The 57,671-nt window shown below is 72.1% G+C and carries 39 protein-coding genes (1 of these 39 running past the window's edge); 25 read left to right on the top strand and 14 right to left on the bottom strand.

All coding sequences use genetic code 11. From position 1 onward, the window contains the following. Together AB0L34_RS08740 and AB0L34_RS08735 are read right to left on the bottom strand one after the other, a co-directional pair. A protein-coding gene (locus AB0L34_RS08740) for a type I polyketide synthase (protein WP_363703135.1) crosses the window boundary here: on the bottom strand, positions 1 to 4,506 show its 5' portion. Its footprint begins 699 nt before the window's first position; the window shows 4,506 of its 5,205 coding nt (coding positions 1-4,506); it begins with the start codon at positions 4,504 to 4,506; its stop codon lies off the left edge, out of view. 68 nt (positions 4,507 to 4,574) lie between these two features. Continuing rightward, positions 4,575 to 5,621, bottom strand: a complete 1,047-nt coding sequence (locus AB0L34_RS08735) for a methyltransferase (protein ID WP_363703133.1) — start codon at positions 5,619 to 5,621, stop codon at positions 4,575 to 4,577. A 309-nt stretch (positions 5,622 to 5,930) separates the two neighbouring features. Between AB0L34_RS08735 and AB0L34_RS08730 the strand changes: the two genes are divergently transcribed. Continuing rightward, positions 5,931 to 7,721 (top strand): FAD-dependent monooxygenase, encoded by a 1,791-nt coding sequence (locus AB0L34_RS08730; RefSeq protein ID WP_363703131.1) that lies wholly within the window; start codon positions 5,931 to 5,933, stop codon positions 7,719 to 7,721. A gap of 146 nt (positions 7,722 to 7,867) precedes the next feature. Here the strand turns inward: AB0L34_RS08730 and AB0L34_RS08725 are convergent, their stop codons facing one another. From AB0L34_RS08725 to AB0L34_RS08715, 3 genes are all read right to left on the bottom strand, one after another. Then, on the bottom strand, positions 7,868 to 8,809 hold the full coding sequence (locus AB0L34_RS08725) for an alpha/beta hydrolase (protein ID WP_363703129.1): 942 nt from the start codon (positions 8,807 to 8,809) through the stop codon (positions 7,868 to 7,870). A 439-nt stretch (positions 8,810 to 9,248) separates the two neighbouring features. Then, positions 9,249 to 9,494 carry a hypothetical protein gene (locus AB0L34_RS08720; RefSeq protein ID WP_357454315.1) on the bottom strand — a complete coding sequence of 82 codons (246 nt, stop codon included), beginning with the start codon at positions 9,492 to 9,494 and terminating at the stop codon, positions 9,249 to 9,251. Between the two features lie 80 nt (positions 9,495 to 9,574). Then, positions 9,575 to 9,850, bottom strand: a complete 276-nt coding sequence (locus AB0L34_RS08715; protein WP_363703127.1) for a phosphopantetheine-binding protein — start codon at positions 9,848 to 9,850, stop codon at positions 9,575 to 9,577. Positions 9,851 to 10,039: 189 nt separating this feature from the next. On the opposite strand from AB0L34_RS08715, the gene AB0L34_RS08710 reads away from it, so the two are divergent. From AB0L34_RS08710 to ligA, 7 genes are all read left to right on the top strand, one after another. Further along, positions 10,040 to 13,249 carry an AMP-binding protein gene (locus AB0L34_RS08710; RefSeq protein ID WP_363703125.1) on the top strand — a complete coding sequence of 1,070 codons (3,210 nt, stop codon included), beginning with the start codon at positions 10,040 to 10,042 and terminating at the stop codon, positions 13,247 to 13,249. A 6-nt stretch (positions 13,250 to 13,255) separates the two neighbouring features. Next, positions 13,256 to 14,866 (top strand): tyrosine 2,3-aminomutase, encoded by a 1,611-nt coding sequence (cmdF, locus tag AB0L34_RS08705; RefSeq protein WP_363703123.1) that lies wholly within the window; start codon positions 13,256 to 13,258, stop codon positions 14,864 to 14,866. A gap of 38 nt (positions 14,867 to 14,904) precedes the next feature. Beyond that, positions 14,905 to 16,437, top strand: coding sequence for an FAD-dependent oxidoreductase (locus AB0L34_RS08700; RefSeq protein WP_357454327.1), 1,533 nt, complete (start codon positions 14,905 to 14,907; stop codon positions 16,435 to 16,437). Continuing rightward, on the top strand, positions 16,424 to 17,839 hold the full coding sequence (locus AB0L34_RS08695) for a condensation domain-containing protein (protein ID WP_363703121.1): 1,416 nt from the start codon (positions 16,424 to 16,426) through the stop codon (positions 17,837 to 17,839). Before AB0L34_RS08700 ends, AB0L34_RS08695 begins: the two co-directional genes overlap by 14 nt. Before the next feature lie 115 nt (positions 17,840 to 17,954). After that, positions 17,955 to 18,668 (top strand): class I SAM-dependent methyltransferase, encoded by a 714-nt coding sequence (locus AB0L34_RS08690; protein WP_363703119.1) that lies wholly within the window; start codon positions 17,955 to 17,957, stop codon positions 18,666 to 18,668. 70 nt (positions 18,669 to 18,738) lie between these two features. Further along, a complete protein-coding gene (locus AB0L34_RS08685) occupies positions 18,739 to 20,154 on the top strand; it encodes a nucleotide disphospho-sugar-binding domain-containing protein (RefSeq protein WP_363703117.1) in 1,416 nt (471 codons plus the stop codon). A gap of 92 nt (positions 20,155 to 20,246) precedes the next feature. After that, on the top strand, positions 20,247 to 22,394 hold the full coding sequence (gene ligA, locus AB0L34_RS08680) for an NAD-dependent DNA ligase LigA (RefSeq protein WP_363703115.1): 2,148 nt from the start codon (positions 20,247 to 20,249) through the stop codon (positions 22,392 to 22,394). Between the two features lie 74 nt (positions 22,395 to 22,468). Here the strand turns inward: ligA and AB0L34_RS08675 are convergent, their stop codons facing one another. The 3 genes from AB0L34_RS08675 to AB0L34_RS08665 are packed head-to-tail and all read right to left on the bottom strand — an operon-like array spanning position 22,469 to position 26,309. Next, on the bottom strand, positions 22,469 to 24,007 hold the full coding sequence (locus AB0L34_RS08675) for a 4-hydroxyphenylacetate 3-hydroxylase N-terminal domain-containing protein (RefSeq protein ID WP_363703113.1): 1,539 nt from the start codon (positions 24,005 to 24,007) through the stop codon (positions 22,469 to 22,471). Further along, entirely contained in the window at positions 24,004 to 24,999 is a 996-nt protein-coding gene (locus AB0L34_RS08670; RefSeq protein WP_357454345.1) for an NAD-dependent epimerase/dehydratase family protein, read from the bottom strand. Before AB0L34_RS08670 ends, AB0L34_RS08675 begins: the two co-directional genes overlap by 4 nt. Then, positions 24,996 to 26,309, bottom strand: a complete 1,314-nt coding sequence (locus tag AB0L34_RS08665) for a nucleotide sugar dehydrogenase (RefSeq protein WP_363703147.1) — start codon at positions 26,307 to 26,309, stop codon at positions 24,996 to 24,998. The genes AB0L34_RS08670 and AB0L34_RS08665 overlap by 4 nt, the downstream gene beginning before the upstream one ends. A 700-nt stretch (positions 26,310 to 27,009) precedes the next feature. Here AB0L34_RS08665 and AB0L34_RS08660 point away from each other — a divergent pair. Beyond that, positions 27,010 to 28,212 (top strand): class I SAM-dependent methyltransferase, encoded by a 1,203-nt coding sequence (locus AB0L34_RS08660; RefSeq protein ID WP_363703145.1) that lies wholly within the window; start codon positions 27,010 to 27,012, stop codon positions 28,210 to 28,212. Positions 28,213 to 28,432: 220 nt separating this feature from the next. On the opposite strand, the gene AB0L34_RS08655 is transcribed toward AB0L34_RS08660, so the two are convergent. From AB0L34_RS08655 to AB0L34_RS08635, 5 genes are read right to left on the bottom strand one after another with little or no spacing between them, the layout of a single operon-like run. Beyond that, positions 28,433 to 29,755: a cation:proton antiporter gene (locus AB0L34_RS08655; RefSeq protein WP_363703111.1), complete on the bottom strand. Its 1,323-nt coding sequence runs from the start codon at positions 29,753 to 29,755 to the stop codon at positions 28,433 to 28,435. Continuing rightward, on the bottom strand, positions 29,752 to 30,894 hold the full coding sequence (locus tag AB0L34_RS08650) for a carboxymuconolactone decarboxylase family protein (protein WP_363703109.1): 1,143 nt from the start codon (positions 30,892 to 30,894) through the stop codon (positions 29,752 to 29,754). Before AB0L34_RS08650 ends, AB0L34_RS08655 begins: the two co-directional genes overlap by 4 nt. After that, entirely contained in the window at positions 30,891 to 32,528 is a 1,638-nt protein-coding gene (locus AB0L34_RS08645) for a GMC family oxidoreductase (RefSeq protein ID WP_363703107.1), read from the bottom strand. Before AB0L34_RS08645 ends, AB0L34_RS08650 begins: the two co-directional genes overlap by 4 nt. After that, the gene (locus AB0L34_RS08640) at positions 32,525 to 33,094 is read right to left on the bottom strand and encodes a DUF5987 family protein (RefSeq protein WP_363703105.1); all 570 of its coding nucleotides are present in this window, start codon (positions 33,092 to 33,094) and stop codon (positions 32,525 to 32,527) included. Before AB0L34_RS08640 ends, AB0L34_RS08645 begins: the two co-directional genes overlap by 4 nt. Then, positions 33,091 to 33,927 (bottom strand): TIGR03084 family metal-binding protein, encoded by an 837-nt coding sequence (locus tag AB0L34_RS08635; protein WP_363703103.1) that lies wholly within the window; start codon positions 33,925 to 33,927, stop codon positions 33,091 to 33,093. Before AB0L34_RS08635 ends, AB0L34_RS08640 begins: the two co-directional genes overlap by 4 nt. Before the next feature lie 320 nt (positions 33,928 to 34,247). Between AB0L34_RS08635 and AB0L34_RS08630 the strand changes: the two genes are divergently transcribed. The 6 genes from AB0L34_RS08630 (at position 34,248) to AB0L34_RS08605 (ending at position 44,550) form a co-directional block, all read left to right on the top strand. Then, positions 34,248 to 35,246: a DUF1702 family protein gene (locus AB0L34_RS08630; protein ID WP_363703101.1), complete on the top strand. Its 999-nt coding sequence runs from the start codon at positions 34,248 to 34,250 to the stop codon at positions 35,244 to 35,246. 104 nt (positions 35,247 to 35,350) lie between these two features. After that, positions 35,351 to 36,337 (top strand): DUF1702 family protein, encoded by a 987-nt coding sequence (locus AB0L34_RS08625; protein WP_357454363.1) that lies wholly within the window; start codon positions 35,351 to 35,353, stop codon positions 36,335 to 36,337. Between the two features lie 42 nt (positions 36,338 to 36,379). Further along, positions 36,380 to 42,193, top strand: a complete 5,814-nt coding sequence (locus AB0L34_RS08620; protein WP_363703098.1) for a type I polyketide synthase — start codon at positions 36,380 to 36,382, stop codon at positions 42,191 to 42,193. A gap of 1 nt (position 42,194) precedes the next feature. Beyond that, positions 42,195 to 42,635 (top strand): acyl-CoA thioesterase, encoded by a 441-nt coding sequence (locus tag AB0L34_RS08615; protein WP_357454369.1) that lies wholly within the window; start codon positions 42,195 to 42,197, stop codon positions 42,633 to 42,635. Then, positions 42,635 to 43,186, top strand: a complete 552-nt coding sequence (locus AB0L34_RS08610; RefSeq protein ID WP_363703096.1) for a flavin reductase family protein — start codon at positions 42,635 to 42,637, stop codon at positions 43,184 to 43,186. Before AB0L34_RS08615 ends, AB0L34_RS08610 begins: the two co-directional genes overlap by 1 nt. After that, positions 43,183 to 44,550: a cytochrome P450 gene (locus AB0L34_RS08605; RefSeq protein WP_363703094.1), complete on the top strand. Its 1,368-nt coding sequence runs from the start codon at positions 43,183 to 43,185 to the stop codon at positions 44,548 to 44,550. Before AB0L34_RS08610 ends, AB0L34_RS08605 begins: the two co-directional genes overlap by 4 nt. On the opposite strand, the gene AB0L34_RS08600 is transcribed toward AB0L34_RS08605, so the two are convergent. Then, the gene (locus AB0L34_RS08600) at positions 44,463 to 45,278 is read right to left on the bottom strand and encodes a helix-turn-helix transcriptional regulator (protein WP_363703092.1); all 816 of its coding nucleotides are present in this window, start codon (positions 45,276 to 45,278) and stop codon (positions 44,463 to 44,465) included. The two genes, AB0L34_RS08605 and AB0L34_RS08600, sit on opposite strands and share 88 nt — an antisense overlap. A gap of 519 nt (positions 45,279 to 45,797) precedes the next feature. Between AB0L34_RS08600 and AB0L34_RS08595 the strand changes: the two genes are divergently transcribed. The 10 genes from AB0L34_RS08595 (at position 45,798) to AB0L34_RS08550 (ending at position 57,634) form a co-directional block, all read left to right on the top strand. Continuing rightward, complete coding sequence (locus AB0L34_RS08595; RefSeq protein ID WP_363703090.1) at positions 45,798 to 46,448, top strand: MerR family transcriptional regulator; 651 nt, start codon at positions 45,798 to 45,800, stop codon at positions 46,446 to 46,448. A 481-nt stretch (positions 46,449 to 46,929) separates the two neighbouring features. Next, complete coding sequence (locus tag AB0L34_RS08590; protein ID WP_363703088.1) at positions 46,930 to 48,849, top strand: CRTAC1 family protein; 1,920 nt, start codon at positions 46,930 to 46,932, stop codon at positions 48,847 to 48,849. A gap of 137 nt (positions 48,850 to 48,986) precedes the next feature. Further along, positions 48,987 to 49,856 (top strand): enediyne biosynthesis protein, encoded by an 870-nt coding sequence (locus AB0L34_RS08585; RefSeq protein ID WP_363703143.1) that lies wholly within the window; start codon positions 48,987 to 48,989, stop codon positions 49,854 to 49,856. A 942-nt stretch (positions 49,857 to 50,798) separates the two neighbouring features. Further along, positions 50,799 to 51,587: an AraC family transcriptional regulator gene (locus AB0L34_RS08580; RefSeq protein ID WP_363703086.1), complete on the top strand. Its 789-nt coding sequence runs from the start codon at positions 50,799 to 50,801 to the stop codon at positions 51,585 to 51,587. Positions 51,588 to 51,804: 217 nt separating this feature from the next. Continuing rightward, positions 51,805 to 52,983, top strand: a complete 1,179-nt coding sequence (locus AB0L34_RS08575) for an acyl-CoA dehydrogenase family protein (RefSeq protein WP_363703084.1) — start codon at positions 51,805 to 51,807, stop codon at positions 52,981 to 52,983. Positions 52,984 to 53,017: 34 nt separating this feature from the next. Beyond that, positions 53,018 to 53,440, top strand: coding sequence for an SgcJ/EcaC family oxidoreductase (locus tag AB0L34_RS08570; RefSeq protein ID WP_363703082.1), 423 nt, complete (start codon positions 53,018 to 53,020; stop codon positions 53,438 to 53,440). Between the two features lie 631 nt (positions 53,441 to 54,071). After that, complete coding sequence (locus AB0L34_RS08565; RefSeq protein ID WP_363703080.1) at positions 54,072 to 55,331, top strand: SufS family cysteine desulfurase; 1,260 nt, start codon at positions 54,072 to 54,074, stop codon at positions 55,329 to 55,331. A gap of 136 nt (positions 55,332 to 55,467) precedes the next feature. Then, complete coding sequence (locus tag AB0L34_RS08560) at positions 55,468 to 56,334, top strand: SUMF1/EgtB/PvdO family nonheme iron enzyme (RefSeq protein ID WP_363703078.1); 867 nt, start codon at positions 55,468 to 55,470, stop codon at positions 56,332 to 56,334. A gap of 14 nt (positions 56,335 to 56,348) precedes the next feature. Further along, positions 56,349 to 56,615, top strand: coding sequence for a MoaD/ThiS family protein (locus tag AB0L34_RS08555; protein WP_350710450.1), 267 nt, complete (start codon positions 56,349 to 56,351; stop codon positions 56,613 to 56,615). After that, the gene (locus AB0L34_RS08550; RefSeq protein WP_363703076.1) at positions 56,615 to 57,634 is read left to right on the top strand and encodes a quinone oxidoreductase; all 1,020 of its coding nucleotides are present in this window, start codon (positions 56,615 to 56,617) and stop codon (positions 57,632 to 57,634) included. Before AB0L34_RS08555 ends, AB0L34_RS08550 begins: the two co-directional genes overlap by 1 nt. Positions 57,635 to 57,671 lie beyond the last annotated feature (37 nt).

The following is a 57,671-nucleotide window of genomic DNA, read 5'->3' as shown; positions in this document are numbered from 1 at the left end:
GGGCGGGAAGATGTCATGCAGGGCCAGCGCCCCCGCGACCTTCGGCCGTAGCACGTGACGCAGTGACGCCTCGTCGAGTGCGTCGACCGTGCGGTTGTCGATCACCCCTGCGGCGTGCACGACGCCGCGGACGGGAGGCAGCCCGAGCGCGGCCGGCCGCAGCAGTCGCGCGGCGGCGTGCCGGTCGGCGATGTCGACCGGCACCACGGCGACCGTGACACCGGAACGCTCGAGTGCCCGGATGGTCTCGACCGCTGCCCGCTGCCCGGGGTCGGTCAGGTCGTCCCACGCGTCACGCCGGGGCAGGCCACGGCGACCGGCCAGCACGATGCGGCGCGCGCCACGCGTCGCCAGCCAGGACGCCACCTGCAGGCCCAGGGTCCCCAGCCCGCCGGTGACCAGGTACGTGCCGTCCGGCCGGCAGATCGCCGGTGAGGCGTCGGCGGCGCCCTCACCGGTACGCAGGCGTGGCACCGAGACGATCCCGTCCCGGATGACGATGACGTCTTCGCCGTGGCTGTCCCCGATGATCTCCACGAGCGTCGACAGGTCGCCCGGCGACGCGCCGACGTCGACGACACCGCCCCAGAGCTCCGGATGCTCACCACCGACGATCCTGCCCAGACCCCAGAGAGCCGCGTGGCCGAGAGCCCCGCTGTCCGTGCAGCCGACCACGCCCTGGGTCAGGCACCAGAGGCGTGCGGGCCGCGCCGCACCGGCCCCCGCCAGCCGCTGTGCGGTCCGGGTGAGCAGCCAGGTGTTCTCGTCGACCGACCCGACCACGTCGTCGGGGCGCGTGCGGGCGGGCACGACGAGGACCGCCGTGCCGTCGGTCAGGTCCGTGCCGGCGAGGTGGTCCGGGTCGGAGACGTGCCTCCACGGGATGCCCGTGCCCTCCAGGCGGGCGGCCAGTCCGTCGCTCAGCGATGTGCCCGGGCCGACCAGGACCACCGCCCCCGGGCGGTGCCCGACCAGCCGGGGTGCGGACCGCCAGACGGTCTGGTGCACCAGACCCGTCGGGGTGTCGCCCTGGTGCACGTCAAGGTCGAGTACCCCGTACCGCAGGCCGGTCAGCCGGCCGACCGTCTCGCCGTACGAGTTGACGATCTCCACCTCGACGACGTCGTCGGCCGCTGTGCGCACGACGATCCGCGCCTGGGCGACCGCCGCCGGCGAGAGCGTGACCCGGTGGATGTGCGCGGGCATCCGGAGGGTGGCCGGCCCGGGAAAGACCACCGACGCGATCGACAGCGCAGCGTCGAGCATCGGCGCCCACCCGCGCGATGTCCGTTCACCGTTCTCGACATCGACGTCCGCGACCATGCCGTCCACGGTTCGGCCGATGCGACGGACGACCCAACGGAAACCCATGGCGGCGACACCGAGCGAGGCCAGCCGGTCGACGACGAAGTCGTCCGGCAACGCCTCGACCACCCTGGTGGGGTGGCTGCCACCGGCGGGTAGGTCCAGGTGTGTGTCGATGGTGGCCACGGTGTGCGTGACCCAGCCCTCGTCCTCGTCGTCGGCGCCGTCCGCGAGGATCCGCGAGCTGAGTCGGAGCGTCTCGCCCTGACGGACCACCTGGACCTCCCGCGGCCGGGTCACGCTGACCGGTACCCGCAGAGCGAGGTCTGCCAGGTCGACCCAGCCCCGATCCGTTGCGGCGGAGAAGAAGGTGTTGAGCAGCACCGCGGCGGGGACGATCTCCACGTCCCGCACCGGATGGTCCCCGGGGTACGGACGGGAGCCGTGGTCGAGGCGGGTTGACCAGAACTCGGTCCTGTCGGCCCCACGCACCACCGTGCGCCCACCGAGCAGTGTGTGGCTGCGCGGGTCGTGCCGCCTCGTCACCCCCGGCGTCGGTGCCGGCTCCGGCGCCCAGTGCCGCCTGCGCTGCCACGCCTGGGTCGGCAGGTCGGCGAGGTCACCGACGGACCACAGGGCTGACCAGTCAACGGCCGCGCCGTGGCAGTACAGCTCGCCCAGGCCCGTCAGCAGGGCCTCATGTGCCGGCCGGCCCCGGCGCAGCGAGTACGCCACCCGGCCGTCGTCGATCCCGAGGCTGTCCAGGGCTTCGCTGATCGAGTGTGCGACGACGGGGTGCGCGGAGATCTCCAGGAAGAGCCGGTGACCGTCCTCGGCAGCGGCGGCGACGGCCTGCGCGAAGCGCACCGAGCCGCGCAGGTTCGCCGCCCAGTAGGCGCCGTCCCGCGCGGCGGTCGAGCGGGGGTCGGAGAGGGCCGTCGTGTAGGTCGGGACCACTGGCGCCGCAGGTGGAAGGTCGGCGGCGGCGGCCTCCAGCGGGTCCAGGAGCGGATCCATGTGCGGACTGTGGAACGCCACGTCCGACTGGATCGGCCGGACCGTCACCCCGTCTGCGAGCCACCGCTGCGCGACGTCGGCGATGCCCGCGACGTCACCGGAGAGCACCGACCATTCGGGGGACGCGGCGATCGCGACGACCACGTCGTCCCGTTCGCCCAGCCGGCGTACCGCCTCGTCGAATCCGACGTTCACCATGACCATGGCGCCGGCCCCGGCGACCTCCCGCAGGAGCAGCGAGCGGCGGCAGACCAGGCGGGCGCCCTGCTCCAGGGTGAGCATGCCGGCGGTGACCGCGGCGGCGATCTCCCCCACGGAGTGACCTATGACGGCGGCGGGACGCAGTCCCATCGCCCGCCACGTCGCCGCCAGCGCGACCTGGACGGCGAAGATCATCGGCTGGATCACGTCCACCGGTTGCGGACGGTCGTCGAGGAGAACGGACCGTGGCGAGAGACCCAGCTCCGCCCTGAACACCGGGTCGAGTTGGTCGAGCACGTCGGCGAACGGGGCGTCGTCGATCAGGTCGCGGGCCATGCCGGTCCACTGTGAGCCGTGTCCCGAGAACACCCAGACGACGCCCCGGTCACCGCCGGCCGGTGCCGCGCCGGTCACGCAGCCCCGACCGGTGGCCGCGTACTCCCGCAGTGCCTCGACCAGGCCGGTCCGGTCGGTGGCGACCACGGCGGCGCGATGGGTGAGATGGCTGCGTCCGAGCGCGAGGGTGTGGCCGACGTCCGTGGCGGTCAGGGCCGGGTCATCCGTGAGTCGCCTGGCGAGCCGGTCGGCGTTCTGCCGGAGGGCGGCAGGGCTGGCCCCCGACAACGGGTGGAGGAGGGGACGGGGTGACTCGCCGTCGCCCTCGCCGTTGGCGTTGCGGCGGACCGGCGTATCGGCTCCGTCGATAATGAGGTGGGCGATGGTGCCGCCGTAGCCGTACCCGGAGACCGCTGCGCGCCGGGGCGTGTCCGCCTGCGGCCACGGCGTCGGCTCCGTCACCACCCGGAGTCCCGAGGTCTCCCAGGCGACGGCGGGGTTGGGGCGGTGGAGGTGAAGACTCGGTGGCAGCTCGCCGTGCCGGAGGGCGAGTACCGTCTTGATGACGCCGGCGACGCCGGCACCCGCCTCCAGGTGACCGATGTTCGGCTTGACCGAGCCGATCAGCAGCGGTCGGTCCGGCGGCCTGCCGGCCCCGAACACCGACGCCAGCGCACCCGCCTCCAGGGGGTCGCCCACCGGTGTCCCTGTGCCGTGCGCCTCGACGTACTGGACCGTCCGCGGATCTATGCCGGCGTCCCGGCAGGCGCGACGCATCAACTGCTCCTGTGCGTGCCCGTTCGGCGCCATGATGCCGTTGGTCCGGCCGTCCTGCTGGACCGCGCTGCCCCGGACGACGGCCAGGATCCGGTCGTTGTCCCGGCGGGCGTCGGCGAGCCGCTTGAGCACCACGACGCCACCGCCCTCGCCACGGCCGTAGCCGTCCGCGTCCGCGTCGAAGGACTTGCAGCGCCCGTCCGGGGCGGTGGCGCCGGCGGCGTCCAGGACCAGGGTCAGGCCGGGCGCCGCCATCACCAGCACCCCGCCGGCCAGGGCGACGTCGCATTCCCCTGCCCGCAGGGCCTGTGCCGCCAGGTGGATGGCGACCAGGGACGAGGAGCACGCGGTGTCCACGGTCATGCTGGGACCGTGCAGGTCCAGCGCGTACGACACCCGGTTGGCGACGGCGCAGTAGGCCCCTCCGATTCCGGTCCACGCCTCGATGCGGGGGAGGTCCTCCAGCAGCCGCCGCCCGTAGTCGTCCGTGCCGACACCCATGAACACGCCGGCGTCGGTGCCGGCGAGTCCCTTCGGCGGGATGCCCGCGTGCTCCAGGGCCTCCCACGCCAGTTCCAGCACGATGCGTTGCTGCGGATCCATCAGCGCCGCTTCCCGCGGTGTGATCTCGAAGAAGTCGGCGTCGAAGCCGGAGACGTCGGCCAGGAAGGATCCCCGCGTGGTCGCCGTCGCCACCGCTGCGGCGTGCTCCGGGCCCTGGCTGGCGTACCAGCTCCAGCGGTCGTCGGGCAGTTCCCCGACGGTGTCCCTGCCGTCACGCAACAACGCCCAGAACTCGTCGGGCGAACTGACGTCTCCGGCGAACCTGCAGGCCATGCCGACGATGGCGATGGGTTCGGTTGAGGTCATGAAGAGGTCTCCTTGACGCGTCGCGAGCGCACGGTTGTCGGAGTCGGTGTGGAGCCGGCGGACGAGCCCTACCGGCGGCCCACGACGAGGGCATGGCTGAACCCCATGTCCTCGTACCGCTCGACGTGCGAGAAGCCCGCATCGAGGGCCGCTTGCTCCATGTCGGCGGCGGAATAGGCCATGCCTTCGCCGGAGGCCAGGGTGAGGAAGTACGGGGAAACCAGCCCGGCGCTCATCGAGCCGGTGCCCGCGTCGTCGGAGACGAAGTTGTAGATGAGGCAGATGCCGCCCTCCGGCAGCGCCGCCCGGCACTTGCGCAGCAGTTCGGTGTTACGTTCCCGGGACCAGATCTCGAAGATGTGGAACACGAACACCGCGTCGGCGCCCTCGGGCAGCGGGTCGGCGAGGATGTCACCGGCGTGGAAACGTACCCGTCGCCGCAGATCCGGATCCTCGATCCGGTCCGCGGCCAGGCGGGTGACGCTCTCCTGGTCGAAGACGGTGACGGTGAGGTGCCGGTAGCGTCGGGCGAGTTCGATCGCGTTCGTCCCGTCGCCACCACCCACGTCGACCGCGTGCCGCACGGTGCTGAAGTCGTAGCGCTCCAACAGCTGCGCGAACGCCTTGCGCGACGCGTCGCCCATGTTGGCGTAGAACACCCGCTGCAGCTCGGGGTGCGCGGTGAGCCGCTCGTAGAGGGTGGTCCCCGGGCCCGGCAGATGACGGAGCCCCACGTTGGTGCCGCGACGTACCGATTCCGCCAGGTCGGGCAGGGCTTGGTTGATCACCTTCGCCTGGACGTCGACGAGCGCTCCCAGGAAGCGGGGGCTCGACCGCAGCAGCTTCCCGCGCGTCATGGCGGTGTTGACGTACGCGTCACCGCGCTTCTCGACCAGCCGCAGCGCACAGAGTCCCAGCAGCATGACGCGGGCAGGCTGCGCCTGGATACCGATCGTCGCGGCCAGGCGTGCCGCGTCCATTCCTCCGCTGCTCTCCAGGTGCTCGAAGATCTCGAGTTCCAGGCTGGTGCGCACCAACTCGAACGCGGTCGTGCCGTGGATCAGCAGTCGGAGGTAGTCGGCTTCCGTCAACGCCACGTGCCGATCGGTGCCCATGGTGCTCCTTCCTGCCCTGCGCAGGGGTTCGGGGGGACGATCCGATCGTGGTGGCGGCGTGTCGCCTCCGGCACCTCCCTGGGTGCCGCGTCGTCGGTGCGCCGCCCGCGGCGATCAGACGCGGACCCGGATCCGGGGAACGCGGACGCCGCCGCCGCACCGGGGAAGATGCCGCCCCGTGCGATCGGCTGCGACGATCCGAACCGGGCCGGACCGTGCCGCGGCGGAAGGTGGTGCGGTCCGGGCCGTACTTCTGCTCGGAATCGTCGGCGCGACCGCGTACGGCGAGAGGAAGCGGTGAGGGCGGACATGGGTGGCGTGACGCGGGTGGCGATCATCGGAGCCGGTCCCGCCGGTCTCCTCCTGGCACGGCTGATCGGCCGCACGCTGCCCGGGGCGACCGTCGACGTCTACGAGCGCAACCGGCGTGCGGACGTGGCCGGCTTCGGCGTCGCGTTGTCCGACCGGACCATGCGGGAGCTCGCGACCTGGGATCCCGAGGTCGCCGAGCGCCTCGGGTGCGTCGTGCGGCCACTGTCCGGCATCGAGCTGCGGCTGCCCGGCGAACGCCTCCGCTACGACGGCTTCCCGATCGCCACGGTCTCCCGCGACACGATGCTGGCGCTTCTGTCGGAGGCGGCACGACGGGTCGGCGCCCGGCTCCACTACGGGCATGACGCCCGCGCCGACCAGTTCGACGCGGACGTGACCGTCCTCGCCAACGGTGCCCGCTCGGCGCAGCGGACGGCCCGTGCCGCAGACTTCGGCACCACTGTGCGCACCGGCGCCGCCCGCTACATCTGGTTGGGCTCGGCCGCCGACATCGGCGACGCCGCCACGATGTTCTTCGTGCCCACCGAGCACGGACCGATGGCCGCGCACGCCTATTCGTGCGGGGACGGGTTGAGCACCGTCGTGGTGGAGCTCGACGAGGTGACCTGGCGTCGGGCGGGTCTTGACGTCCGGTGTCGTCCCGACGGCGTACCGGGCGAAATCAGCGGCGACGGGCTGGCACTGCTCGACGACGTCTTCGCCGACCACCTCGGCGCCCCGCTGGTCAGCAACAGGAGCCGGTGGTCGCGTTTCGACGTCGTGACGAACCAGCGGTGGTCCGACGGCAACCTGGTGCTGGTCGGCGACGCCGCCCACACCGCGCATTTCAGCGTCGCGTCCGGCACCACGATGGCGCTCGCGGATGCGGCTGCGCTTGCCGCCGCGCTGCGCGAGCAGGACACCGTCGCCGACGCGTTCGCCGCGTACGAGCGGGCGCGACGGGGGCGGGTGACCCGCGTGCAGCGTCTGGCGGGACCCAGCATGCGGTGGTGGGAGACCTACGGGCGGCGCCTGCACCTGCCGCCGGCGCAGTTCGGCATGCACTTCATCACGCGGAGCACGGCGATCAGTTATCTCGGCCTGCGCCGTCGCTGTCCCGCCCGCGTCGACGAGGCGGAGGCGGCGTACCGCCGTGCCGCCGGCGTCGACCCGGACGGCCCTGCTCGCAACGCCGTCGCCGAACCGCTGACACGCGGTGCGCTGCGTCTGCCGAACCGGCTCGTCAGTCTCGGGGGACCGGCGTCCGGCGGCACCACCGGTCCGACACCCGGCGCGGGGGACGGGATCGACCCGCGTCCGCGGCCGGTTGCGGAGCTGCACCCGCTCCCGTCCGGATCAGCTCCGACGGCCGACGGCTGGACGGTGGGCACCGAGGGGCGGCTGCTGGTCCGGGGCGTACACGCGCTGAGGATCGTGGCACTGGCACCGCCGGACCCGACGGCGTCCGCGCCGGTCGACGGCGACGGACTGGTCGCCGTCGCCGCGCTCCGCGGGCGCGGCGTCGACGGTGTCCTGCTGTTGCCGGACTTCGGCGTCCCCGGCTGGTGGGACCGGACCGTCGAGTTCGGCGGCCGGATCCGGGCGGAGGCCGGCATGGTGGTCGTCGGCTGCGTGCCGATGGACTGGTCGATCGACCTGTGCCGTGATCCGTCCGTCGACGCGTGGCCGACGCGCATCCACCTGGCGCTGGTGTCGGCCCGTCTGGACCTCGTGGTGCCGTGGCCTTGCTCCGCGACGCGGATGGCTCCGGGCAGCGAGGCGGCGTGACACCACCTCGTGTTCCTCCGGAACACGTCCGGATCGGCCGTGGGCGAACGGCGGTTCGGACGACGCGGCCGGCCGCCGCGCGCCGGTGGGCACGTGACGGCCGGCTGCTGACCTCGTCGGGGCGGACCCCGGCGCGGGCCGGACGATCAGGCGACGCAGTTCGCCAGTTCCGGCGACGGCGGGGTGGCCGTCACGCCGGTGAAGAGGTTGACGCAGGAGATGAGGAACTGCGGGTTCTCTTCGGGGATGAAGTGCCCCGAGTTGGGGGCGACGACCTCGCGTACGTCGTCGGCGACCTGCCGGAACGAGGCCGCGACCCCGGGCCCGAACGTCGCCGCCGAGCCCATCGCCAGGACCGGCATGGCCAGCCGCCGCGCCGCGTTGGCCCGGTTGTTCTCCGCGTCCCCGGCGTACGCGCGGTAGTAGTTGAAGCCCGCCGTCCGGTCGGCCGGGTCCCGGTAGTACTGGTAGTAGACCTCCCTGTCGATGGCGTCGCGGTTGACGCTGAAGTCGAAGATCATGCCCAGGTAGGTCGACACGTCCTCGTTGTCGAGGATCCGCTCGGGGATCGGCGAGGGCGCCGCGTTGAACAGGAAGTGGAAGCTGAGGGTGTAGGCGTCCTCCAGGCCGAATCCGGACAGCGTCGAGTCGAGCACCGCGAGCCGCGTGACCTCGGTGGGGAACTCGCGGGCGTACGGGTACGCGACCAGCACGCCGACGTCGTGCGCGAGGATCGAGACCTGACGGTGTCCGAGGGCGTGCACCGCCTGACGGATGCGCTGCGCGGTGGTCACCTTGTCGTATCCGCCGGCGAAGGAGCTGGAATCGCCGAGGCCCGGCAGGTCGAACGCGATGACCGTGTGGTTCCGGGCGAGGGCCGGCATGACGTCGTGCCACGCCCACCAGGTCTGCGGCCAGCCGTGCAGGAGCACCAGCGCCGGTCCGGATCCACCCTTGACGTAGTGCAGTTGACCGCCGTCGACCGGCACCATGCCGTGCTGGAAGGACGCGCTGAAACTCGCCTTGCCGATGGTCGGCTCAGCGTAGGTGCCTGCGGCGGAGGAGGACGACGCGCCGACGACGAGCACCGTCGCCGCGACCGCGAGGGACGCGATGCTCCTCCGCCACAGCGATCTCGTCCGGGCGGGGGAGCCAGCGTCGTGCTGCTTTCGCCCACGGCGAAGTGCGGACAATGTCATTGTGCCCCTTTCGGTGTTTGCCGAGCGTCGGGCGCGCCCGAGCCACGACGAGACGCGCTTTTCGGCGCAGAACCGCAGGCTAACGATATGCATAGATGTAGGTCTTAGCCTGACAAGATCCGTCGTTGGCGACGATCTTATGTTTGGCGAAGATAGTCGTCAATTGTCCGTGTGGACCGCCGCCTTTGGCTCACCGGGTCCATGTCGCGATCGCACGGACGAAAAAGCGCCCCGACCGATGACTGGCGGCCGGCGGGCACGTCGGTGGCGCGGTCGCTCCGGGCGTCCGTCCGCGACCGGGCCGGCAGGCGACGGGGGACCGGTCCACTCAGGCGGCCGCCCCCGGTGTGGCCGGACCCGCCATCCGCAACACGGTGTCGCGCCTCGGCTGGGTCGGACGTGGCGGAGCCGGGGGTGGTGTCGACACCACCTCCACGACGTACACGACGTCGTTGGTGCCGATGCCGCCAGCTCCGAACCGCTCCAGCCACGAGTCCGCCGTCGCCGGATCGGTCACCTCGGCAAGTGTCTGGACGTGGCCGGTCTCGATGTCGTACAGCCTGATGGCCAGCATCGCGTGCTCCCTTCTCGCGGCGACGGGGCGTGCCCTGGACCGGGCGGCGTGGGGGAGGGCCGGCCCGGACCCGAGCCCGGCTAGCCGGCGGACTCTGCCTGCCGGATCACCACGTCGGTGAAGGTCCGCAGATCCGGGTCGTCGAAGAGGACGGCGGCGTCGACCTCGATGCCGAGCTCCTCCTCGATCCGGCCGACGATGCGCACAGCGGAGATCGACTGCCCCTGCAGTTCGAGAAAGGTGGCGCCCGGGGACGCCTCGCGGGCGTTGAGGACGTCACGCCAGATGGCGCTGATGCGCCCCTCCAGCTCAGCGGGGTCCCGGGGGTTCGGAGCAGTTCCGGGGACGTCGTTCATTCGTCACCTCTTCCAGGTTGCGCGCTCGGCTCTGCGGTCATCCTGGGCGGTATCGACAGTGGCGCGCATCTCTGCGAATGCGCATTCCGGGAGATCGGCTCCCGACGTACGGCCGGCCGTTCGCCGGTCCCACCTCCACGGCGCATTTCATGAGATGCCGGCCCCGCGGCACCCGCCGAGACTTGCTGCGTGACAACCGACGCTCCAACCACCCCGTCGCGCCTGGCCGCGGCCGCCGCCGACGTGCAGGACGGCATCTGGTACGTCACGCGGCTGCACGCGGACGCCCCCGCCCCGACGGTCCGCCGCGCGTACTGGGTCACCGGCGACATCGACGTCGAGGCCCTGTGCTCGGCCTGGCGGGCGGTGCTCGACCGGCACGAGGCGCTGCGGACGACGGTGGCGACGGTGGACGGCAGGCCCGTCCGGCGTGTCAACCCGGTGCACCGGGACGCCGTCGAGGTGCGAGACGTGCGCGACGGGGCACCGGCCGTGCTGCCGGGCGACCTCGGTGCCGGGCCGTCCGCCCGGATGACCGTCCTCCGAGTCACCCCGCGGCACCACCGCATCGTGCTCGCCGCCCACCAGGCGGTAGCGGACGACGTGTCGATGTCGCTGGTCGCCGGAGAACTGTCGACCGGGTACGCCGACGCCGTCCGCGCTCCCCGCCCGGCGTCCGCACCGCCCCGGCACCACAGCGAGCACCCCCCGCACCGGACGGAGGCAACCATCTGCCGCGAGGCTGCCGACCGGTGGCTCGCCGAGCTGGACCCACCTCCGCCGGCCGCGTCCCTTCCGGTGTACCGGCCCGCCAGCGGAACCCCGACGGTGGCCGACGAGGTGACCTTCGACTGGGAACGGGACCTTTGCACCTCGGTCCGGGCCCTGGCCCGGGCCGAGGGCACCGCGCCCCTGACGATCGTGTTGGCCGCGCTCCAGGTTGCCCTTGGGCGGTACGGCGGCGACGACACGCTGACGGTGGCGATGCCCGTCTGCCTACGCGGGCCGGGCGAGGAGGGCACGGTCGGTCCGCTGTCGACCCTCGTTCCCGTCGTCGGCAGGCTGACCGCCACCACCACGTTCAGGGAGCACCTGCGCCGTACGGCGCGGCGGCGGCGAAGCGCTGAGACGCACGGACGGCTGCCCTTCCCGCGCCTGGTCCGTGGCGTCAATCCGCCCCGCCCCGTCGACGGGATCCCGCTCTGCGACGCGGTGCTCGCCGAGGGCCGGCACCAGGGCACGTCGCTGCGGCTGGCCGGCGCCACCGTCCACGAGCTGAGGACCCCCGCCCACACGCTCCTCGCCGATCTGATGCTCACCGTCTCGCCGGCTGGTCCGTCCCTCGCCGGAACGCTCGCCTACCGCGCCGACCGGATGGGGCGCTCGACCGCGGAGGGGTTGCTCGCGCACCTGCGCACCCTGCTCACGGCGGCCGTCCGCAACCCCGACGTGGCCATCGCCGATCTCCCGCTGGAGACGTCCCGGCAACTCGCGACGGCGGTACGCGACCTGGATGCCACGGCCGATCCGCCGACACCGGCGCGGCCGGTGCCGGATCTGATCCGCGAATGCGCCGAGCGGTTCCCGGAGGCGGTCGCCGTGCGGTGCGAGGAGGAGGGCCTGACCTACGCCGAACTCGTCACCCGGGCGACGGGCCTGGCGGCCTGGCTGCGGGCCCGGGTCCCGGTCACGGACCGCGCCGTCGCCGTCCGGCTGAACATGGGACCGGCGTTGGTGACGGCCTCCCTGGCCGTGTTGCTGGCCGGCGGGCACGTGGTGTGGATGAGCCCGGACGACACCGGGGAACGGGCCGCGATGGTCCTGACCGACCTGAGGCCGGCCGTCGTGCTGCTCGGCGGCGACCCGGCCGACGACCCGCTGGCCGACTGGTACCGGGCTGAGCGGGGCGGACAGGTCCTCGCGCTGCCGACGGAACCGACCGCGCGGGCGGTGGCGACGCCGTGCGACATCGACCTGGCGTCGGCGGCGTACGCCGCGTTCACCTCAGGGTCGACGGGGCGACCGAAGGGTGTCGTCCAGACCCACGCGGCGCTCGCGCAGTTCGCCACCTGGCTCGCGCACATCGGCGGACTCGGACCCGGCTCACGGGTGGCGCAATGGGCCGCCGTCGAGCACGACCCGAGCCTCTGCGAGGTGTTCGCGGCTCTGATCTCCGGTGCGACGCTGGTGCCCGTACCGGGCCGTGTCCGGGCCCACCCCGAGCGGTTCGTGCGCTGGCTCGACCGGGAGGGCGTCACGCTGTTGCAGACCGTGCCGAGCTTCGCCCGCGAGCTGGCGGTCGCGATGGAGCGGGACGGCGCCGTGCCGAATCGCCTGACCCACCTGATCCTGATGGGGGAGGCGCTCGCGGCCAGCCTGGCGAACCAGCTGCGCCGGCTGCTCCCGCACACCCGGCTGTGGAACGTCTACGGGCCGACCGAGACGGTGGCGGCCAGCGCGTACCGGATCGATGCCCTGGTCCGCGGCGAGCGGGTGCCGATCGGCCGGCCGATTCCCGGCCGGCAGGTGCTCGTCGTCGACGAGTGGGACCGCCCCTGCCCCACGGGGGTGACCGGGGAGATCGTCGTCCGTAGTCCGTACGCCGTGCCGGGCTACCTGCCCGGCGCGGACGGGCAGGGGCGGGGCGACGCCGCCTTCCGGCCCCTGCGCGGCGCCGATGCGGCCGCCTCCCCGACGGCGGGTTGCTATCGGACCGGCGATCTCGGACGACGCCGCTTCGACGGCACGCTGGAACATGTCGGCCGGCTGGACCACCAGGTCAAGCTAGCCGGACACCGGCTCGAACTCGCGGCGGTGGAGGCCGTCCTCGCCGAACATCCGCTCGTGGCCGACTGCGCCGTGGCCGCCGTGGCCGACCCGGACGGGCTGGTGAGCCGGCTGGTCGCCTTCGTGGTGGCCCGTCACCGCGGCGACTGGCAGACGCTGGTGACGTCGCTGCGGACGCACCTGCGTCGTCGGTACGGTCCCGTGATCCACCGCGCCTCCTTCGTCGCCCTCGACGGGGTGCCACGCAACGTCGGCGGCAAGGTCGACCGGACCCGGCTCCCGGACCCCGTGCTGGCCGCCGGGTCCGCCGCCGGGCGGGATCCGACCGCGACCGAGCAGGAGATCGGGCGGCTCTGGGCGGAACTGCTGCCGGCCGGGCCGGCGGACGTGCACCACAGCTTCTTCGCCGCGGGCGGCCACTCGCTGCTGTTGGCTCGGCTCGCCCACCGGCTCACCGAGCGCTTCGGCGTGGACGTGTCCGTGGCGGAGCTGGTGACGGCCCCGACGGTGGCTGGCATGGCGGCGCTGGTGCGGGCGGCGGCCGCCGGGTGCGGCGACTCGACAGCCGGTGGAGCGTTCGCTGCTGCCGGGCCAACCACGACGATGGGATGAGAGAGCATGGCTCAGTTCGACAGCGCTGCCAGACCGGTGGTTCTCGACGGCGCCGGACTCACGATCGACGGCGTGCGACAGGTGGCCGAACAGGGCGCACCCTGCGTGGTGCCGGCGGAGTCGCTGGCCCGCGCGGCCGGCAGCCGGCAGCGGTTCGAGGACATCGTGCGGCAGGGCGTCCCGGTCTACGGCGTGACGACCGGGTACGGCGAGATGATCTACATGCTGGTGGACCAGTCCAAGGAGGTTGAGCTCCAGACCAACCTGGTCCGCAGCCACAGCGCCGGCGTCGGTCCGCACTTCTCGGAGGTGGAGGCCAGGGCGATCGTCGCCACCCGGCTCAACGCCCTGGCCAAGGGCTATTCCGCCGTGCGTCCCGAGCTGATCACCCGCCTGGAGCTGTACCTGAACCTCGGCATCACCCCGGCCATCCCGGAGATGGGCTCGCTGGGCGCCAGCGGGGACCTGGCCCCTCTGTCGCACATCGCGAGCACGGTGCTGGGCGAGGGTTACGTGCTGCGCGACGGCCGGCCGGTGCCGGCCGGGGAGGTGCTCCGCGAGCACGACATCACGCCGATGGAGCTGCGGTTCAAGGAAGGCCTCGCGCTCATCAACGGCACCTCCGCGATGACCGGACTCGGTGCCCTGGTGATCGGCCGGGCGACCGAACAGGTCCGCCAGGCCGAGATCGTCGCCGCGCTGGTCATCGAGACCCTGCAGGGATCCACCGGCCCGTTCCTCGCGGAGGGCCACGATCTTGCCAGGCCGCACCCCGGCCAGATCGACTCCGCCGCCAACATGCGTGCGTTGATGAGCGACAGCGGGCTGACCGTCTCGCATGCCAGCCTGCGGCAGCAGCTCGCCGACGAGTGGCAGCCGGACAAGGCGGTGCAGCGGACGAACATCTACATGCAGAAGGCGTACTCCCTGCGGGCGGTGCCGCAGGTGCTGGGCGCGGTGCGGGACACCCTCACCCACGCCCGGTCGACGGTCGAGATCGAGCTGAACTCCGCCAACGACAACCCGCTCTTCTTCGGCAGCGGCGAGGTCTTCCACGGCGCGAACTTCCACGGCCAGCCGGTCGCCTTCGCGATGGACTACGTCACCATCGCCCTGACGCAGCTCGGCGTGCTGTCCGAGCGCCGCACCAACCGCCTGCTGAACCGCCACCTGAACTACGGTCTCCCGGAATTCCTCGTCATGGGCGACCCGGGCCTCAACAGCGGCTTCGCCGGCGCCCAGTACCCGGCCACCGCACTTGTCGCGGAGAACCGCACGATCGGCCCGGCCAGCATCCACAGCATCCCCTCCAACGGCGACAACCAGGACATCGTCAGCATGGGCCTGATCGCCGCCCGCAACGCGCGCCGGGTCCTGGCGAACAACGACACGATCCTGGCCGTGGAACTGCTCGCTGCCGCGCAGGCGGTCGACGTCTCCGGACGGTACGCGCAGCTGAGCCGGGCCGGGCGGGCCGCCTACGAGCTCACCCGATCCATCGCACCCACTCTGCACCGCGACCGCCACATGGCCGACGACATCGCCGCGGTGGCGGCGGCGCTGAGCCGCGCGGACCTTCTCGACGCCGTCCTGCGCGCCGACGTGGTCCTGCGCTGACCGACGAACCCCTGTCCGCGACTCCTGGAGGACATGACGTGAACAACGACGGTTTCGACTACGACCTGATCGTCGTCGGTGGCGGGCCGGGCGGCTCCACGGCTGCCACGCTGGTGGCGATGCAGGGGCACCGGGTCCTGCTGCTGGAGAAGGAGACGTTCCCCCGGTACCAGATCGGGGAGTCACTGCTGCCCGCCACGATCCATGGCATCTGCCGACTGACCGGCGTCACCGACGAACTCGCCCGCGCCGGGTTCCCGGTCAAGCGCGGCGGGACGTTCCGCTGGGGACGCAACCCCGAGCCGTGGACGTTCGCGTTCGCGATCTCGCCCAAGTTCGCCAGCGAGGGTGCCACCGCCTACCAGGTCGAACGCATGAAGTTCGATCAGATCCTGCTCGACAACGCCCGCCGCAAGGGGGTCACCGTCCGTGAGCGGTGCGCCGTGGTGGACGTCCTGGAGGACGGGGACCGGGTCTGCGGCGTCCGGTTCGACGACGAGGACGGCACCCGGCGGGAGGTCCGCAGCCGCTACGTGGTGGACGCCTCCGGCCACCGCAGCCGCATTCACCAGCGGATCGGCGGTGACCGGCACTACCCGGAGTTCTTCCGCAACCTCGCGCTCTTCGGGTACTTCGAGGGCGGCAAGCGGCTACCGGAGCCGAACAGCGGCAACATCCTCGCCGTCGCCTTCCCCAGCGGCTGGTTCTGGTACATCCCGCTGAGCGACACCCTCACCAGCGTCGGCGCCGTGCTGCGGCCGCAGGCCCTGGACCGGATCCGGGAGGGCGACCGGGAGGCGGTGCTGCGCCAGCTGATCGCCGAGTGCCCGATGATCGCCGACTACCTCGCCGACGCGACCCGGGTCGAGAGCGGCCCGTACGGCGAGGTCCGCGTCCGCAAGGACTACTCCTACATCCACGACACCTTCTCGCGGCCCGGGATGCTCCTGGTCGGCGACGCGGCCTGCTTCATCGACCCGGTCTTCTCCTCCGGGGTGCATCTGGCGACCTTCAGCGCGTTGCTCGCCGCCCGCTCCATCAACAGCTGCCTGGCCGGGGAGCTGGACGAGGAGAGCGTCTTCGAGGAGTTCGAGGCGCGCTACCGCCGCGAGTACAGCCTCTTCCACGACTTCCTGGTCGCCTTCTACGACATGCACCAGGACGAGGAATCGTACTTCTGGACGGCGAAGCAGATCACCGACGACAACGTCGCCGGCGCCGTCGAGGCATTCGTGCAGCTGGTCGGAGGCGCCGGGTCGCAGGAGCGGGCGTTGGTCGACGCCGAGTCGTACATCCAGCGCCGGGAACCGGCGTTCCGGCAGCTCGCCGAGGTCGTCCAGGGGCCGGTCTCCGAGGCGGGCGAGGACCGCAACCTGCTCGGCGCGTCGATGCTCAGGGAGGTCCTCAAGGAAGGGGTTCGCGTGCAGACCCAGGCAGCCCTGGGCGGCAACGTCGACGATCTGCACCCGCTCCGGCCGGGCGGCCTGATCCCGTCCGCCGACGGCATGCGGTGGCGCCGGCCGGCCGGCGACGAGGCGGCGGCCGGGGGCTCGGCCCATGCCGGCGGATGACCGCCGTCCGGCGGCGTCCCTGTGGACACTGCCGGACGGCGTCGCGCCCGCCGCGCCGGAACACGTCCCGGAGCCGGCACCCGGGCCGGACGAGCCGTTCGCGCTCTCCCGGCAGCAGGAGTTCCTCCGCATGGTCGACGGAGGCGACGACGCCGGCCCGTTCGGGCCGCGGTACACCATCGTCGGTGGCTGGCGGATCACCGGACCGCTCGACGTCGCGACACTCCGGGCAGCACTCGCGGACGTGGTCGAGCGGCACGAGTCCCTCCGCACGTCGATCGTCCGGGAGCCGGGCAACGTCCACCAGCGCGTGCGGCCCGCCCGGGCACCCCGCCTCGAGGTCGAGGTCCTCCCCACCGAGCCGGCGGCCCGCGACGAACGGGCGGAGCTTCTGCTCAACGACGTGGAGTCCCGCCCGGTACGGATGGACCAGTGCCCCACGCTGCACGCCCGGCTCGGTCGCTTCGACGACCGTGACGCGGTCCTCGTGCTCGCCGCCCACCACACGGGCGTCGACGGCTGGTCGATCCAGGTGGTGCTGCGGGACCTCGCGCTCTGCTACGCCGCGCGGCGCGCCGGACGGCGACCGGACCTTCCCCCGGTGCGTCAGTACCGCGAGTACGTGCAGTGGCAGCGGCGCGTCGCCGCCTCGCCGGCGTTCGCCGCCGCCCGCCGGTACTGGGGGCAGCGGCTGCGCGGGGCGGCGGTGACGCCGGTCCGGATGGACCGACCCCGTGGGGACCAGCGCCCGGACGTCACGTCGTGGTACCGATTCCTCTACGAGGACGATCTGCGCCGCCGGGTGCAGGCCTACGCCACCGTCCGGCGCTGCACCCCGTTCATGGTCATGGCCGCGGCCTACGTGCGGTACCTCGCCGACACCACGGGCCGCGCCGACGTGGTCATGCCGACCTTCACTCCCGGCCGGCGGCCGGCCTGGACGCTCGACATGGTCGGTTCCTTCTTCAACCTGTTGCCGCTGCGGGTACGGACCGACGGCTGCGTCGGCTTCGACGACCTGCTCGACCGGGTTCGGACGGCCTGCCTGGAGGCGTACCGGAACGAGATCCCCTTCGTGGACCTGCTGGGCGTGGCGCCGGAGCTGATGGGCGCCGCCGCCGGTGAGGAGCACGCGGCGTGCGTGTTCCAGCTGGTGCAGTCACCGTTCATGGCCGTCGGCGAGCGTGTCGGCGACCTCACCTACCAGGCGATGCGGCGCCGGTTGCGCTCGCAGCCGGTGGGCTCACAGATCCCGGACGGGGCGCTGTGGGCGGTGGAGTTCGACGTCGGAGGCGGCATCGTGGGCAGTGTCGGGTACTGCCGCGGCCAGTTCCGGGCGGGAACGGTGACCGAGCTGGTGGCGGGCTACCGGGACACCCTCGCCCGTGCGCTGCGGACCTAGGCCGGCGGCGGGCAGACCGGAAGATGCCCGCGCAGCCGGGCCGACACGGCGATCAGCACCGGTGCGACGCGACGCCCCGGCGTCGTCGTGCCGGGACGAGAAACCGGAGGTGATGATGCCTGTCGAGGCAGCACGATCCACGTTCTACGACCTTGTCCACGTCGACAGCGGCCGGGACCACGCGGTGGAGGCACAGGCTCTGCTGCGTATCGTCCGGGCCCGTCACCCGGACGCCTCGTCGGTGCTCGACGTGGCGTGCGGCGCGGGTGAGCATCTGCGACACCTGATTCCGCACGTCGCCGTCGCCGAGGGCGTCGCCGTCGACGCTCCGATGGCGGCCGCGGCCCGCCAGGCGCTGCCGGGCACCACCATCCACGAGGCGGAGCTGCCGCACCTCGACGTGGGCCGCACGTTCGACGTCGTCACATGCCTGCACGACGCCCTGGCGCGGTTCCCGTTGTCGGGCTACCGGACCGTCCTGCGGGCGCTGGCCCGGCACCTGGCGCCCGGCGGGCTGATGATCCTCGCTCCGATCTGGATGCCGGACCAGGCGACCCGGAGGACCGCCCGCGAGGCGCTGACGCGCGCCGAGGACGGCCGTCCGGTCACGCACATGGCGCGGGGGACACCCCGCGACGGCGCCCATCGCCTCGAGCGGCACTTCCTCGTCGCCGACGGGGACAGCGTCCGGCACGTCGAGGACACCCGGGTGCTGCGGGCGTTCGGCCGCCGTGAGCACCTCAGTGCGCTCGCGGCGGCCGGCTGCGGCGGCGACTTCCTCTCCGTCGGCCTGGCCGGGCGGAGGCTCCTCATCGGTGTGCGGCGCTGAGCGGCGGGATCGTCCCCGTTCCCGGCACCGCACCCCCACATCCTGATCCGAACGCCCGCGAGGGAGAGACATGCGCGTCCTGTTCGCCATCGACCCGTCGATCGCCCACCTGTACCCCATGGTGCCCACCGCGTGGGCACTGCAGAACGCCGGCCACGAGGTGCGCCTCGCGTCCTTCGGCGGCTTCGCCGACCGCATCGCCGCCACCGGCCTGACCCCCGTCCCGCTCGGTGACGCGTCCTGGGCCGCCCGAATCTCGGACGATCCGCTGGAGCCGCACGGCCCGGAGGAGGCCCAGCGGTACGCGGAGGCTCTCGGCCTCAACCCGGAGGAGCGCGAGTACTGGTACCTCTTCTACCAGTACCTTCTGACCCCGACCGGGGACTACCTGCGCCCCGACCGGCCCGAGCCCCACGCCCTCATCGAGTTCGCCCGGACGTGGCGTCCCGACCTGATCATCTGGGACCTGACCCAGGCCGCCGGCGCGGTCGCGGCCCGGGTGTGCGGCGCGGCCCACGCCCGGCTCGTGTTCGCGTACGACCCGTCGGGCTGGAGTCTCGACCGCCTGGCCGCCGGCCGGGACGCCCTCGTCGCCGCGGGCCTCGACGAGAACCCGCTCGCCACCCTGGTTCGCCCGCTCGCGGAGAACTACGGCGTGGAACTCGACGAGGAGTTGTTGGTCGGGCAGTGGACGATCGACACGGCGCCGCCCGGGCTCGGCCTGCCGACCCGCACCCGGAAGGTTCCGCTGCGGTACGTGCCCTACAACGGCGCGGAGCCGGTGCCGGACTGGTTGCGGGAGCCGCCGCGGCGACCCCGGATCTGTCTCACCCTCGGCGAGTCCTACCGGCGCTTCATCCGCGGGGACTGGAACCGGACGCCGATGCTGCTCGACGCCCTCGCCGACCTGGACGTCGAGGTCGTCGCCACGCTCAACGACGTCCAGCTCGACGGGTACACCCCGCCGGCGAACGTGCGGACGGTCGAGTACCTTCCGCTCAACCAGCTCCTGCCGACCTGCTCGGCCGTCATCCACCACGGCGGCCTCGGCACCTTCCAGGCCGCCGTGGCCAGCAGGGTGCCGCAGCTCGTCTGCGACACCCTGGAGTCCATCATGCTGCGGGTGGAGGAGGACGCGCCGGAGGCGGAGCCGGACGACGTCGGGGTCTACCGCTCCGGCGTCGAGTACGGCGTCCGGGAGGCGGAGGCGCGCGAGGAGCCCACGGTCCGTTGGGTGATGCCGGCGAAGAAGCTCGAAGCCACCCCGGTGGCGAACTATGTGGTCTCCCGGGGTGCCGGCGTGCGGCTGGACCACCAGACCCAGTCGGTGGCGGAGCTGCGGGAGGCGATCCTGGCCGTGCTCACCGAGCCGTCCTACCGGCAGGGCGCCGAGGCGATCTATGATGTCTGGCGCGCCATGCCGAGCCCCAACGATGTCGTGCCGGTCCTCGAGAGCCTCGCGTTGGACGCCCGAAATCGCCGATGACAGCTGACCGGGCAGTCGTCTCAGCCCGCCCGGACCCGAGGCCCGCCCTCGCGGGCGGGCTGACGGCCGAGTTGAGGAGGCACCCGCCCGCCATGACCGACACGCAGACCGATCCGTCGCCCGAGGCCCCGGCACCGGTCGTGGACGCCGAGTTCGCCGTGCCCTTCCCGGACCGGCCCGCGTACGCCGACGCCGTCGCCGCGGTTCGCGCCGCCGCCGTGGCATACCACAACGGCAGTGACCTGTTGATGGACGACGCGGCCTATGACGCGTTGCTGGCGCGGGTCGAGGCGACCGAGGCGACGCGGCCGGACTGGACGGCGGCGGACTCGCCGTCCGGGACGGTGGCCGCCGGCGTGGCGGCGCACGGCGACGTGGAGCACAGCGAACCGATGCTCGGCCTGGACAACGTCTTCGGCGAGGAGCAGCTGCGCCGGTGGGCCAACCGCCTGGAGAAACTGCTCGGTCACCCGGTGGCCGCCTTCGTGGTCGAACCGAAGATCGACGGTCTCGCGATCGCGGCCTGGTACGTCGACGGCCGGCTGGTCCGGGTCGCGACCCGCGGCGACGGACGGGCGGGGGAGGACGTGACCGGCCAGGCCCGGCGCGCGGTCGGGCTGCCGGGTCAGCTCGCCCGACCGGTCACGATCGAGGTCCGCGGCGAGGTCTTCATGACCGACGCGGACTTCGTGATCGCCAACGAGATGCGCACCGGGCACGGCGAGCCTCCCTTCGCCCACCCCCGCAGCGCCGCAGCCGGCACCCTGCGGGCCGAGGGACGGGCCTACGACGCGCCGCTGTCCTTCATCGCCTACGGGATGCGCGGCGCGGTGACCGAGCCGACCGGGGAGGCGTCGCATTCGACCGACATGACGGCGCTGGCCGACCTGGGCGTGCGGACCACCCTTGCCGCATCGGTGCCGCTGGCGGTCTGCCCCACCCTCGACGAGGTGCTTGCCGCCGTGGAGGCGCTGCGTGCCGCCCGCAGTACGATCGGGTTCGGTGTCGACGGCGCGGTCGTCAAGGTCGACGGCGCGCGGGACCGGGAGCTGGCCGGCTCGTCGAGCCGTGCCCCCCGCTGGGGCGTGGCGTACAAGTTCCCCGCGGACACCCGGACCACCAGGCTGCTGGGCATCGAGGTGCAGATCGGTCGTACCGGCGTGGTCACCCCCGTGGCGGTGCTCGAGCCCGTGCAGATCAGCGGTGTCACCGTCACGTCGGCGACCCTGCACAATTTCGACGATCTGACCCGGCGCAACGTGCGGGTGGGCGACGTCGTCTTCGTCCGCCGGGCGGGCGACGTCATCCCGGAGATCACCGGCGCCAAGCTCGACGAACGCGACCCGGCCTCGGCGCCGTACGAGCCGCCGGGAAGCTGTCCACGCTGCGGCGGGGAGCTCGACCGGACGCAGAAGCGCTGGCGGTGTGTACGTGGACGGGCCTGCGGCGCCCACGAGGCGTTGGCCTACTTCGCCACCCGGGACGCGATGGACATCGAGGGTCTCGGCGACAAGATCATCCAGATGGTGGTCGCCGCCGGTCTGGTCACCGATCCGGCCGACCTCTACGATCTCGAACCGGCCGCCCTGGTCACCCTCGACAGGATGGGGAGCGTCTCGGCGGCGAAACTCGTCGCGAGCATCCAGGCGTCCAGGCAACGCCCCCTGTCCCGCGTCCTGATCGGTCTCGGTGTGCGCATGACCGGCCGGGCCCTCTCCCGCCGGATAGCCCGGCACTTCGGCTCGATGCGGGCACTGCTCGACGCGAGCGTCGAGGACCTGCAGCGGGTGGAGGGCGTCGGCCCGGACCGGGCCGCCACGATCGCCGCCGACCTCGTCGAGCTCACCCCCGTGATCGACAAGCTCGTCGCGCGTGGCGTCAACATGGTCGAGCCGGGAGCGGCGGCCCCGGGCGAGGCGGGCCCCGCCGCCCCCGGGCCGGTCGCGGCGCCGCTACGCCGGCCCGACGGAGCCCCGATGCGGGTCGTCGTGACCGGTGCCGTGCCCGGGCTCAACCGCAACGAGGGCAACGAGGCGGTCGAGCGACTGGGCGGGACCGCCTCGTCGTCGGTCTCCGCCCGGACCGACCTGGTCGTGGTCGGGGAGGGCGCCGGCTCCAAGGCGGACAAGGCGGCAGCGCTGGGCGTACGGGTCATGCCGGCGGCCCGGTTCGCGGCCCTGATCGCGGCGCACGGCGCCGGGGACGCGGAGACGGTCGCCGAGATCATGGCGGGCAGCTGACCCGGGACGAACGGCGCGTGCCGCGCCCGCGGACGGGCGCGGCACGCGCGGTGTGGCGGTCGGGGACGTGCGGGTCAGGGCCGGTCGTGCATCGGCCACGGCCCGTCGTACGACGTCAGGTCCGGGACCCGCCAGCCGTCGAGGTCGTACTCGTCGAGGCACGCGTCGGCGAGCGCCTTGTACCGGTCCAGATCCCCGCCGGCCATGGCGCCGGCCAGCAACTCGATCCGGGTGTTCTCGTGGTTGCCGGCGTAGTTGCGCTCGTACAACTCGTGCCGGCCGCCGAACTCGGAGCCGACGGCGTCCCACAGCAGCTTCATCACCTTGACCCGGTCGACCGCCTCGACGCCCTGCGAACCGCGCAGGTACCGGTCGAGGTACGGTCGCAGCTCCGGGTTACGGAAGTCCTCCGTGCCGGAGTTGACGTAGATCAGGCCGCTGGCCACGTCCTGCAGGATGATCTCCCGGACCCGGGGGTAGCCCACCTGCATGAACCATCGGTACGCCATGCCGTACCGGGGGTTCGGTAGGACGGCGCCGTCGTGCCAGGGCACCGGCTCGCGTGCGGCCGCCTCGGCCAGCCCGCGGAACAGGTTGCGCCACGCCAGCACCTCACCCAGCCGGCTCTGCACGCCCCTGAAGTCCGCGGTGCCGGTCGTCTCGAGCGCCTTGGCCAGCAGGCCGGCCAGGAACTCCAGCTTCACCGAGAGCCGGACAGACCCGTGGAAGGTGAACCGCTCGGTGAAGCCCGACCGCCCCGCGAACGTCTGCACCTTGGCCAGGTCGCCGTAGACGAAGACGTTCTCCCACGGGATCAGGACCTGATCGAGGACGAGGATCGTGTCGTTCTCGTCCAGCCGGGACGACAACGGGTAGTCGAACGGGCTTCCCGTCACGTTCGCGGTGGCCGTGTAGGACGGGCGGCAGATCAGCTTGACCCCCGGCGCGTCGGTGGGCACGGCGGCCACCAGCGCGAATTCCCGCTTGGCCACGGGAAGGCCGTAGTGGGCGACGAAGATGTGGTCGGTCAGGGCCGAACCGGTGGCGACCACCTTGGCGCCGCTGACCACCACACCCGCGTCGGTCTCCCGCTCGACGTGCACGAACACGTCCGCCACCTCGTCCGGCCGACGCGATCGGTCCACCGGTGGGTGGACGATGGCGTGGCTCCAGTAGAGCACCTTCTCCTGCGACTGCCGGTACCACCGTCGCGCGTTGTCGGCGAAGGGCTCGTAGAAGGCGGCGTTGGCGCCCAGGGTGCCGAGGAACGACGCCTTGTAGTCGGGGCTGCGCCCCAGCCAGCCGTAACTCATCCGGGCCCAGGCGGCGATGGCGCCCGCGTCGGCGACCAGGTCCTCCGCGCTGCGTGGGGTCGTGAAGAACCGGTGCGTGTAGCCGTCGCTCCCCGGAGCGTCGCAGGCCGTGGTGAGCACCGGACGGTGCTCCTCGGCGTGCAGTGCGTCGTACAGCCGCGCCGTCATCCGGACCGGGTTGCGGAAGCCGGGATGGACCGTCACGTCACGGATCCGCTCACCGTGGAGGTAGACCGCCCGACCGTCGCGCAGCGACTCGACGTACTCGTCCCCGGTGAGCGGACGTGTCCTGGCGCTCACCGGCCGGCACCGCTGTCGGGCAGGGCCAGCCACCACGGGTTGGCGCGCGCCCACTCCACGGTCCGCGTCAGGCCCTCCCGCAGCCGCGTCTGCGCGCTCCAGCCGAGGAGCGTCCTCGCTCGGGTGGCGTCGGGGATGCGCCGTGGCAGGTCCTGGTACGCGGCGCCGAGTTGCTTCGCCGTGTCGGCGGCGACGGCGCTCTGCGCGGCTCCGCTCACGGCGCCCACGAGAGCGACGGCCTCGGCGATGGTGGTCTCCCGCATGCTGCCGATGTTGAACGCCTCGCCGATGCCCCGGTCGCATGCTCCGACGAGGATGGTGCCCTCGACGGCGTCGGCGACGTACGTGAAGCTGCGGGTCTGCCGTCCCTGGTCGTAGACGATCGGCGGCCGGCCGTTCAGTGCCCGGTGGACGCTGCGGCTGATCACGTAGGCGGGCCGCTGGCGGGGACCGTAGACGTTGAAGTAGCGGACCACGGACGCGGCGAGGCCGTGCTGCTGCACGAAGCCGAAGGTGAGGTGCTCGGCGAGCCCCTTGCTGGAGGAGTAGCACCACCGCTGGGCGGTGGTCGGGCCGAGGACCCGGTCGGCGTCCTCGCTCCAGGGCACGGCAGGATTCTTGCCGAAGACCTCGCTGGTGCTGGCGACGACGACCCGCGCCCCGACCTCCGTGGCCCGCTCCAGTACCCGCATCGTCCCGACGAAGTTGGTGTCGATCACCTCCAGCGGGTCGCTCAGGTAGGTGTCCACGCCGACCGCCGCGGCGAGGTGGTAGACCAGGTCCACCCCAGGGGCGATCGCCTCCGCCAGCCGGTCCGGGTCGCGGATGTCCCCTCGGACGTGCCGGGTGTGCCGGCGCAGCAGGTCGAGGTGCGGTGCCGGGTCGCCGCCGTCCAGGACGGTCACGTCCGCCCCGGCGGTGACGAGCCGCTCCGCGAGGTGACTGCCGATGAAGCCGTGTCCCCCCGTGACGACGACCCGGGGCGCGCTCATCGGCCCACCCCGCGGTAGGTGTAGCCCAGTCGTTCCAACATGGCGATCTCCTCCTTGGGCAGGTAGGCGCGACCGTCGAGGACGAGGCAGCCTTCGGCGACGGGCAGCTCGGCGAAGTCGAGGGACCTGAACTCCCGATGCATGGCCAGCAGGGCGACGCAGTGGGCGTCGCGCACCGCCTCCTCGACCGTCGCCGTGACGGGTAGCCCGAAGGTCTCGCGTGCGTGGACCGGGTCGACCAACGGATCGTGGATTCGCACCCGCACGCCCGCGGCCGACAGAGCGTCGACCACGCCGCGGGTCGGCGTGGCGCGCAGGTCCCCTGTGTCGTTCTTGAAGGCCAGCCCCAGGATCGCCACCGTCGCCGCCGACGGGGCCACCCCGCGGGCCGCGAGGTCGTCCAGGACCAGCCGGGCGGCGTAGCCGGGCATCTGCTGGTTGACCTCGCGACCCACCCGCGCGGTAGCGATGTCCAGCCCGTGCCGGCGGGCGGACCGCCACACCATCCAGGGATCCTTCGTCAGGCAGGAACCGCCGACGCCGACGCTCGGTCGCAGGATGTTCACGTGTCCGTTCCCCTTCGGGATGGAGTTGGCGGCGCTGATGACGTCCAGCACGTCCACCCCGAACAGGTCGCAGAACATGGCCAGCTCGTTGGCGAGGGCGATGTTGAGGTCGATCCACCAGTTGTCGGCGAGCTTGACGACCTCGGCCGCCTCCAGGGAGTCCTGGGTGAGGACCTTGGTCCCGAGCGCGTGGCCCAGGAAGTCCGCTGCGGCCCGGGTGCTGTCGGGGTCGAGGCCACCGACGACGACCGGCAGGGTCCGCAGCTCGGTCATCGCGGTCCCCTCGGCCAGGCGTTCGGGCGCGAAGGCCAGGGCGAAGTCTGCCCCGGCCCGCAGGCCGCTCGCCTCCAGCAGGGGACGGACGAGGTCCCGGGTCGTTCCCGGAGGGACGGTGCTCTTGAGAATCACCAGTTGTCCCGCGCGCAGGTGCTGGGCCAGTGCCGTGCAGGCGGCGCGTAGGTGGTCGTCGGCCAGCGACCCGTCGGACCGTACCGGCGTGGCGACCGTGAGGAGGACGACGTCGGCCTCCGTCGACGCGCGGTGGTCGGTCGTCGACCGGAGACGGCCGCTGCCGACCCCGGCCTGGATGCGGTCGGCGAGCCCTGGCTCCCGCAGCGGCGTGGTGCCGCTGTTCAGCCGGTCCACGAGGTCGGCGTCGGTGTCGATTCCGATGACGTGGAGACCGCGGTCGGCGAGCGTCGCGGCGACGCACGACCCGACGTAGCCCATGCCGACGACGGCCACCGTGGTTCGCGTACCCACGTCAGGTCCTCTCGGCCCGGGGCGCGGAGGCCCCTGCCGTCGGGCGGTTCGGCGGGCCCGGCACGCCGCCCGGTGATGTGGCCCTGGCCATACGCGTCTCCTCATCCTCGGTACACAAGACCAACTCCCGGGCCGACGCTGTTGCCGCAGCGTCGGACCGGGAGAAACGCCGGGGGAATCGGCAGCCATTGGCCGCAGTCTCTGCAGACGGTGAACTGGGGATACGCTGCGTCCCGCCCGATGCCAACCGATCCTCGTTCCCGGGCCGAGCCGCCGGCATCTTCCCCGTTGCGGTGCCGACCGGTCGGCGACCACGGGCGGCCCAGGACCGGGTCCGTCGCCGCCGGCCACCGTCGCGCGGCCCCGGACCGGGCGTACCGCCGCACATCCCCAGGTCGAGCACCCTGAGAAATGCCGGGAGGTCCGCGGTGCCGCGACGATGGCGGTGCGACGGCGGAAGGGCCGCCTCCCGCACCATCGTCGGCACCTGCTCAGGGCCGCTGCCGACGCCGCGACGCCACCGCCTCTCGGACCGGCGTCGACGTGTGCCGTTGCCGTATCTGGTCATCCGCCGGTTCGGCGGGGCGGCGGCAGGCGCGGGCGACCGACGGTGTGCGACACCGTGAAGGAGCATGACGACGTGAATGGCCGCGAGCTGGTGTCAGCCGCCCCGGCATGCCGACTGTGTGCGGGGCCCGTGCGGGAGTGGGTGGATCTCGGAAGGCAGCCGGTCTCCAACGCCTTCCTCATGCCCGAGGAAGTCGACTCCGAGACCTTCTTCCGGCTGGCGGTGGGCATCTGCGCCGACTGCACGATGGTGCAGCAGCTGGAGCCGATGCCGACGGACAACATGTTCCGGCCGGACTACCCCTACCGGTCGTCCACCTCCGCCGGCCTGTGCAGCCACTTCGAGGAGGTGGCCCACCTGCTGCGGGACACCGAGCTGACCGGCGTCGACGACCTGGTCGTCGAGATCGGCAGCAACGACGGCATCATGCTCCGCAGGCTCAGCGCCGCGGGCGTACGGCATCTCGGGGTCGACCCGTCCGCCGGCGCCGCCGCGGCCGCGGCGGCCAGCGGGGTCAGGGTCAGGGTCGACTTCTTCGACGAGCGCTCCGCCGCTGAGATCCTCGCCACCGATGGTCCCGCGAAGGTCATCTTCTCGGCGAACACGGTCAGCCACGTCGCCGACATCGACACGGTCTTCCGCGGGGTCGACCGGTTGCTCACGGCCGACGGGATCTTCGTTTTCGAGGACCGGTACGTCAGCGACATCGTCGAGTACGCGTACTTCGACCAGATCTACGACGAGCACTTCTACCTGTTCGCCGTACGGTCGGTGGACGCGATGGTGGCCCGGCTCGGCTTCGAGCTGGTCGACGTGGAGCGCATCCCGATCCACGGCGGGTCGGTGCGCTACACCGTCGCCCGCCCCGGCTCCCGCGAGCGCCGGCCGAGTGTGGCGCGCATGGTCGACGAGGAGGCCCGCTACGGCATCGGAGAGCACGAGACGTACCTCCGCTTCGGCCGACAGATCGAGCGCATCCGTACGGATCTGGTCGCACTCCTGACCGACCTGCGTGACGCGGGCCGGCGGGTGGTCGGCTACGGCGCCACGTCCAAGAGCGCGACCGTCACCAACTACTGCGGAATCGGACCCGACCTGGTGCCGTTCATCTGTGACACCACACCGGAGAAGCAGGGCCGTCTGTCGCCGGGCGCACACATTCCGGTACGTCCCTACGCGGCGTTCTCGGACCCCTATCCCGACTACGCACTGCTGCTCGCCTGGAACCACGCGGAGGAGATCATGGCCAAGGAGCGCCAGTTCGTCGAGCAGGGCGGCCGGTGGATCCTCTACGCCCCCCACGTCCGCATCGTCTGAGCCAGGTTGCCATACCCGAGCCGGTCCCACCGCCCCGCCTCGGCGCCGATTCCGGGGACACCACGGACGGAGAGCCGCGTCGGAGGGGAACCAGCCACGCCGTGCGGCGGCCCGGATTCCGGACCGCCGCGCCCGGGCGTGGAGGTCGTCGGCCTCGTCGGTCGCGGCCGGCAGACGGCGACGGCCGCGGACCGTGGTCCGCGGCCGTGACCGGACGTGGCTATCGAGACGCCTGCGACGCCGGCGCGGGCTCCCTGCCCTCGATACGCAGCAGCCGGCGCCGCTCCTCCGGTTCGACCCGCACCCGGCGGAGCGTCATCCGCAGCATCGGCGGCGCCATCACCGAGGTCACGATCGCGACGAGGATGACGATGGTGTACATGTCCACGTCGAAGACGCCCAGCCGCAGACCCACCATCGCCACGATCACCTCCACCACGCCGCGGGCGTTCATGCCCGCCCCGACGGCCAGTCCCTCCCAGCTCGTCAGCCCACTGAGCCGGGCACCCAGGTAGGCGCCCGCGAACTTGCCGGCAATGGCCACGGTGACCACCGCCGCCGCCGTCAGCGCGAGGCCGGGGTCGCGCAGTGCCGTCAGGTCCATTCGTAGACCGGCGCTGGCGAGGAAGATCGGCGCGAGCACGGTGAGCACGACCGTCCGTAGCGGCGCGAGCTTCGCCGGATCCGGGACGCGGATGAGCAGGCCCGCGACGAACGCCCCGAGCGCGGCCTCCATGCCCAGCCCGTGGGTCAGCCCCGCACCGATCAGCACGACGACCACGGTGGCGGCGACCGTGGGTCCCGCCTCGTCCGACCGGGCCACGCGCCGCATCACCGCTCGCACCAGGACCCGGCCGACGGTCGACACGAAGATGACGAAGCCGACCAGTGCCGCGACCGACACGGCCACCGAGCCGGCGCTCACGCCGACCGTGGCGGCCGCGACCAGAAGTGAGAGCAGGAACCAGCACACCGCGTCGTCGACGGTGCCCGCCATGAGGATGAGCTGGCCCACGGTGCGGTGCAGAAGGCCCATGTCGGTCAGGGTCTTGGCGATGACAGGCAGCGCGGTCACTCCCATCGCCACGGCGAGGAAGAGCGCGAACAGCACCCGGTCGGCCGTCCCGTCACCCGCCGGCGCGGTCATCAGCAGCCCGAGGCCGGCCCCACCGAGCAGCGGCAGCAGCAGTCCGCACAGGCTCACCACGACCGCGGTACGCCGCTTGCTGCGCAGCATACCCAGGTCGAGGTGGGTGCCGGTGATGCCGACGAGGAGCAGCACGCCGAACTGCCCGACCGCGTCGATCAGGTGCATGTCACCGGCTTCGGTGGGCAACAGGAGCCGGGCCGCCTGCGGGAACAGGTGCCCGAGCAGGGAGGGGCCGAGAAGCACCCCGGCGAGCAGCTCGCCGACGATGGCGGGCATGCCGACCCGGGCGGCCAGCCGTCCGAGGACCCGGGCCGTCAGTAGCAGGACGGTGACGGCGATCAGGAAGACGAGCAGGGTCTCCGGTGCCAGCGGCGGGATGACCTCCAACGTCATCCCCTCCGCTCTCTGGGCGGCACCGCGCCCGGGGCGCCCTGCCAGGCGGCCTGTAGCTGCCGCCCGGCGGCCCGGGCCGCCGTCAGGCTGGCCCAGGAGACCAGCTCCAGCAGGCGGCGGTCGTCGCAGCCGCCCAGCCGGTTGCCCGCCACCATGGCGTCGGTGACCCGGTAGGAGAAGAAGGCGGCGGTCAGGGCCAGGCGCCCACCCGCCCGGTCCGACTTCGGCAGGGTCTCGAGCGACGCCTCCAACCCGGCCCGGTCCGTGACCGCGCGCAGGCCCGCCGGGCCGGCCAGGAGGTCCAGCAGAAGCCCCCGAACGGATGCGGGCACGACACGTTCCGCGGCATCGTCGACGGCGGCACTGGCCCGGGCGAAGGCGGTGGTCAGGCTGGCGTTCGGGCGGGCCCAACCGAGATCGGGCGGCAGCGGCGCCGGTGGAAGCAGGTCGAGGTCCGCTCCGGGGGCGACACCCCGGCGAGCGAGCCGGGCCATCGTCACGGCGGCGAGCCAGCGCGCGACCCGGGCCGCGCGCGGAGTCATCGCGACGGGCAGCGGGGACGGGGCCAGGAAGACGTTCACCATGCGATTGAGGTAGTGGAACAGCACCGCGACACCGATGAGTTCCGGGATCTCGGCGGGATCCACCCGTGGCGGGAGCACCGCCCCGGCGGGGGTGCCGTCGTGGCGGAACCACTCGACGATCGCCCGCAGCCGTGGCTCGGCGACCTCGGTGAGCCGGTCGTCGACCAGGGCGCGGGCGTCCGGCCCGCGCAGCAGCCCCCGCAGGGCGCTGCCGTGAACGTCCACGCAGTACGGGCAACGGTTGGCCAGGGACACCGCCGCGGCCACCGCCTCCTTCGTGTCACGCCGGACCAGACCGTCGACCAGCAGTGCCTCCCGCAGCATCAGCCAACAGGCGGCGAGCACGGGGGGAGAGGCGGCGTGCAGGGTCACCGGCGGCGCGAGCAGGCCGAACTCCCGTTCGAGCCGCCGGTAGACGTGCCGGACCGCGGCGGGCGCACCCCGCGCCGGCACGGGGCTCAGGTGCTCGATGTGGCTCTGGGTGATCCCACGGGTCAGCCGGGCGAGCAGGGCGCCCATGGGCACCCCGCCGCCCTGAGTCGGGCTGCCGTTCACCTGAACCGTCGCAGGCTCGGGTCCCCTGCCCGGGTGCCGTCCGGCGACGGCGCGCCGTACGTTACCGCGATGCCGCGCTGCTGCGCGGCACGCACCAGACCCGGCACCGCGCGTTCGGCCAGGGCCGCGATCGTCAGCGCCGGATTGACGGTCAGCGCCGCCGGCACCGCCGACCCGTCGGTGACGAAGATGCCGGGATGGTCGCGGAGCTCGTGCCGGTCGTCGAGGGCCGACGTCGCCGGGTCGTCACCGATGCGGCAGGACGACAACGGGTGCACGGTGTACGCGCCGACCTGGTCGTTCGTCCACGGGCGCACCCGGGCCAGACCGTCGCGTTCCAGGATGTCCCGGACGTCGGCGTCGGACTCGGCCCAGCCCCGGAGCGTGTTCTCCGTCGGGTCGTAGCGCAGCGAACCACGGCCGAGCATCTGCTGCGCGATCCGCTCCGCGTTGCCGCGCGCCGGGGGCGCCCCGAAGACGCCCTCGTTGTCGTCCTCCGTCATGGCGAACACCGTCAGCCAGGAGCGCCACTGGCGCAGCATCTCCTTCTTCTCCCGGCCGAACCAGGTCGGCCCGGCGGCGCCGGGCGCCTGGGCGAGGATGGTGCCCAGGCCCGGTGGGAAGTACAGCTGCTCCAGCGAGTAGCGGCTGTACTCGGGCAGCGACCCGTCGAGCTTGTCCCAGGTGGCCACGCACGGGCCCTTCCCGATCTGGTGCGCCTCGTACGCCGTGCCGTCACCGCGGTCCAGACCGAGGAGCTCGCGGGCCCGTTCGTCGTTCACGACGGCGGTGTTCAGGCGTTCCCCGTTGCCGGAGAAGTAGCGGCCGACCGCCGGTGGCATCGTGCCGAGTTCCGACTCGGAGCGCTGGAGGATGACCGGGGTGGCGCCGGCTCCGGCCGCGAGCACCACCATCTTCGCCTCGATCACCCCGCCGCCGCGGGTGACGCGGTAGTCCTCGTCGTCGATGACGTCGTAGTGGACCCGGTAGCCGCCCTCCGGGGTCCGGGACAGCCGCTGCACCTCGTGCAGCGGCCGGATCTGCGCGCCGTGCGCGAGCGCGGCGGGCAGGTAGTTCAGCAGCAGGGAGCGCTTGGCGTCGAAGCGGCAGCCGGCCATCATCCAGTTGCAGTTGGTGCACCTGGGCTTGTCGATCGCCGACGGGACCGGGTTCGCGGTCCGACCGGCGTGGGCGCAGGCGGCGGCGAACAGGCCGCCGGCGAACGGCACGTCGTTCCAGGACTGCTCGGTGACGGGCAGCGCCTCGCTGACGATGTCGTACCACGGGTCCAGGGTGTCGCGGTTGATCGAGGCCGGCCACATCCGCCGCCCGAGGCCGCCGGTGCGTTCGAAGACGAAGCGGGGCGCCCGCGGCATGGTGGCGAAGTAGACGACGCTGCCGCCGCCGACGCAGTTGCCCGCGAGAACGCTCATGCCGTCGCCGACCGTGAAGTCGAAGATCCGGGTGTAGGACGAGCCGAGGAGGAAGTCGTGGTCGAACTCGCTGCTGTCGAGCCATGGACCTCGCTCCAGCACCACGACCCGGGCGCCACCGGCCGCGAGGTGGTACGCCGGGATCGCGCCGCCGAAGCCGCTGCCCACGACGATGACGTCGGTCTGCTCGATGCTGGTCATGCGGGGCTTCCCGTCGCCGTGGTCTGCGGGTGGATGTCGGCGAGCTGCCGCTGGTAGGAGAAGTGCGGGAACCGCCAGAGGCCGTCCTCGTCCGGTTTGCTGAAGCCGAGGACGGACAAGCCGGGGTGCCCCTGGTCGAGGGCCTCCGCGGTGGACAGGTGCGGCGCGCTGTCGAACGCCATCGTGCAGAAGAGGGCAGCGCCGAACCACACCTCGCGTTCGGGGTGGGACGGGTCGGTGAGGTCCTGCACGAGGGCCGTGCGGTCGTCGAATTCGAGGGCGACGAACGCGGGCACCGCCGGGTCCAGGGTGAGTTGTCGGGCCCGAGCGTGGGCCTGCGCGTGCATGTTGAGCAGCCCGGCCATGCCGTCGAGCGCCTCGGCCAGCCCGAGGGCGGGGTGTGCGAGCAGGTCGAGGGCGCCGGCTTCCACGGCGCCGGCGTCGTCCACGACGCCCGCGATGGCCCGATCGCCGGGGAAGCGTTTCGTCCCGGGGATGATCGTGTCGGCGAACGCTTCGAGCGTCGCCGTCCGTACCGGGTCGGGCGTCGGCTGCCCGGCCGTCACGGTTGCCCGTCCAGGGTGTGCGACGGGCCGCCCGCGGTGGCCGCGGGCGGGTCGAACTGACCCGGCCGGCGTCCCGGACCAGCCGGGCCGCGGTAGGCCTGCGCGATGTCCAGCCAGCGGTCGGCGTCGGCGCCGACGGCGGTCAGCGCGAGGTCGTCCCGGTGCCGTCGGCGGGTGGCGAGAAGGCAGAGGTCGACGGCGGGGCCGGTGATCAGTTCGGCGTCCTCCGGTCCGTACACCCACAGCGCGCCCGAAGGGGCGGTCAGCTCGTACCGGAAACCCCGCTGGGGCGGGGTCAGGTTGCGGCTCAGGTAGCCGAAGTCCCACGTCTGCACGGCGAAGGCGACGACGTGCCGGATCCGGTCGGTGTGGTCGCGCCGTGTCCCCAGGGTGTCGGCGATGTCCTGACCGTGGCCGAACAGCTCCATCATCCCGGCGGCGGCGAGCACCGGCGCCGGCAACGGGCGGACGAGCCAGGGCACCGTCTGCCCCGCCGGTACGGCGGCGAGCGCCTCGACCGCGTCGGTCCACTCCTCGCGCCACCGTCCGCGCAGCGCCGCCGAGCCGGTGTCGAGGTACCGGGACAGCGCGGCGGTCACGTTGGCGTCGAAGTCGTCGCCGAGTTGCGCCGTCAGCGCCTGGAACGCCGGGGCGTCGGATGCCGCGACGGCGGCCATCCGGAAGACCGCGCACAGGTGGGCGACCTGGTGCCGCACCTGCCAGCCGTGCGCCGGTGTCGAACGGGTCCAGTCCTCAGGACCCAGGTCGGCCAGGATCTGATCGAGCTCCGCGCAGTCGTCCGCCAGATCAGCGAATACGTTCGCCTTGTCCATTCCGAATTCCTCTACGAGCTTGAGGTGGCCCCTTTTCCGCCGGCCATGGCGTCATTCGGACGACACGGGGACGGGCGCGAGTGGGGGAGGTCGCGAATTTCAGCGTGCCGAGGAGCGCGGGCCGAGTCCTCTTCCGCTGTGCGCTCCTCCCGGTGGCGCGGTTCCCGGATCCACGAGCGCCGACGCCATCGGCGCGTCGCCTGGTCGCGTGGGTCGACTACGCACAGCGGGAGAAGAATCGCGCGTCCCGTTGGCTGACGATGGAACGGCCGTCCAGCGGTGACGGTCGCTCTGCAAATCACGGCAGGAAAGTGGGAACGATGCCCACCATCGTCGGTTCGCTACGTCGGTACGTGTTGGCCCCGTCATTGCGGGAGGTCGGCTTCGCCGCCCGTGGGTTCCCGGGCATCTTGTCGGAGGCGACGCGCCAACTCGAGGCGATTCCCCAGGCGGTGGTGTGCGGCTTCGAATGGGGTATGGAGTCCCGCGACCTGTGGGAGGTGGAGCGCCGCCTCGCGCTGGTCGACCCGTACCAGCGCGGATTCGCCTACGAAGGCGCGACCATGGCGTTCACCATCCGGGATGCGATGGCGATGAACCGCACCCGTCGGGCGCGGGATCTGCTCGCCGGGCCAGGTCGTCCCCACACCTTCCTCAACTACATCGGCATCGGCTTCGCGATGGCGCGGTTGCCCCGGCCGCTCTGGCGCGGGGTGGTGCCGGACCTGGCCGGAACGCCGTACTACCCGACGATGAGCTGGCTCGCGGTCGACGGATACGGCTTCGACCGCGCCTACTTCGACACCGACCGATGGGTGGGGAGGCTCGAGCGGCCCGCCCCGTACCCGTGGGAGGGCGCGCCCGACTACTTCCTGCGCGCCGTGGACCAGGGGATCGGCCGCGCGCTCTGGTTCATCCACGGCGGCCAGGTCGACGGCGTCGCCGCCGCGGTGGGACGGTTCGCCGCCGGCCGGCGGGCCGATCTGTGGAGCGGCGTCGGACTGGCGGCCACCTTCGCCGGCGGCTGCGACCGCGCCGCGCTGGGAACGTTGCGCCGGCACGCGGGCGCGTACCGGCCGCACCTGGCACAGGGAGCGGTTTTCGCAGCCCGCGCCCGGACGTTCTCGGCCGCGGTGCCGCCGCACACCGAGGACACCGTCGCCGTGCTGACCGGGCTCTCCGTCGCCGCCGCGTCGGCGCTCGCCGACGACGTCGCCGGCAACGGATTCCCGTCCCGCGGGGAGCCGGCGTACGAGGTGTGGCGTCAGCGGGTGCGAGCCCACTTCGACACGGAGCCGTCGGGCCCGACGGCGCACTGACTGTGACGCGGCGGGGATCCCCCGCCGCAGGAAGACGTTTGCCGCAAGCGAGCCGCGTGGGTACCCGGCCCGCTCGATCGGCGCTGACCACGTAAGGGGTACCAGTGGGTTTCATCGGTTCGCTGCGTCGCATCGTCCTGACGCCGGAGGTGCACAACACGTACGTGAGCGTGCGGGGCTTCCATGTGAAGTCACCGCAGGCGCAGGGACTCCTGGAGACGATCGGTCGGACGTTCCTCGAGGGCTACGGCGACGCGGCCGGGGCAGGGCGGGTGGCCGAGATCGAGCCGGCCCTCGAGCGGATTCCCGAGCGGTTCCGCGGATTCGGCTACGAGGGCGCGGCGATGGCACTGGCCATCCGCGACGCCCTGCCGTTCGGCGGCGGGAAACTGGAGGAGTTCCTCGCCGGCCCCGGCGACCGGCACGTCTACATGGCGTACGTCGGCATCGGGTGGGCGATGGCACGACTGCCCCGATTCCGGTGGCCCATGCTGCACACCCCGGACCCGCTGCTGCGCTGGCTCGCCCTCGACGGGTACGGATTCCACCAGGCGTACTTCCGTACCCGGCGGTACGTCTTCGAGCACTTCCAGCCGGAGCGGTTCCCGTGGCCGGTCGACGACGACACGGGCTACGCCAACCGCGCCATCGACCAGGGGATCGGCCGGGCGCTGTGGTTCGTCGGCGGCACCGACGTACTGCAGGTCACCCGACTCGTCGACGGGTTCGCCGAGTCCCGCCGGGCCGACCTGTACAGCGGCGTCGGCCTCGCCGCCACCTACGCCGGCGGCGCGGACGAGACGGAGCTGCGCGAACTCTGGCGCCGCGCCGGGGCATACCGCGCCCACCTGATCCAGGGCTCCGCGTTCGCCGCGGCGGCCCGGGTGCGCGCCGGGCTCGTGGTCCCGCACGTGGAGACCGCCACCCGCCTGTTCTGCGGGCTCCCGCCGGTCGAGGCGGCGGCGGTCACCGACCGCGCACGGCCTGGTCATTCCCTGCCCGGCGAGCCACCGGCGTACGAGATCTGGCGGAGCCGCATCCGGAAGACGCTCGCCATCGGCCGGTACGACCGCGCGTCGGACACCCGCTAGCACTGCGGTCGCGACCGCGACCAGATCGGAGATTCGCTCAACATGACGAGGATCGCCATCGTCGGCATGGCATGCAGGTATCCGGATGCGACCTCCCCGAAGGAGCTGTGGGAGAACTCCGTCGCCGGCCGGCGGGCCTTCCGCCGACTGCCCGACAGCCGGATGAGGCTCGCCGACTACTGGTCGGCCGATCCCGCCGCGCCCGACCGCTTCTACGCCCGCAACGCCGCCCTACTGGAGGGCTGGGAGTTCGACCGGATCGCGTTCAAGGTCGCGGGCAGTACGTTCCGCTCCACCGACCTGACGCACTGGCTGGCGCTCGACGTCGCCGCCGCGGCGTTGGCCGACGCCGGATTCCCCATGGGCGCGGGCCTGCCGCACGAACGGACCGGCGTGGTTGTCGGGAACAGCCTCACCGGTGAGTTCTCCCGCGCCAACCAGCTCCGGCTGCGGTGGCCCTATGTCCGCCGGGTGCTCGCCTCCGCGTTGACCGACGCGGACTGGAACGAGCAGCGCCTGGCGGACTTCCTCGACCGTGTCGAGGCCGACTACAAGCGGCCCTTTCCGCCCATCGACGAGGACACCCTCGCCGGAGCCCTCTCCAACACCATCGCCGGCCGCATCTGCAACCACTTCGACCTCCAGGGTGGCGGCTACACCGTGGACGGCGCCTGCTCCTCCTCACTGCTGTCGGTCATCACCGCCTGCCGTTCCCTGGTCGACGGCGACATCGACGTGGCGCTCGCGGGCGGGGTCGACCTCTCGATCGACCCCTTCGAGATCATCGGCTTCGCCAAGACCGGAGCGCTCGCCACCGGCGAGATGCGGGTGTACGACCGCGACTCGAGCGGGTTCTGGCCGGGTGAGGGCTGCGGGATGGTCGTGCTGATGCGGGAGGAGGAGGCACGGCGGGCCGGGCACCGCATCTACGCCACCGTGGCCGGCTGGGGGATCTCCTCCGACGGCAGGGGCGGCATCACCCGACCGGAGGCCGACGGCTACCGACTCGCGTTGCAGCGGGCGTACGCGAGGGCGGGGTTCGGGCTGGACACCGTCGCGTTGTTCGAGGGGCACGGCACCGGGACGAAGGTGGGCGACACGACCGAGCTGTCCGCCCTGTCCCAGGCACGGCGGAAGGCCGACCCGGACGCGGCTCCCGCCGTGATCAGCTCGATCAAGGCGATGATCGGCCACACCAAGGCGGCAGCCGGGCTGGCCGGCCTGATCAAGGCCACCATGGCGGTGCACCATGAGGCGTTGCCTCCGGCGCTCAGCTGCCCGCGACCGCACGAACTGCTCACCGCGCCCGACCGGGCCCTGCGGGTGCTCTCCGAGGCCGAGCCGTGGCCGGCCGACGCCCCGGTGCGCGCCGGCATCACCGCCATGGGCTTCGGCGGCATCAACACCCACGTGGTGCTGGACAAGCCGGGTGCCCGTCGACCGCGGCACCTGGACGCGCGGACGGTCGCACTCGCCGCAGGGGCACAGGACGCCGAACTGCTCGTGCTGGACGGCATGTCCTGGACGGCACTGCGGGAGCGCGTGGAGCAGGTCGCCGGGTTCGCCGGCGCCGCGTCGTACGCCCAGCTCACCGATCTGGCCGTGGCATTGCGGAACGACCTGCGTGACCTGCCGTACCGGGCGGCCGTTGTCGTCACCGCCCCCGAGGACGCCGAACACCAGCTCCGCCGCATCCTCGACGCCATCGACGCGGGGGAGACATCCCTGGCATCGGGACTGGACCGCGCGTTCCTCGGTCGGGTCGCTGGTCGTGGCCGGATCGGCTACCTCTTCCCCGGCCAGGGATCAGGCACCGGCGTCAGCGGCGGAGCGCTGCGGCGCCGGCTCCCGGCCCTGGACGCCGTGTACCGGCTCGCGGCGCTGCCGTCCGGCGGGGACACGGTAGCGACCGAGGTCGCGCAGCCCCGCATCGTCACCGGCTCCGTCGCCGGCCTGTCCGCGCTGTCGGCGCTCGGCATCGACGCCACCGTGGCGCTCGGCCACAGCCTCGGTGAGCTGACCGCGCTGCACTGGGCCGGCGTCATGGACGAGTCCACCCTGCTGCGGCTCGCCAGTGCGCGGGGCCGTGCCATGGCGCGGCACAGTGCGTCGGGCACGATGGCGGGGATCGCCGCCCCACCGGAGGTCGTCGCCCGGCTCGTCGGCGACCTCCCGGTCGTCGTCAGCGGATACAACGGCCCCGGCCAGACGGTCGTCTCCGGCGGGGTGGCCGCCGTCGAGGACGTCTGCCGCCGGGCCGTGGCCAGCGGCGTCACGGCGGTGCCGCTCGCGGTCTCCCACGCGTTCCACTCGCCGTTGGTCGCGCCGGCCGCCGACGCGTTCGCCGCCGAGCTGATCGGTGTCGAGCTCGGCACCGTCGACCGGCGCGTCGTCTCGACCGTCACGGGCGAGCTGCTGCCCGCGCCGACGGACGTGGTGTCACACCTGCACCGGCAGATCACCGAACCGGTCAGGTTCAGCCAGGCGGTCGCCGCCGCGGCCGAGGAGGTCGACCTCTTCGTGGAGGTCGGGCCCGGCCGGGTGCTCGCCGGTCTCGCCGCCGGCGTCACCGACGTCCCGGCGGTGTCGCTCGACACCGACGACGAGTCGCTGGCGAGCCTGCTGAGAGTGGTCGCCGCGGCGTACGTCCATGGGGCCGCCGAGATCCCCGAGCGGTTGTTCGAGGACCGCCTGGCCCGGCCGATCGACATCGGCGCGCCTGCCGCCGTCCTGAGCAGCCCCTGCGAGGCCGCCCCGCTCACCGACGCCACCGGGGGCCAGGGCGCCACCGTCGTGGAGCCCTCGGGCGCCCCCGCCGCCGCGGCGTGGGCGGTGGACCCGGTGCCGACGGACCCCGCAGCCGCTCCGGCGGAGGCGACGCTGGACCTGCTGCGTCGGATGGCCGCCGCCCGGGCCGAGCTTCCGCTGGAGATGGTGCGTCCGGACAGTCGCCTCCTCGACGACCTGCACCTGAGCTCCATCACCGTCGGGCACGTCGTCAACGAGGCGGCCGAGCGGCTGGGCGTGCCGGCGGCGCGTACCCCGATGAACTTCGCGACCGCGTCGGTCCGTGAACTCGCCGAGACGCTCGACGAGCTGCGGGCGAGCGCGGGGGAGGGCGCTGTGGAGGCGGCCCCGCCGGTGGCCGGAGCGGCCAGCTGGGCCAGGGCCTGGCGCGTCGACCTCGAGCCGGCGCCGGCGCCCGACCCGGTGGAGCCTGTCGGTGCCGGCCCCTGGCGCCGGTACGCCCGAGCGGACCACCCGTTCGCCGCCGCCCTCGCCGAGCGGCTGGAGAACGCCGAGGTGGGCGCCGGGGTGCTGGTCTGCCTGCCAGCGCAGTGCACGCCGGCCGACCTCGAACTCGCTCTGCACGGTGCGCAGGAGGCGCTGGCCGGCGACCCGGGCACGAGGTTCGTGCTCGTGCAGCACGGCCGCGGGGCGGCGGGTCTGGCCAAGACCCTGCGGCTGGAGGCGCCCCACCTGCGGGTGACGATCGTGCACCTGCCGCCCGCCGCCGACGGGGTGGACCACGTCGTCGAGGAGGTCCGCGGCACCGACGGGTACGTCGAGGCGTACTACGACCACGACGGGGTCCGGCGGCTGCCGACGCTGCGCGCCATGCCCGTGCGGCCCGACAGTTCCGACCTGCCCGTCGACGAGTCGGACGTGCTGCTCGTCACCGGCGGCGGCAAGGGGATCACCGCCGAGTGCGCGCTGGCGGTGGCCGTGGACACCGGGGCCCGGGTCGCACTCCTCGGCCGGTCGGATCCGGCGGAGGACGCCGAGTTGGCGGCGAACCTGGAGCGGTTGGCGCACCACGGCGTGACGGCGCACTACGTCCGGGCGGACGTCACCGACCCCGCCCAGGTCCGTGACGCGGTCGACGAGGTCCGCCGGGTACTCGGTCCGGTGACCGCCGTCCTGCACGGGGCGGGGATCAACGAACCGGCGGCGCTGGGGAACCTCGACGTCGCCGCGTTGCAGCGCGCCTTCGCCCCGAAGGTCGACGGGCTGCGGGCCGTGCTGGACGCCGTCGAGGCGCGGAACCTGCGACTGCTGGTCACCCTCGGCAGCATCATCGGCCGCGCCGGCCTGCGGGGCGAGGCGCACTACGCGACGGCGAACGAGTGGTTGGCCGAGCTGACCCGTGCGTTCGGCGCGGAGCATCCCGGGTGCCGCAGCGTGTGTCTCGAATGGTCCGTCTGGTCGGGCGTGGGGATGGGCGAGCGGCTGTCGGTCGTGGAGAGCCTGGCCCGCGAGGGTGTCACGCCGATCACCCCCACGCAGGGGGTCGAGCTGCTGCGTCGCCTGCTCACGGATCCTGCCGTGCCCCCCGTCGTGGTGATCAGCGGACGCACCTCCGGGATCGACACGATCGGCTACGAGCAGGTGCGGCTGCCGCTGCTGCGGTTCCTGGAGCGGTCACTCGTCCACTACCCCGGCGTGGAGCTCGTGACGGAGGTGGAGCTGAGCCCGGGCAGCGACCTGTACCTGCCGGACCACCGTCTCGACGGCAACCTGCTCTTCCCCGCGGTCCTCGGCATGGAGGCGATGGCCCAGGTGGCGTCGGCGCTCACCGGCCGGTCGTCGGTGCCCGTCATCGAGAACGCGGAGTTCCTCCGGCCGATCGTCGTACCGCTCGACGGCACGACCCAGATCCGCGTCGCCGCGGTCGTCACGGACACCGAGGTGGTGGACGTGGTGATCCACAGCAGCGAGACCCGGTTCTCCGCCGAGCACTTCCGGGCACGTCTGCGCTACGACGACGGACCTGCGCCCGACGGCCCGCCCGCTCCTGGCCCGGTCGGGCTACCGGCCGTGTCGCTGCGTCCGGCGGAGGACCTCTACGGCGACGTCCTGTTCCAGGGCGAGCGATTCCAACGGGTCCTGCGGTACCACCGGGCGGCGGCCCTCGAGGTCGACGCCGACCTCGCGATGGCGTCGGTGGACTGGTTCGCGCCCTTCCACCCGAGCACGCTGGTGCTCGGTGACCCCGGGATCCGGGACGCGCTCATGCACGGCAACCAGGTCTGCGTGCCGCACGCCACGTTGCTGCCGATCGGCGTCGACCGGATCCACCCCGCCGGCGGGCCGGTCGAGCCGGGCGAGTTCAGGTACTGCGCCATCGAACGCTGGCGTGACGGCGACACGTACGTCTACGACGTGGCGTTGCGGTCCGCGGGCGGGACCGTCGTCGAACGCTGGGAGGGGCTGCGCCTGCGCGCCGTCCGCAAGACGGACGGACAGGGGCCCTGGGCGCCCGCGCTGCTGGGCCCGTACCTGCAGCGCGCTGTCGCCGACGTGACCGGTGCCGGGATGGCTGTCGCCGTGGTGCCCGACGAGGAGTCGGCCGGCGGTGACCTCCGGGCGCTGCGCCGGTCGCGTTCTGCCCGGGCGTTGGCGCACGCCGCCGGACGGGTGATCCCGGTGCGGTACCGGAGCGACGGCCGGCCGGAGATCGACGGCGGTCAGGACGTGTCCTTCGCCCACGGGGCGGGGGTGACCGTCTGCGCGTTGGCGCCCTCGGTGGTCGCGTGCGACGTGGAGCCGGTGGCGTTTCGGTCGCCGGTCGAGTGGCGTGGCCTGCTCGGTGCGCACGCCGAGCTGCTGCCGTTGCTGACCGACCCGGAGACGGGTGAGGACCGGGACGTGGCGGCGACCCGTGTGTGGGTGGCGATGGAGTGCCTGCAGAAGGCGGGCGAACCGCCGGTCGCTGCCCTGACCGTCCTGCCGGTCGAGCAGCCCGGCTGGGTCGTCCTCAGTGCCGGGCGGTTTACCGTCGCGACCTTCGTCACGACGCTGCGCGACCGACCGGAACCGGTGGTGTTCGGCCTGTTGAGCAGGGAGGACCGATAGCATGTCGCGCTATTTCGAGTACCGGCACGTGGTCGGATTCGAGGAGACCAACCTTGTCGGCAACGTCTACTACGTCAACTACCTGCGCTGGCAGGGCAGGTGCCGGGAGTTGTTCCTCCGGGAACGGGCGCCCCAGGTGCTGGCCGACCTGCAGGCCGATCTGAAGCTGTTCACCCTGCGGGTCGACTGCGAGTTCTTCGCGGAGCTGGCCCTCTTCGACGAGCTGTCCATCAGGATGCGGCTGGTCGACCTCGCGCAGACCCAGGTGGAGTTCGGATTCGACTACGTGCGCCTGGACGCCACGGGCGCCGAGACACTGGTGGCCCGGGGCATGCAGCGGGTCGCCTGTATGCGCGGACCGAACACGCGGACCGTGCCGACGCGGGTGCCGGATCCGCTCGTCCGGGCGCTGACGCCCTTCACGGCCCGGGGGGACGCGTGATGGCCGCGCCGGACGGTGACCGGGGTGGCCTGCCGACGAGCGACGGGACGGACACCCGGCGCGCGCTGCGACGCGTCTTCGGCACCTTCGCCACCGGCGTGACGGTGATGACCGTCGGCGGGGACGAGCCGCACGGGATGACCGCCAACTCGTTCACGTCGGTCTCGCTCGACCCGCCGCTGGTGCTCGTCTGTGTCGACCGGACCACGATCATGCACCGCTTCCTCGAGACGGCGGCGTACTTCGGCATCTCGGTCCTCGCCGCCGGCCATGCGGGGCTCGCGCGCTACTTCGCCGACTCGCGCCGTCCGGTGGGACCGGCGGAGTTCGCGCAGGTCGCCACGATCGCGGGGGAGCGGACCGGGGTGCCGTTGATCCCGGACGCCCTCGCCTGGTTCGAGTGCGAGCAGTGGCGGCGCTACGACGGGGGAGATCACACGATCGTGGTGGGCCGGCTGCTGTCGACGGCCCTGCCCGGAGAGGACGAGGCCCTGCTGTTCCACCGGGGACGGCTCCGACCTGTCGGCCCCGACCTGGAGGTCCCGTCATGACGCTGCCGCACGACCGACTGCTGTCCCCGCCCGGTCCGCCCCGACGCGCCGCCCTGCGCATGCTGGCCGTCATGGCACGGGACCGGCTGGGCATGATCAGTGACGCCATCGCGCTGTACGGGGACGCGGTCCGGCTGCCCGTGGGGCACAAGAGCCTGCACATCTTCAACCGGCCCGACCACGCGAAGCACGTCCTGGCCGACAGCAGCGACAACTACCGCAAGGGGATCGGCCTGGTCCACGCGCGGCGGGCGCTGGGCGACGGCCTGCTGACCAGCGAGGGCGAGCTGTGGCGCAAGCAGCGCAAGGTGATCCAGCCGGCCTTCCATCCGCGGCGGATGGCGCGGCACGCCGACCTCATCGCCGTCGAGGCCGAGCAGCTGATGGACCGACTCCGGCAGTGGCGCGGCGACGACCCGGTCGACGTCGTGTCCGAGTTCACCGGGCTGACCCTGGGCGTGCTGGGCCGGACCCTGCTCGATGCGGACCTGAGCGCGTTCGGCTCCATCGGGGACGAGTTCGCCGCCGTGCAGGATCAGGCCATGTTCGAGCTCGCCTCGCTCGGATCGGTACCGACCTGGCTACCGCTGCGACGCCAGTTGCGGTTCCGCCGTGCCCGCCGCGAGTTGCAACGGGTGGTCGATCAGTTGGTCGAGCAACGGAAGGGCTGGGGGGACGGACATGACGACGTGCTGTCCCGGCTGGTCGCCTCCACCCGGACGGAGGCGGATCCGCGCGTGGCACGGCGCCGGCTCCGGGACGAGCTGGTGACGCTGCTCCTCGCCGGGCACGAGACCACGGCGAGCACCCTGGGCTGGACCCTGTACCTCATCGACAACGAGCCCGAGGTGCGGGAGCGGCTCCGTGAGGAGGCGGACCGGGTCCTCGGCGGCCGCCTGCCGACGTACGAGGACCTGCACCATCTCCGGTACAGCACGATGGTGGTCGAGGAGGCGATGCGGCTGTACCCGCCGGTGTGGCTGCTGCCGCGCATCTCCGTGGCGGCTGACGTGGTCGGCGGCTACCACGTGCCCGCCGGGTCCGACGTCGTGATCCTGCCGTACACCCTCCACCGGCACCCGGAGTTCTGGACGCGGCCGGAGCGGTTCGACCCGGAGCGGTTCGATCCGGCCCGGGTGCGTGAGCGGCCTCGGTACGCCTACATCCCCTTCGGTGCGGGACCACGCGTCTGCGTCGGCAGCAACCTCGGCATGATGGAGGCCGTGTTCGTGCTGGCCATGATCGCCCGGGAGTTTCGGCTCTCGACGCTGCCCCGTCACCAGGTCGTCCCGGAGCCGATGCTCTCGCTGAGGATCCGGGCCGGGCTGCCGATGCTGGTCAGCGGGGTGGGCGCGATGGCGTGACGACGCTCCTGTTCCTGGCGCAGCCTCAGCACCGCCTGCGGCGGCAGGTCGAGGAGCGAGAGCAGGGCCGGCGGGTCGAAGTCCCGCGGCGGGCGCACGGTCATCTCCGTCGCCTGGACGCTGCCGCCCCCGGCGATCCGGACCGGTCCGTACCGGGCCACCGCGGTGACCTGACCGATGTGGTCCGGGTCGTTCGCCGCGATGCTGCGGCCCCTCAGGGAGTGCGCGATGAGGTACCACGACCCGGGGGTGACCCCTGAGAGCTGGTACGGGCCGGGACGATCCATGACGGCCCAACTGGCCGGCCGTCCCTCGGCGATGGCGTCGGGGAACAGTCCGATGAAGATCGGCGCGGCGAAGCCCGGGCAGAACGTCCGTACCTCGCCGGTGATGGTGGCGCCCGCCCTCGCCGGGGTGGTCTGCTCCGTCGGCAGTGGTTGGGGATAGCGGTGGCGCCGGTACGCCGCGGGAGATATTCCGACACTGCGGTGGAACCGCGAGCTGAAGGTGCCGAGGCTGGTGTAGCCGACCGACGTGCTGATTGCCGCCACCGTCAGCGAGGTGCTGATGAGCAACCGTTTGGCCTCCTGGATACGGATGGCCGCGAGGAACCGGCCCGGTGATATGCCGGTGAGTCGCCGGAAGAGCCGCGAGAAGTGATATCGGCTGAACATGGCCGCGGTCGCCAGGTCGTCGATCGTCAGGGGCTCGGCGAGCCTTTCCCGCATGGTCCACAACGCACGTCTTACGGCAATTTCGCCTATCAGCATTGCGCCCTCTTCCCAGTGTCGGGGCGCGGTGTTGTCCGACTGCGTCGACAACGCCGCCCGACAGAGTATTTGTATATTAAAAGTGCCTATTAAATTTAGGGTTGTCGTTCTTGATCAAGAACTTGCCGCTAGATGTTATCGCCCGGAAATCGTTCCGGCAACCATGTGTCCGGTTTTCGATCGGCACAGCGTCGACGAATCGTCACCGACAGTGATGGATAGTTGCGCTATCTGCCCCACGAGACTGTTTCCGGTTAGTCGCTGCCAAAAGCGACGGAAGCGGTACGGCTGTGCGGCCCAGGCTGCGGCGTCGGATGCCCGGGTGGCCCGACGGGGCCGGGGGGCCGATACCGGCGGTGAGAATGGCCGTGGCGGCGGGGGAGACTGCTGAGGCGAGGAGGGCGTGCCCACCATGCGGACGCAGCGGGCGAAACAGCGAATACGCGCTCTTCCTATCGAGCTACGCGAAACGGACGCATGGTGTTGATGACGATGAGGATTCGGGAGTTGAGTAGTCGGTCCGGCCTCCCGGTGCCGACCATCAAATTCTATCTGCGGGAGGGGCTTCTTCCGCCAGGCCAGGCGACCGCCGTCGGCCGGCAGCTGTACTACGGCGAGCACCACCTGTCGCGGCTGAGTCTGATCCGCATGCTGACCGTCGTCGGCCGGATGAGTCTGGCCTCGGTCCGGGAGGTCCTCCAGGCGGTCGACAATCGGGGGCTGCCCCTCGCCGGGCTCTACGCGGTGGTCACCGAGGCGCTGTTCGCCGAGGACAGCCTGAACCTCGTGCCCGAGCGGCGCGGCGCCGCGGACCGGGTCGACTCCTTCGTGGACGGACTGGGCTGGCGGGTGGCCGACACGTCACCCGGCCGGCAGACGCTGACGCGGGTGCTCACCGCCCTCGAACGGTTGAGCGGTGACGTCGAGGTGGACATCTTCGTTCCGTACGCCGAGGCCGCGGTGCGTCTGGCGGCTCTGGAGGCCGCGTCCATGCCGGGGAGCCTGGACTCGGAGCGGGACGCGGCAACCCTGGTCGCGCGGGCGGTCCTGTTGGAGGCGGCGATGGCGGCGCTGCGCCGAATGGCGCGCGAGCATCTGGTCGGGGTGGCGGGCCGGCTCGGCGCCTGAGCGCGGTGGTGAGCCGGACGGTCGCCGTGCCCGGGCCGCCACCGGCGCTGGCGGCGGTCGGGGACCCGCTGGCGGCGCCGCCGGCCGGCGATGGGGCGCCGCGAGCCACGACGGCATCGTGCGAGAAGACTCTGGTCGGTTTCTTCGGCCATGATGTTGTTGGTTCGGGCCCACTCCGATAATGCGGTTCGCCGATTGTCGGGCGCCGCGCCTCTCGTTTCTCCCCGGAAGGAGAACCGTCCCCCGTGGAATAGGTGGACGGCTCGCCGACGATCACCGCCGACAACGCGGCCGACACGCGGAACTGCTTTGGTGGCCGTGGCGAAGGTCCTCGTGCGTCGAACGGGACGGGCGGCGGTGGTCTCGAACCGTCGCAATTCGGCGCAGCGCGCGATGTCGTCGTACCGGCGCTGCCTATTCCGAGGGGGAGCCGTTGGCACCGCAACCGGTTGGCGTTCTGCGCCGACTAATACCCGCGCTCATGGTGCTCGTTCTGTTAGCCGGCTCATATGCCGTCGCCCGCCTGCCTTCAGCGTCGGAGGCGGACCGGGCGAGGCTGGCGTCGCAGTTCGAGTTCACGGAGCTGCCCATCATCCTGCCGCCCGGGCTGCCCGTGCGCACTGTCCGCGCCGTCAACCCGCAGTATGACCACATCCGGTCATGGGTCTCCTCCGTCGGCGCCGCCGTCGCGATCAACGACCTGGACGGTGGCGGCGTGGCCAACGACATGTGCCTGGTCGACACCCGCAGCGACAGCGTGATCGTCACGCCCGCGCCCGGTAGCGGGAACGTCTACCAGCCCTTCGTGCTCGACCCCGCGCCGCTGCCGGTGCACTCGGCGATGGCGCCGATGGGGTGCGTACCCGGTGACTTCAACGAGGACGGCTGGACCGACCTCCTCGTCTACTACTGGGGCCGGACCCCGGTCCTGTTCATGCACCGCGGTGGACGGGTCGCCCTGAGCCCGGGCAGCTTCCTGCCGACCGAACTCGTCGGCCAGCGTGGCAACGGCAACGGCAACGGGGAGTACGACGGGCAGCTCTGGAACACCAATGCCGTCTCCGTCGCGGACTTCGACGGGGACGGACACGTCGACCTCGGGATCTTCAACTACTTCCCCGACTCCCGTGTGCTCGACCCGGAGGGGCTGGCGGGCGTCCAGATGAACCACTCGATGTCACACGCCCGCAATGCGGGCGGCGCCCACATCCTGCGGTGGACCGCCGCCAGCGGGGGGCAGCGCCCGTCGGTCACGTACGAGGAACAGAAGGCCCTGGACCCGGCGGTGGCCACCGGCTGGACGCTGGGGGCGGCCTCGGCCGACCTTGACGGCGATCTCCTGCCCGAGCTGTACCTGGCCAACGACTTCGGTAACGACCGCTTCTTCCACAACCGGTCGGTCCCCGGGCGGATCCGGTTCGAGCTCGTCGAGGGTGAGCGTGATCCCTTCACGCCGAAGTCGCTGGTCCTCGGCCACGACTCGTTCAAGGGCATGTCCATCGAGTTCGGTGACCTGGACGGCAGCGGGCGCTTCGATGCTTTCGTCAGCAACATCACGACGTCCTGGGGGCTCGAGGAGAGCACGTTCGTCTGGCGCAACACGGCCGCCAGTCCGCAGGCGGCCGGGTCGATGATGCGCGACGGCAGAGCCCCGTACGAGAACGTGGCAGCCGACCGTAACCTCGCCTGGTCGGGCTGGGGCTGGGACGCGAAGATGGCGGACTTCGACAACAACGGCGCCGTCGAGGTCGTGCAGACCAACGGCTTCGTCAAGGGCAGCCTGAACCGCTGGGCCTGGCTGCAGGAGTTGGCGATGGCCAACGACCTGATGCTGCGGGATCCCGCGATGTGGCCCAACGCCGGACCGGGCGACGACATCGCCGGCTCCCAGCCCGTCGCGTTCTGGGTGCCCGAGGGCAACGGCCGGTACGTCAACGTCGGCAGCGAGCTCGGCATGACGGACGACACCCCGAGCCGCGGCGTCGCCGTCGCGGACGTCGACGGCAACGGCAGCCAGGACTTCGCCGTCGCACGGCAGTGGGGACCTCCCACCTTCTACCGCAACACCACCGGCGATCTCGGCGATTTCATCGGCCTGCGGCTGTACCGGCCCGCCGCCGCCGACGACGCGCTCGGCACTCCCGCCTACGGCGCCCAGGTCCGCGTCCGGACCGCGGACGGCCGGATCCGCCTGGCCCAGCTCGACGGGGGTGGCGGGCACTCCGGGAAACGTAGCTTCGAGATCGTGGTCGGACTCGGCGAGATCGGCGACCAGCCGGTCTCGGTCGAGGTGACGTGGCGAGACCTCGACGGCGTCGTCCACGCCCAGACGCAGGAGATGACCCGCGGCTGGCACAGCCTGATGCTCACGGATCAGGTGCGGGAGGTGAGTGGGCGATGAGCACGCGGTCCATCGACAGGCCCGTCGGCTCGGCGGGCCCGCGACGCACCGGCGGTGACCCGCCGGCGCCGAACCCTCCGACCTCCGCGGTGCCCCGGGATCCGCGCTACATCGCACTACGCAACTTCGCGATCTCGATGACCGTCTTCAACGTCCTCGGCTACACCGTCCTCGGCTTCGAACAGCCGTGGACCTGGCCCATCTTCGCGCTCCTGGTCGGCTACTCGGCGGAGATCCTGATCGAGTGGGTCACCGCTGCCGCGCACCGGCGTCGACCGGAGTTCGCCGGTGGCGGGCTGCGGGGGATGTACACGTTCCTGCTGCCGACACACATCACCGCCCTCGCCGCCAACATGCTCCTGTACGCCAACGACCGCTTCTGGCCCATCGCATTCGCGGTCCTCGTCGCGATCGGTCAGAAGGCACTGCTCCGTGCGCCCATCAACGGGCGGATGCGGCACTTCATGAATCCGTCCAACCTCGGCATCTCGGCGGCGCTGCTGGTGTTTCCATGGGTGAACGTCGCCCCGCCGTACCACTTCACGGAGCACGTCCCCGACGCGATCAGCATCGTCATCCCGCTCGTCATCATCACCTCCGGCACGGTCCTCAACGCCCTGCTGACCAAGAAGGTGCCGCTCATCCTCGGATGGGTGGGCGGGTTCGTCATCCAAGCGCTGGTCCGGCACTGGACGCTCGACGTGGCGCTGTGGGGCGCGCTGGTGCCGATGACCGGGGTGGCCTTCGTCCTGTTCACCAACTACATGATCACCGATCCCGGCACCACGCCGACCAAGGGCTGGAACCAGTTCGCCTTCGGCTCCGGCGTCGCCGCGGTCTACGGGATCCTGATCGCCTTCAACGTCGTCTACACGCTGTTCTTCGCTGTCACCATCGTCTGTCTCGTCCGGGGCGTGATGTGGTGGATCATCTGGCTGCGTCGCCCCGCGGGCAGTCGGGCGAGTGCGGCCGGGAGCGTACCGGTGGGTGCGCCTGGGAGGGCATGACGTGACGGCCGGCGGCGGAGCCCGGCCGGCCCCATCGCCTTGGCGGCTCGCGAGCGGCCGGCGCCTGACGCCGGCCGCTCGTGGGTTGTCGGCCTGCGAGCTGCCAGTCGGCCTGCGGGCCGCCTGGTGGCCACGCCCGGTCGCCTCGGCGCGGGCGACCGGGCGTGGCCGTGGCGTGCCTGCCTCCTCGCTACGGCAAGGCGGGCTATGGCATTTGCCGCCGGCGTGCTGTCTAATAGGACGTTCGGCCCTCGTCACGATCTGTCATCGAGCTGTGGCTGAACGTCAGTTGCGCTGAGTGGCGAGTCAGTGGCCCGTACACGTCGCGTTAACACTATCCGTCACCAGTTAACAGGCTGCCGCATGCTTCGTCGTCGATTCGACTTTACGGAGCGTCCACGCGGCGCGGCCACTGTCGGTGACGATTCTCGGTGGTGTTGGCCCCGCCCATGGCGCATGCGCGGCCCCGCAGTCGGGGATGCAATTACTCAAGGAATGCGCAACAGGCGTGATTCTGCGCACGGAACCTTTCTTCAAGCGTGCGGGATTGACAGCACTTTTCAAGATGCCGCGCCCTTCCCGTCCCGAGAGGATTACCGCAATCGCAGGTCGAGGACGTGCGGAGTTCGAAGAGGGAGTGAACGTGCCAGATGGTGGTCACATGTCGACATTCGACACGGTCTCCCGGCCTGCTCCGCCTCGTTCTGGGCGGTCGGGTCGGCAGGTGAGACTGTCCGAAGGGTAGTCATCCGCAAGGTTGGCCGGGCGGGCCGGATGTCCCGTTCCCGGTGCACCTGCGGTTGACCGCCGACGAGGTGCGGCACGTAGCCCTCGGAAACCGGGATCAGTGAATTCCGGGCCATTTCTCGGAATGCGTCCGGGGGTGTTTTCGCGCCCTTTTGATGATGGCGACATCGTGGCGTCGTAGGCCTGGGAGACGTGATGAACAATCATTTCGTTGATGCTGTCGAGCGTTCCATAGTCCTGATGCATGAGAACCTCGGTGAGCAGCTGACGGTGGACGACATGGCGCGTGCCGCCATGTTCAGCAAATTCCACTACACTCGGGTCTTTCAGAGGATCACCGGCGTTTCTCCGGGTCGATTCCTGTCGGCCCTGCGGCTCCAGCGTGCGAAGACGTTGCTGCTGTCGACGTCCATGAACGTGGCCGACATCAGCGTGCACGTCGGATACAACAGCGTGGGCACGTTCAGTTCCCGCTTCACCCGCAGCGTCGGCGTCTCGCCGATCGAGTACCGCCGTTGCGGAGGGGCGGTGCCTCGCCTCGGGGCGACAAAGCCCGAACTCGGCGCCGAATCCGCCGACGGCGTGGTGTCCGGAGTGATCTCGGCCTGCTCACCGGTGGCGCTCGACGCGATCTTTCTGGGCCTCTTCAAGAGTCGGATACCCGAGGGGCAGCCGACGAGTTGCGCCATGTTGTCGGGGCCGGGGCGGTTCGTGCTCGACAGGGTTCCCGAGGGCACGTGGTATCTGCTCTGCCACGGTGTGGGGCCGGGGCGGGGCGCTGGCGGCGACGATGACGACGTCTCCCAGTTCGGCAGCCACGGCCCCTTCCGGATCGGACCGGAGCAGAAGAGCCTGGATGTCGTCGTACGGCTCGGTCCCGCCCGCCTCTGCGACCCACCGATGCTGCTCGCACTTCCCGACCCCCGCACCATCGCACCGGTCCGCCGATCCGGATGGGGGAGGGCCCTCGGCCGTGCGGCCTGACGGCACGGGCACCCCGCGCCGTCGGTGGCGCGCCCGGTGAGGGTCCCGGAGCGTCGCCGCCGCAACGCGGGAGATGAGGCCGTCCGGCCGGCCGTGCGATGGTGGCGTGACCATGATCGAGACTCTTCGATGACTTCCGCTGCCGCTGCGGACGAGCCGCGGCGGCGCGCACCCCCTGTCCGGCTCTGCGAGCCGAACGTCCACAAGGAGGCATGAGTTGACCAACGACCAACCCGGACGTGCCGAGGTGCTCCGCCGAGCATCCGAGCTCGTCCCGACCCTGCGGAAGTTCTCGACGTGGAACGAGGAGAACCGGCGGGTGCACGACGAGGCCGTCGCCGCCCTGACCGACGCCGGCATCTTCCGGCTGCGCACGCCGACGCGGTACGGCGGCTACGAGTGCGACACCCGTACGCTCGTCGACGTCGCCGCGACGCTCGCCCGGGGGGACGGATCGACCGCCTGGACGGCCTCGGTCTACTGGATTCCGACCTGGATGGCGTCTCACTTCCCGGACCATGTCCAGGATCAGGTTTTCGCCAGTCCCGACGCGCGCATCTGCGGAACGCTCAGCCCCAGTGCGATGGCCGCCCCGGCGGAGGGTGGGATCGTCGTCAACGGCAAGTGGGGCTTCATCACCGGCGCCCTGCACAGTCGGTGGCAGGTGGTCATCGCGGTGCTGGTCGCGCCGGAGGCCGAGCCCATGCCCGTCATCGCGCTGGTCCCCACCGCGGACCTGCACATCATCGACGACTGGCACACGTCGGGGCTGAAGGGCACCGGCAGCGTCAGCACGGTCGCCCAGGACGTCTTCGTGCCGCAGGACCGCTTCCTGCCGCTGGGCGCGGTGCTGCAGGGGCAGGGCGCGTCGCAGGCCAACGCCGCCAGCGGGATCTACCAGGTGCCGCTGCTTCCGGTGGCCTCCGCGTCGTCGGTGGGTGTCGCGCTCGGCCTCGCCAAGGCCGCCATGGACGTGTTCACCCAGCGGCTCGATGATCGCAAGATCACCTACACCGACTACGCCAGCCAGCGCGAGGCGCCCATCACGCACCTCCAGCTCGCCGAGGCGGCCATGCTGATCGACGAGGCGGAGTTCCACGCGCACCGGCTCGCCGGAACCGTGGACCGGAAGGCGGCCGAGCGGGCGGAGTGGACGATGCCGGAGCGGGTGCTGGCGCGGGCCGACATGGGCGCGGCCGTCCGACGCTCCCAGGAGGCGGTCGAGGTCCTGGCCAACGCCAGCGGCGGCTCCTCCATCTACCTCGACAACCCGATGCAGCGTATCCGCCGGGACATCCAGGCGCTGAGCATGCACGCGCTCATGCACCCCGACACCAACGCGGAACTGTACGGCCGCCTGCTCAGCGGGCTGGGGCCGAACACCCTCTACGTCTGACCAACACGGTCCACAACAGCAGGAGGAGACCATCGTGTCCGCAACCAGCCAGAGTTTCCGTGCCAGCCCGGCCGACCACGCCGCGATCGCGGCACTACCGAGCAGGATCGTGGCGGCGTGGGCCGAGCACGACGCCGAGGCCTTCGGGGCGGTCTTCGTCGAAGACGGCACCATGATCCTGCCGGGCCTGTTCCTGACGGGCCGCGACGCCATCGTCGCCTTCATGCGGGAGGCGTTCGCGGGCCCGTACCAGGGCACGCGAGTCACGGGCCAGCCCGTCAACGTCCGCTTCCTCGACGGCGAGGTCGCCATCGTGCTCACCGAGGGTGGTGTGCTCGCGCCCGGCGAGACGACCGTCGCGAAGGAACGCGCCGTCCGCGCGTCCTGGCTGATGGTGAAGCGCGACGGCGCCTGGCTCCTGGCCGCCTATCAGAACAGCCCCAGCGAAGGCGCCTGACGGCGCTCCAGCCACAGCCACCGCGCGCTTCTCGGTCCAGGCCGGGATCCGCGCGGTGGCTGTCCGCTGCACGTCGGCGTGCGACATCGCGGCGGACCGCAGCGCGGCGTTCGACGCCGGCGCGGGCCACCGCGCCGGGCTCCCGGAAGGCCGTCCCGACACGCGAAGAGGGGGCGGCTGCCGCCCGCCCCCTCGTGCACCTGCCGACACCAGTCATCTACTGCCGTCAGGGCTACTTCTATTGAAGTAGATCAATCGTGCCGGTTCACCTTCCACAGTGCGGGACCCGAGCCCGTGCCGGGCGACGCACGCCGCGACCGCGGCGTCGACCTCGACCGAGCGCCGAGACCTCCGGGCACGGGGGGAGGTGTCGGCGCCGCGTCGTGATGGCAGGGTCGCCTCAGGCGCGCTGACGGTGCCACGGGCCACGCGGTGGACCAGCCCGAGCCGTCCCACAAGCGCCGCGAGGAGACCTCGGAGGAACGATGGACGCCACGTCACGCAGAGCTGGCTCCGCCGCCTGGCGGGACGCTGACCGGTCCGACGTGACCGGCCCCAGCCGGCGCCGCGCGCGGGCAATCACCGTGCGCCCGGCCGGGCGGACCGGACGTGGGCTCCAGGAGGGCCGGCGGTGACCTCGGCGGCGTACGACGTCGAGCGGGTGCGAGCCGACTTCCCGATACTGGGCCGCCAGGTCAACGGGCGCAAACTCGTCTATCTGGACTCGGCCAGCAGTTCCCAGGCGCCCAGGCAGGTGCTCGACGCGCTGCATCGGCACCACCGCGGGCACCACGCCAACGTCGGACGCGCCTCGCACACCCTGGCGGCACAGGCCGGCGCCGCCTACGAGGCCGCCCGGGCGAGGGTGGCCGCGTTCGTGGGCGCCCGGACCGAGGAGCTCGTCTTCACCCGGAACGCGACCGAGGCGATCAACCTCGTGGCACACGCCTTCGTCCCCCGAGACTCCCGACAGCCGGGAGACCCCCGGTTCCGGCTGGGACCCGGTGACGAGGTCGTCGTCACCGAGATGGAGCACCACTCGAACCTCGTGCCGTGGCAGCTGCTGTGCCGGCGCACCGGAGCCACCCTGCGGTGGATCCCCCTGACCGGGGACGGGCACCTGGACCTGTCCTGTCTCGAGACGGTGGTCAACGCGCGGACGAGGCTGGTCTCCTGGGTGCACGTGTCGAACATCCTCGGCACCGTCAACCCGACCCGCGAGATCGTGGACCGGGCTCGTGCGGTCGGCGCGCTGACGCTGCTGGACGGGTCCCAGTCGGTCCCGCACCGCCCCGTCGACGTCGGGGCGCTCGACGTGGACTTCCTCGCCTTCACCGGGCACAAGATGTGCGGGCCGACCGGAATCGGCGCGTTGTGGGGGCGGGGAGAGTTGCTCGACGCCGTACCGCCGCTGCTCGCCGGCGGCGGCATGGTGGCGGGCGTCGAGCTGGCGGAGTCGACCTTCCTGCCGGTCCCGGCGAGGTTCGAGGCGGGCACGCCGCCCATCGTGCAGGCGATCGGGCTCGGCGCGGCGGTGGACTACCTCGGCGCGGTCGGCATGGCAGCCGTACGTCGTCACGAGCGGGACCTCACCGCGTACGCCTTGGGTGTTCTCGACGGGGTGAAGGGCCTGCGGATCCTCGGGCCAGGGAATCCGGCGGACCGTGGGGGAGTCATCTCCTTCGTTCTCGACGGCTTCGAGCCCGCCGAGGTGGGCCGGTACCTGGACCTGCATGGCATCCAGGTGCGCGTCGGCCGGCACTGCGCGGCCCCGGTCTGTCGGCGGTACGGCCTGTCGGGCACGGTCCGTGTGTCGCTTCATCTCTACAACACCCGCGCCGAGATCGACTTCCTGGCGGCCGTCCTGCTGGGCATGGGCAGCGGTCGCTGACCCCACCGGGCCGCCGGCGGTGCCGCCGCACAGCGAGAGGTGCCGGCAGCCCGATGCCGTCGTGATGATTGATCCACGATGCGGATCCGGATCCGGTGCAGGCACCGGTCCGGCGGCAGAAAAGGCTGGGGACGCGATGGGCGAGATGTGCCGGATACCGGGTGGTGCGTTCCGGCAGGGGAGTCCGGACTGGGTGATCGACTGGCTCGAGGCGGCCGACCAACCGCTGCCCCGGCTGTGGTTCGCCGACGAGACACCGCAGGTGACCACCGTCGTCAAGCCGTTCCGCATCGACCGGTTCCCGGTCACCGTCGGCGAATACGCCCGGTTCGTGCGGGACACCGGCTACCGGACCGAGGCGGAGCGGCGGGGCTTCGGCCTGGTCTACACGGAGCAGGGCTGGATCGAGCGCGAAGGGGTCACCTGGTGTGCTCCGGGCGGCCCGGGCACCGGAGGTCCCGACTTCGACGACCATCCCGTCGTCCACGTCTCGTGGCGTGACGCGAACGAGTTCGCCCGCTGGTCCGGTCGGCGGCTGCCCACGGAGGCCGAGTGGGAGTTCGCCGCCCGGGGACCCGACTTCCGGATCTGGCCCTGGGGCGACGAGTGGGACGTCGAAGCCGCCAACACCGCGGAACTGCACGCCGGCCCGCTGCACTCGTTGTCGGCGTGGCAGCAGTGGTGGCGGGCCGAGTGCGAACGGATCGGGCCGGTTCCCCGTACGTCCCCCGTCGGGTCCTTCCGTGGTCGTGGCGACAGCCCTTTCGGCTGTGCGGACATGGCCGGCAACGTCTACGAGTGGACCTCGACGCTGTCGCGCCTCTACGACGACAGCACCCGGTGCGACCCGACGGTGCGGATGGCGATGGGCAGGTACCGCGTCATCCGTGGCGGCTCGTGGATGAACTTCCGCTACCAGGTCAGGTGCAGCGAGCGCATGCACGGGGACCCGGATGGCTGGTCCAGCTTCGCGCACGGCTTCCGCTGCGCCTCCGACGTCTGAATTCGAGGAGACACATGGTCAGAATCGTGGTGCCCGCCGTCTGGACCCCGCAGGGCCGGACCGATTTCGAGGGCACATCCGGCCCGCTGGACGACGTCGTCCGGGAGTTCGCCGCGCGTCACCCGGAGTTCGGTCGGCGGCTGCTCGACGCGGACGGCGAGCCGCTGCGCTATCTCAACATGTGCGTCGACGACGAGATGATCCCCCGGCACCAACGGGCCGCCGCCACGGTCGGGCCCGATGCTGTCGTGACCATCATCGCGCCGATGGCGGGTGGCTGATGACGTCCGCGGAAACACCTGGGCCGCCGCGGACGGGCGCGGGCACGGTCCCGCGCCGGGTGGTCATGCAGGCGTACGGCGACCCGGCGGTCCTGACCGTCCGCGACACCGACCTTCCCCAGGTGTCGGCGGGTGACGTCCTCGTCCGCGTCGCGGCCGCGGGTGTCAACGTCGTGGACCTGTACCAGCGCAGTGGCGTCTACCCGGTGTCCCTGCCCTTCACCCCTGGATTCGAGGGGAGCGGAACGGTGGTCGCGGTCGGCGCGGGCGCCACCGGTGTCGCGGTCGGGGACAGGGTCGCGTGGATGGGGCAGCCGGGTTCGTACGCGACCCACTGCCTGCTACCGGCGGCACGGCTGGTGCCCGTGCCCGACGGGTTGAGCCTCACCGACGCGGTGGCAGCCCTTGTCCACGGCATGACGGCGCATCTACTGACCACGGACGTGTACGCGCCGTCCGAGGGCGCCGTGTGTCTGGTGCACTCGGCCGCCGGCGGCGTCGGCGGGATGCTGTGCCAGTTCGCCGCACGGCGCGGTGCGACCGTCATCGGCACGGTCTCCCGCGACGACAAGGCGTCGGCGGCGCTCGAAGCCGGCGCCCACCATGTGATCAACTACAGTCGCACGTCGTTTCCCGCCCAGGTCCGCGAGCTCACCGCAGGACGGGGCGTCGACGTGGTGTACGACGCCGTCGGACGGGACACCTTCACCGACGGGCTCGCCTGCCTTCGGCCGGGTGGCACGTTCGTGCTCTACGGCCAGGTCAGCGGAGCGGTCGATCCGGTCGACCCGCAGCTGCTCAACTCGTACGGATCGCTGTTCCTCACCAAGGTGTCGCTCAGTCACTACGACCGCACCCCTGAGCAGACGCGCCGCCGCGCCGCGGCGGTGTTCGACGACGTGGTCGCCGGACGGCTGCGCGTACGGGTGCACGCCACCTTCCCGCTCGACGCCGCGGCCGCGGCCCACGACGAGTTGGCGTCGCGTCGTACGCGCGGCAAGATCCTGCTTCTGCCTTGACCTCGGCGTACGGGCAGGCCGGTCCGCCGGCCTGCCC

The organism is Micromonospora sp. NPDC052213, assembly GCF_040679695.1.
Lineage (GTDB): Bacteria > Actinomycetota > Actinomycetes > Mycobacteriales > Micromonosporaceae > Micromonospora.
This window is presented reverse-complemented; position numbering and strand designations above follow the sequence as displayed.

Excerpts from the sequence above, each read along its gene's own strand:
- AB0L34_RS08735 (WP_363703133.1), bottom strand. The coding sequence starts at position 5,621 with ATGGGCACCGATCGGCACGTGGCGTTGACGGAAGCCGACTACCTCCGA.
- AB0L34_RS08730 (WP_363703131.1), top strand. The coding sequence starts at position 5,931 with ATGGGTGGCGTGACGCGGGTGGCGATCATCGGAGCCGGTCCCGCCGGT.
- AB0L34_RS08720 (WP_357454315.1), bottom strand. The coding sequence starts at position 9,494 with ATGCTGGCCATCAGGCTGTACGACATCGAGACCGGCCACGTCCAGACA.
- AB0L34_RS08715 (WP_363703127.1), bottom strand. The coding sequence starts at position 9,850 with ATGAACGACGTCCCCGGAACTGCTCCGAACCCCCGGGACCCCGCTGAG.
- cmdF (WP_363703123.1), top strand. The coding sequence starts at position 13,256 with ATGGCTCAGTTCGACAGCGCTGCCAGACCGGTGGTTCTCGACGGCGCC.
- AB0L34_RS08695 (WP_363703121.1), top strand. The coding sequence starts at position 16,424 with ATGCCGGCGGATGACCGCCGTCCGGCGGCGTCCCTGTGGACACTGCCG.
- AB0L34_RS08690 (WP_363703119.1), top strand. The coding sequence starts at position 17,955 with ATGCCTGTCGAGGCAGCACGATCCACGTTCTACGACCTTGTCCACGTC.
- AB0L34_RS08685 (WP_363703117.1), top strand. The coding sequence starts at position 18,739 with ATGCGCGTCCTGTTCGCCATCGACCCGTCGATCGCCCACCTGTACCCC.
- ligA (WP_363703115.1), top strand. The coding sequence starts at position 20,247 with ATGACCGACACGCAGACCGATCCGTCGCCCGAGGCCCCGGCACCGGTC.
- AB0L34_RS08670 (WP_357454345.1), bottom strand. The coding sequence starts at position 24,999 with ATGAGCGCGCCCCGGGTCGTCGTCACGGGGGGACACGGCTTCATCGGC.
- AB0L34_RS08655 (WP_363703111.1), bottom strand. The coding sequence starts at position 29,755 with ATGACGTTGGAGGTCATCCCGCCGCTGGCACCGGAGACCCTGCTCGTC.
- AB0L34_RS08645 (WP_363703107.1), bottom strand. The coding sequence starts at position 32,528 with ATGACCAGCATCGAGCAGACCGACGTCATCGTCGTGGGCAGCGGCTTC.
- AB0L34_RS08635 (WP_363703103.1), bottom strand. The coding sequence starts at position 33,927 with ATGGACAAGGCGAACGTATTCGCTGATCTGGCGGACGACTGCGCGGAG.
- AB0L34_RS08630 (WP_363703101.1), top strand. The coding sequence starts at position 34,248 with ATGCCCACCATCGTCGGTTCGCTACGTCGGTACGTGTTGGCCCCGTCA.
- AB0L34_RS08620 (WP_363703098.1), top strand. The coding sequence starts at position 36,380 with ATGACGAGGATCGCCATCGTCGGCATGGCATGCAGGTATCCGGATGCG.
- AB0L34_RS08615 (WP_357454369.1), top strand. The coding sequence starts at position 42,195 with ATGTCGCGCTATTTCGAGTACCGGCACGTGGTCGGATTCGAGGAGACC.
- AB0L34_RS08610 (WP_363703096.1), top strand. The coding sequence starts at position 42,635 with ATGGCCGCGCCGGACGGTGACCGGGGTGGCCTGCCGACGAGCGACGGG.
- AB0L34_RS08605 (WP_363703094.1), top strand. The coding sequence starts at position 43,183 with ATGACGCTGCCGCACGACCGACTGCTGTCCCCGCCCGGTCCGCCCCGA.
- AB0L34_RS08600 (WP_363703092.1), bottom strand. The coding sequence starts at position 45,278 with ATGCGGGAAAGGCTCGCCGAGCCCCTGACGATCGACGACCTGGCGACC.
- AB0L34_RS08595 (WP_363703090.1), top strand. The coding sequence starts at position 45,798 with ATGGTGTTGATGACGATGAGGATTCGGGAGTTGAGTAGTCGGTCCGGC.
- AB0L34_RS08590 (WP_363703088.1), top strand. The coding sequence starts at position 46,930 with ATGGTGCTCGTTCTGTTAGCCGGCTCATATGCCGTCGCCCGCCTGCCT.
- AB0L34_RS08585 (WP_363703143.1), top strand. The coding sequence starts at position 48,987 with ATGACCGTCTTCAACGTCCTCGGCTACACCGTCCTCGGCTTCGAACAG.
- AB0L34_RS08580 (WP_363703086.1), top strand. The coding sequence starts at position 50,799 with ATGAACAATCATTTCGTTGATGCTGTCGAGCGTTCCATAGTCCTGATG.
- AB0L34_RS08560 (WP_363703078.1), top strand. The coding sequence starts at position 55,468 with ATGGGCGAGATGTGCCGGATACCGGGTGGTGCGTTCCGGCAGGGGAGT.
- AB0L34_RS08555 (WP_350710450.1), top strand. The coding sequence starts at position 56,349 with ATGGTCAGAATCGTGGTGCCCGCCGTCTGGACCCCGCAGGGCCGGACC.
- AB0L34_RS08550 (WP_363703076.1), top strand. The coding sequence starts at position 56,615 with ATGACGTCCGCGGAAACACCTGGGCCGCCGCGGACGGGCGCGGGCACG.